We start from the raw sequence: 55,730 nt of genomic DNA, 5'->3' as shown, positions 1-55,730 counted from the left end.
GCCGACGTCGCCCTCTATGAGGCCAAGTCGGCGGGGCGCAATCGCGTGGTCGCCAAAGCCGCCTGAGTAGCGGCAGCAAGACCGCATCAACCTGTAATGGTTACGGGTTTACCTTAATTCATTCGATTCGGCGGGCGTGGTTAAGAAACGGTTGATTTTCGGCTGGCCATGCGCAACTGTCGCAGCCAGCAAGACTGAAAGGCGCTCGACGCCCACAGTAACCCCATGATGCTCAGGTCCGCCGCATCTCCTGGGTCCATGGGGTCGGCCGGTCGGCTCTGGCACACAGTGGCCTCCTCGTACCGCTGCCAGATAGTCGACCGGCCCCCAACCACCCTCAAATCACCCGAACATTTTAGGCGCGCGCACAATCCCGCGTCCGCGCAGGCGTCGATGTTTGCACAAACGAAAACGCCGCCCGGAGGGCGGCGTTTCGAAGTCTCTACCGGATCGAAGATTACTTGATCTTCGTTTCCTTGAATTCGACGTGCTTCTTGGCGACCGGGTCGTACTTACGGAACGACAGCTTCTCGGTCTTGGTGCGGCTGTTCTTGCTCGTCACATAGAAGAAGCCGGTGTCGGCGGTCGAAAGAAGCTTGATCTTGATGTTTGCGGCTTTGGCCATGATGTTCGTCCGTCTATCTTTGAGGTTCGGGCCGCGTGACCACGGCTAAAGGGCCGGATGCGGAAAACTTGGCGCGACACATAAAGAACGTGTGCAGAAAGTCAAGAGCGCCCACCAAGAACGAGCCTGCTTCCGGCCAGTAGAATGTAGGCGGCGAAGAATGCGCCGAGCGTCCAGGCAAAGCCGTTGGTGCCCATAGCGTCCATGCCGATGCCAATCGCCTGCGGGCCGAGGATCATGCCGAATCCGTAGCAGAGCACGAAGGCGGCATTGGCGTTGGCCAGCTCGTGGCCGGAGAGCCGCGAGCCGAGATGGGCGAGCCCGATCGTGTAAAGTGCTGCGACCACGCCGCCCCAGAGGAACAGCAGACCCGCCATCACGTACCAGTTGCCCTGGATGTGGGGCAAAAGGATCATGCCGGCGAGGCCGACGACAGCACAGATCAGCAGAAGGTAACGCCGGTCATTGACGCGGTCGGAGATCATGCCGAGCGGAATCTGCATGAACACGTTGCCCAGGCCGATCATGGTCAGAAGCAGGGCGGCATCGCCCTCCGAATAGCCGATGCGGTTGCCGAACACCGGAAACAGCGCAAAACCGCCGGTCTCCACCGCGCCGAAGACCAGGACGGCGGCCGTGGCGGTCGGCACGATCCATATGTAGCGGATGAAGCCGCTCGATCCGCCCTCCGGCGTAATATTCGGGCTTTCCCGCCATGCTGCCAGGACCGGAATCGCTGCGATCATGACCAGCACGAACACGGTACCGAAAGGCATGAAGCCGCCGCTGCCCATTTGCGAGAACAGCCAGGGCCCGGCGGCGAAGCCGAGCGAAAGCACGGTCGCGTAGATGCCGAGAACCAGCCCGCGGCGATGCGGCGGCGCCGAGGTGCTGATCCAGAACTCTGAAAGGATGAACAGCACCGTCAAGGCGAGGTGCAGCATGACGCGCAACGGAAACCACATCCAGAACGCCGGGGCGAAATAGAATCCCATGAAGGCCAGCGCGCCGAGCAGGATCATGGCGAGCATGGTCCACACCACGCCGAATCGCACCGCAAGCGGCGTAGCCAGGGGGGCGGCCGTGATCGAGGCAAGGCCGGCGATGGCCGTATTGAGGCCGATCATGGAGGCCGAGTAGCCGCGCGATTCCAGAATTATGCTGAGCAAGGGCATGCCGAGCCCGATGGCAATTCCGACCACGCTGATGGAAGCGATGGCCGCCGAAATCGACAACCAGCGCACGGGCATGTCGTAGGCTTGCGATTCGATGCTGCCTGTCATGGATCGTTTAGCCTATGAATTTCAGAAAATGTCGCGGACGAAACTGTTGCGGACCATGCGGTAGAAGGGAATGGGTCCGCCGGGGCCGAGCAGCGGGTCGGTCGTCAATCGCTGCTGAAGTTCTTCCAATATGGTCCTCGTGATGGCCGGGATATCGGCCTGGCGCGCCTCGTCGAGCGGAAGCCATACGAGTTCTTCGAGTTCGTTTGTAGGGCCCCCGTTGGGCAATTCCACGGCAACGTCGCTGCGCCATGCCGCCAGGAAGCGCGTGTCGAATCGGCGCACCCGTCCCGGTGGGGTGATGGCTCGTGCAACGAGCCGCAGCGGCTGCAAGGAGGGCTGCACGCCGTGCTCGACAAAACCCTGCCAGTCGGCCTTGGCGGTGGCGAAGGGGCCTCTGCGGCCGATCAGGAGGCCGGCCTCTTCATAGGTTTCGCGGATGGCGGAGAGCGCGATGGCGCGGGCGCGCGTGAGGCTGCGACGGGCAATCGTGGAGAGCAGCTTGGCCTCCACCTGCGGGTCCAGTGCATCGGTTACGGGCACACGCCCGTCATCCGGATCGGTGCGGCCGCCGGGGAAGACAAACTTTCCCGGCATGAAGGCATGGTTTACATGGCGCCTGCCCATGAGCACGAGCACGTCCTCGCCCTTACGATCGAGTAGAATCAGGGTCGCTGCGTCGCGCGGCCGTTTTGAACCCGGTCCGAGCGCGAAATCGCGCCCTTCGGCCTTGTCCACCTGGGCTTTGGTCAGTCCTTGCATGCAAGCACCTTAGGGCAATCTGTCATTGGACGAAATTGTCCCAGCCAACCGAGCGTTGCTCCAGCGGCGGGCTTCACACCTCAGGATGCGTCTCGATCAGGTCTTCTTCGTCGCCGAAGCCATGCATATACAGCGCCCATTGCAGGCCGACGACAGCGCCCTTGGTCGGGCGCAATAGCGCAAGCGACATGATGATCGTCAACGGCACCCAGATCGCCAGATGCTGCCAGGTCGACAGCGTGCTGGTGGCTTCCACGCCCATGAAGGCGCCAACGATGACGTGGCCGACGATGACGACAACCAGATAGGCGGGCAGGTCATCGGCGCGGTGGTGGAACATTTCCTCGCCGCAGCTTTCGCACTTGTCGGCGATCGTCAGGAAGGACGTGAACAGCTTTCCTTCCCCGCAATGCGGGCAGCGGCCCTTGAAGCCGCGCTTCATCGCCGTCCACAAAGGGCGTACCGGACGGCTGACGCGCTGCTCTCCGCCAAAAACCTCAGTCTGCATCAACGTCTCCTGCCGCGGGATGCTGCGCGCAATTGTGTTGCACGCGCCCGCGTTCTCTGTCCCTTTGCCTTGTGGAACGACCGTTTGGAGCCGGGAAGTGGTTTCGGTTCAGTCAGCATCTCGAAGCGCATGGCGCCTGCGAGCGGAGCTACCTCGACGAGGCGGACCTCGACGCGGTCGGCGAGCTGATAGCCTTTCCCTGTGCGATCCCCAAAAAGTGCCCGGGCAGTTTCATCATAAACGTAATAATCGCCATCCAAGGATGACACTGGGATGAAACCATCGGCACCGAACTGCGGCAATTGGACAAAAAGCCCCGCCTTGGTGACGCCGGATATGCGCGCGTCGAAGGTGTCGTTGATGTGCCCGGCAAGATAGCCGGCGATCAGCCGGTCGATCGTATCGCGCTCGGCGGCCATGGCGCGGCGTTCCGTGGCCGAAATCAGCTCGGAAACGTCCTCCAGCCGCTCTTCCTCGCTGCGGGTGATACCGTCCGATCCGAGCGACAGGGCGCTGATCAGCGCCCGGTGCACGATCAGGTCGGCATAGCGCCGGATCGGCGAAGTGAAATGCGCATAGCGGCGCAGGTTGAGTCCGAAATGGCCGAGGTTCTCCGGCGAGTAGAGCGCCTGGCTCTGCGCGCGCAGCACCACTTCATTGACCAGCGCTTCGTGTTCGGCGCCCTTCACCTGGCTGAGGATCTGGTTGAACTGCGACGGCTTCATCTGCGCGCCGCGCGCCAGTGACAGGCCGAGCGTCGCCAGGAACTCGCGCAGGCCTTCCTGCTTGGCAAGCGACGGCGCGTCGTGCGTGCGGTAGACTAGGTTCTGCTTCTTGGCTTCCAGCGTCTCAGCAGCCGAGACGTTGGCCTGGATCATGAACTCTTCGATGAGCTTGTGCGCGTCCAGTCGCTCCGGCACGACGACGCGGTCGACCGTGCCGTCCGGCTTGAGCAGGATCTTGCGTTCCGGCAGGTCGAGTTCGAGCGGCTGCCGCGAATCGCGGCCCCGCTTCAGCACCTCATAGGCGTCCCACAGCGGGCGCAGGATGGTGTCGACGATCGGCCGCGTCACGTCGTCGGTCACGCCGTCGATGGCCGCCTGCGCCTGGCTGTAGGCGAGCTTGGCGGAGGACCGCATCATGATGCGGTGGAAGGAGTGGCGAATCTTCCGGCCGTCGGCCGAAAAGGTCATGCGAACGGCAAGCGCCGGCCTATCAACGCCAGACTTTAGCGAACAGAGGTCGTTCGAGATGCGCTCCGGCAGCATCGGCACGACGCGGTCGGGGAAATAGACCGAGTTGCCGCGCTTCAGCGCCTCGCGGTCGAGCGGTGTGCCCGAACGGACATAGGCTGCGACATCGGCGATGGCGACATAGGCGATGACGCCACCCGGGTTCTTTTCGTCGGTGTCCGGCTCGGCGAACACGGCGTCGTCATGGTCCTTGGCGTCGGCCGGGTCGATCGTCACCAGCGGCAGTTCGCGCCAGTCCTCGCGGTGATCCATCGCGGCAGGCTTGGCAGCATCCGCCTCGGCGATCACATCGGCCGGGAAGATGTGCGGAATCTCGTGCATGTGGATGGCGATCATCGAGACCGCCTTTTCGCTAGCAAGTGACCCGACGACGTTCAGGACCCTGCCGCGGGGCAGGCCGTAGCGCGGTGCGCGCTGCGGCAGAACTTCGACCAGATCGCCGCTTTCGGCCCCGTTGCGGAACTCCTGCTCGACCACCAGTTCGCTCTGACGACGCTCGACCGGTTCAACCCGGAACGTGCCGTCCTGGAGGATGCGGAAGACGCCGAGAACCGCGTCATGCCGCTTCTCGAATACCTTCATCACGCGGGCGGTGTAGGCCGGCCCGGTGTCGGCATGGGTCGGGAAAGTCTTGGCCAGTACGCGATCGCCGACGCCCGGCGTCGGCCCGTTGCGCGACACCTTGATCGACACGACTGTGGGCAGATCATCATCCTGCTGCTCGACGGACCGGGCCAGAAGGCCGCCGTCGGAATCGCGCCCAAAAATCTCGAGCACGGCAACCGAGGGCAGGGAACCCGGGCGGACGAGCCGCTTGCGTTCCTTCTGCAGCAGCCCTTCGCCCTGAAGGTCGGCCAGCGTGTCCTTCAGCCAGATGCGGTTCTCGCCCTTGATGGAGAAGGCCTTGGCGATGTCGCGCTTGCCGCTCTTGTCGGGATTTTCCGCGATGTAGCGCAAAATGTCGTCGCGCGAGGGCAGGAAGGCGCCAGCCTTGCCTCCGGATCGGGTGGCGTCGGACGAGCCGGTCTTCGCGCCGGCGCTTTTCCGCCCGGAGATGCTTCTTGCCAAGGCTTGCTATTCCTCTTTTTTCTTCGCCGCGGCCTTCTTGGTCGCTGTCTTCTTGGCTGCCGGCTTCTTGGTGGCAGCGGCCGTCTTGCGTGCGGGCTTCTTGCCGCCGCCCTTGGCTTCCTTCTCGGCAATCAGCGCCAGCGCGTCTTCCATGGTGACGCTCGTCGGATCCTTGCCCTTGGGCAGGGTCGCGTTGATCTTGCCGTAATTGACATAGGGCCCGTAGCGACCGTCGCGCACGGTGATCGCGCCGCCGCCGGCAGGGTGCTCGCCAAGCTCCTTGAGCGCCGCTGCCGCAGTGCCGTTGCGGCCGCCCTTTGCCTTCGACTGCTTCTCGGCCAGCACCGAAACGGCGCGGTTGAGGCCGATCGAGAACACGTCCTCGATGCTTTCGAGATTGGCATAGGTGCCGTCATGCAGCACAAACGGGCCGTAGCGGCCAAGCCCGGCGGAGATCATCTTGCCGGATTCCGGATGTTTGCCGACATCGCGCGGCAGCGACAGGAGCGCCACCGCCTTTTCGTGGTCGATGCTCGCGGGCGTCCAGCCCTTGGGCAGGCTCGAGCGCTTGGCGTCCTTGCCCTCGCCACGCTGCAGGTAGGGACCGAAACGGCCGCTACGCAGCGTGATCTCTTCGCTGGTGTACGGATCCTTGCCGAGCGACTTGGTGCCGTCCTCAAGACCTTCCGCACCTTCGCCATTGCCGTTACCCTCGCCGCCCAGCTGGCGGGTGTAGCCGCATTCCGGGTAGTTCGAGCAGCCGACGAAGGCACCATACTTGCCGAGCTTCAGCGACAGGTTGCCGGAGCCGCATTTCGGGCAGATGCGCGGGTTCGAGCCGTCCTCGCGCTCGGGGAAGACGAGCGGCGCGAGTTCCTCGTTCAGCGCATCGAGCACGTCGGTGACGCGCAGTTCCTTGATGTCGTCGACGGTCGCCGAAAACGCCTTCCAGAAGTCGCGCAGCACGTCTTTCCAGGAGAGCTTGCCGTCGGAAATCTCGTCCAGCTTCTCTTCCAGCGAGGCGGTGAAGTCGTATTCGACATAGTGCTCGAAGAAGCTTTCCATGAAGGCGGTGACCAGCCGGCCCTTCGGCTGCGGGAGCAGCCGGCGGTTCTCGATCTTCACATAGTCGCGGTCTTCCAGCGTCTTCAGTGTCGCGACATAGGTCGACGGGCGGCCGATGCCGAGCTCTTCCATCTTCTTGATGAAGGAGGCTTCGCTGTAGCGCGGTGGCGGCTCGGTGGTGTGGCTGGTGACGTTGATCGACTTGCGGTCGAGGGCGTCGCCCATGCGGATCTCCGGCAGGCGGCGGCTTTCTTCGTCCTCAGAGTCCTCGTCCTTCTGTTCGGTGTAGGCGGCGATGAAGCCGTCGAAGCGGACGACCGAGCCGACTGCACGCAGCTGCGCGGTCTGTGAGCCGTTGCGCGCCTCGATCTCGACGGTGGTGCGCTCGATCTCGGCCGGCTGCATCTGGCTGGCGATGGCGCGCTTCCAGATCATCTCGTAGAGCCTGGCCTGGTCGGCATCGAGATATTTGCGCATTTCGGCCGGCGTGCGCGAAAAGTCGGTCGGGCGGATGGCTTCGTGCGCTTCCTGCGCGTTCTTGGCCTTGGTCGAATAGTAGCGCGGCTTTTCGGGGACGTATTTGTCGCCGAATTCGCTGCCGATTGCCGAACGGGCAGCACTGATCGCCTCGGGCGCCATCTGCACGCCGTCGGTACGCATATAGGTGATCAGGCCGGTCGTTTCGCCGCCGATGTCCATGCCCTCGTAGAGGCGCTGCGCCACCTGCATGGTGCGCACCGCCGAGAAGCCGAGGCGCGAGGAGGCGGCCTGCTGCAGGGTCGAGGTTGTGAAGGGCGGGCCAGGGTTGCGCTTGGTGGGCTTCGCCTCGACCGACAGCGCCTTGAAGTTGGCGCTGTCGAGCATGGCCTTGATCGCGTCGGCCTGCTCCTGGCTCTTGATGTCCAGCTTCTGCAGCTTCTTGCCTTCATAGGCCGTCAGCTTGGCTTCGAAGGTGTCGGCGCGCGGCGTGGCGAGAATGCCGGCCACCAGCCAGTAGTCCTCGCGGATGAAGCGCTCGATCTCGTTCTCGCGGTCGCAGACGAAGCGCAGTGCCACCGACTGGACGCGGCCGGCCGAACGGGCGCCGGGCAGCTTGCGCCACAGCACAGGGGACAGCGTGAAGCCGACGAGATAGTCGAGCGCGCGGCGGGCCAGGTAGGCGTCGACCAGCGGCGGGTCGATTTCGCGCGGATTGGCCATCGCGTCGAGCACGGCCTGCTTGGTGATGGAGTTGAAGACCACGCGCTTGATCGGCTTGTCCTTCAGCACGCGCTTCTGCTTCAGCACTTCCAGCACGTGCCAGGAAATGGCTTCGCCCTCGCGATCAGGGTCGGTTGCGAGGATCAGGCCGTCGGCGTCCTTGACTGCCTTGGCGATGTCGGTGAGCCGCTTGGCCGAGGCTCCGTCCACGGCCCAGGACATGGCAAAGTCCTCGTCGGGCTTCACCGAACCGTCTTTGGCAGGGAGGTCGCGCACATGGCCGAACGAGGCAAGAACCTTGTAGTTCTTACCCAGATACTTGTTGATGGTTTTGACCTTGTTGGGCGACTCGACGACGACGACGTCCATGTTTGCTCTTATTTCCAATGAGGTCGCCAGCGGGAACCAAGGCGACGCGCGGCGAAAATTTCTGTCAACTGGCCCGTCACATGGCTGCGGTTTTCCGTCCGGTCAAGGGGCGGACAGCAAAAACGCCCTTTGCGTCTTTAGACGCAGCCATGAAGCGACTATGTAAGCCGATTGCAATCTACGGTATATTCAATATACTTCTTATTATCAGGGGTTGTATAAAGCCTTTACGTTTAATCCTTTCCTGGAGCCTGCTCGAAGCCATGGCCCGTGCGGGACATCGCGGAGTATTGCCCATGCGGCAGTCCTTGACAACGAGGCGCACGGATACGCTCGATTACATACAGACGCTGCTCGGCCAGTTGCGGGCCATGGCGGAAGCCGAGCGCTGCGACATGCTCACTTACCTGATCGAGATGACCTATGTCGAAGCGAGCGACATCATAAGGGGCGAGCGGGCGTCACGGGTCCTGCAGGACAAGCGAAACCGCGCCTCCTGAATGACGCTCGAGCCGGCCGGCAAGATCAAGCTCCAGCAGAATCATGAAAACCTGGGCCGGATGCAGCCCGGTGTGGCGGATGATCTCATCCACGCCGACCGGCACCGGACCCAGCGCCTCCACCACCCGATCCCGGTGGCTGTCACCGGGCGGGGGCGTGGCCGAGAAGTCCGGCGGCTCGTCGAGCGATTGAGGAAGGGGCCGTGACACTCCGGCCAGCGGCGCAAGCGCGGTCATGATGTCGCTGGCTTCGGTGACGAGGATCGCACCGTCCTTGAGAAGCCCGTTCGTGCCGGCCGCGCGCGGATCGAGCGGCGAGCCGGGCACCGCGAACACCAGCCTGCCCATCTCGCCCGCCAGCCGCGCGCTGATGAGAGAGCCAGACCGCTTGGCAGCCTCCACCACAACCAGCCCGAGCGTCATGCCGGCTACGATGCGGTTGCGGCGCGGAAAATCCTGGGCTCTCGGCTCCCAGCCGAATGGCATTTCCGAGACGATCGCGCCGCCGCTCGTCGCCATTTGCTCCATGAGGCCGATGTTCTCGCGTGGGTAGGGCTGGTCCAGCCCCCCGGCAAAAACGCCGACCGTGCCGGTCGCAAGGCTACCTTGATGGGCCGCGGTGTCTATGCCGCGCGCAAGGCCCGAAACGACCGAATAGCCCTCGCGGCCCAGTTCGGCGGCGAGCGCGCGCGCCATTTTTATACCGGCCAGCGAGGCATTTCTGGCACCGACAATCGCCACAGCTGGCAACCCGAAAACGGCGCCCGCTCCCTTGATCGCAAGCAGGGGCGGCGGGTTGTCCATTCGTCTGAGCAGGGGCGGATAGTCCGGTTCGCCGATGCAGACGAAGCGCGCGCCGAGTCTGCGTGCCATCTCCATCTCGGCTTCCGCTTCAGTAACGGAGGGAATCCGGGCTATGCGGTTGGCGCCGCCGGAGATCATCAGTTCCGGCAGCATTTCAATGGCTGTTTCGGCCGAGCCGAAGCGGTTGATGAGATCGCGGAAACTGGCGGGCCCGACATTCGGGGTGCGGATAAGACGCAGCCAGTTCAGTCGCTGCCGGTCGCTGAGGCGGGGACCGGCAGGCTTGTTCATCCCTTGGCCCCGATGCGGGTTTCAGTTCCCGCAAGCAGCCGCGATATGTTCGCGTGGTGCTTGATGAACACGATCGCGCTCATGATCGCAAAGAGGACCGCGGTGTCGTAGAGGCCGAGGAAGTAGAGCGCAACCGGCACTGCGACCGCCGCGACCAGCGCGGCAAGCGACGAGTAGCGCGTGAGGAAGGCGACCAGCAGCCAGACCACGGCGAACACCAGTGCGCCCTGCCACGCCAGCACAATCAGCACGCCGAGATAGGTGGCAACACCTTTTCCACCCTTGAAACCGAGCCAGACCGGGAAGAGATGGCCCAGGAAAGCGCCGAAGCCGGCAACCAGCGCTGCTTCCGGCGCATAAAGACCAGCCACGAGGACGGCGACGGAGCCCTTCAATGCATCGAGCAGCAGCGTCAGCGCCGCGAGCTTTTTGTTCCCGGTGCGCAGCACATTGGTTGCGCCGATATTGCCCGAGCCGATCTTGCGCACGTCGCCCAGCCCGGCGGCGCGCGTGACAAGGAGGCCAAACGGGATCGAGCCGAGCAGGTAGCCGAAAACCAGCGCTGCAATGAGGTATGGCAGCGGCAGCTGCCACGTCAAAGAATCCATCTAACTCCCCCTCGGAGCTGCGTTACCAGTCTCCGGCCTAAATCGAAAACACTGTGCGGCCCGAAACCATCGTTTGCAAGACCCTGCCTTGCAGACGCGCACTCTCGAAGCAGGTGTTTTTCGAGCGCGAGCGGATGTTCTGTTCCTGCACGATCCAGGGTTCGTTCAGGTCGACGATCGCGAGATCGGCGCTCGCACCAGGCTTCAGCGTGCCGCCTGGCAGGCCGAAAAGCTTCGCCGGTGCAGTCGAAAGCACCTCGATCAGCCGCAGTAGCGGGATTTCGTCGTTGTGGTAGAGCCTCAGAGCCGCGCCAAGCAGCGTTTCGAGCCCGATCGCGCCATCGGCCGCATCCGAGAAGGGCAGGCGCTTGGTGTCGACGTCCTGCGGGTCATGCGACGAGACCACGATGTCGATCGTGCCGTTGCGCACCGCCTCGATCATCGCCTGCCGGTCGTCCTCAGTGCGGAGCGGCGGGGACAGCTTGAAGAAGGTGCGGTATTCGCCGATGTCGTTCTCGTTCAGCGACAGATGGTTGATCGAAACGCCCGCGGTGACGTTTGCGCCGTCGGCCTTGGCGCGGGCAACCGCGTTGGCCGAAAGCCCGGTCGAAATCTTGGAGGCGTGGTAGCGGCCGCGCGTCAAACGAGCGAGCGAGAGGTCGCGCTCCAGCGGGATCAATTCCGCCTCGCGCGGAATGCCGGACAGGCCGAGCCAGCTTGCATAAAGCCCTTCGTTCATCACGCCAGAGCCGGCCAGATGCGGGTCGCGCGTCTCGTGCGCTATCACCGCACCGAAATCGCGTGCATAGGTGAGCGCCCGGCGCATCGTCAGCGCGTTGGCGATGGTGTGGCGTCCGTCGGTGAAGGCGACCGCGCCAGCTTCCCGCAGCAGGCCGAACTCTGTCATCTCGCGGCCTTCCAGGCCCTTGGTGACGGCGGCGGCCGGAAACACGTTGACGTGCGCGGTGTCGCGCGCGGTCCGCAACACGAACTCCACCAGCGCCACATTGTCGATGACCGGATCGGTGTCCGGCATCATGACGACCGAGGTGACGCCGCCAGCTGCAGCGGCGAGGCTTGCCGAAGCGATGGTTTCGCGATGCTCCGCGCCCGGCTCACCGATGAAGACGCAGCCGTCCACCAGCCCGGGAATGATGGTCTTGCCGGTGCAGTCGACGATCTTCGCATTCTCCGGCGTGCCCTGGTTGAGGGCCGAGGCGCTGGAGGCGGCAATGGTCTTGCCGTCGACGATGACGGAGCCGATCTCGTCGACGCCGCGCGAGGGGTCGACGATACGGGCGTTCTGGAAGACGGTGACGCTCATGCCTGGCCTCCGTCCTGGTTGCGGCGCGGATCGAGCAACGCTTCCATCACGGCCATGCGCACGGCCACTCCCATTTCCACCTGTTCCTGAATGACGCTTTGCGGGCCGTCGGCGATTTCCGAGGCGATCTCAACGCCGCGGTTCATCGGTCCGGGATGCATGACGAGCGCGTCGGGTTTCGCGGCCTTCAGCTTTTCGGCATCGAGGCCGAAATAACGGAAATATTCGCGCACCGAAGGCACGAAGGCGCCTTCCATGCGCTCGCGCTGCAGGCGCAGCATCATCACCACGTCGGCATCCTTAAGGCCCTCGGCCATGGTCGGACAGACTTCGACGCCCATCTGAGCGATGCCGGAGGGCAGCAGCGTGGACGGGGCGACCACGCGCACCCGGGCGCCCATGGCGTTGAGCAGCAGGATGTTGGAGCGCGCCACGCGCGAATGCAGGATGTCGCCGCAGATCGCTACCGTGAGCCTAGCGAGCGTGCCCTTGGCGCGGCGGATGGTCAGCGCGTCGAGCAGCGCCTGCGTCGGGTGTTCATGCGCGCCATCACCGGCATTGACGACCGAGCATCCCACTTTCTGCGCCAGAAGGGCCGCGGCACCTGCCGAGGCATGTCGGATGATGAGGATGTCCGGGCGCATCGCGTTCAGCGTCATCGCCGTATCGATCAGCGTCTCGCCTTTCTTCACCGAGGAACTGGCCACCGACATGTTCATCACGTCTGCGCCCAACCGCTTGCCGGCGAGCTCGAAGGATGACTGCGTGCGGGTGGAAGCCTCGTAGAAGAGGTTGATCTGCGTGCGACCTCTCAGCGTCGTCGTCTTCTTCTCGTTGCGGCGAGAAATCGCCACCGCGGCGTCCGCGCGGTCGAGAAGCAGTTCAATGTCGAGAGGGGAAAGATCGCGAATGCCAAGCAAGTGGCGGTGCGGGTAAAGCGGCGGGAGCGGAGCGTCTGTCATCTTAAAGCCGTCCTATAGGCGCGCGATGGGGCGATCGCAAGCGCCGGAAGGGGGTGGAGGGCCCACTTTCCCGGGATTTTCATCGCGTGGTAAGGATCCCTTGGTTTATAAAGCTCCGATGATACTTCGGATTCGCATGATGCGCCGAAGAGCACCCTAAGGATTGCGCGTGAGCGACGAGGTAACGAACCAATCTCCGCCCTTGACCGGAGGCAACGCCTGGCGGGGCGATCCGTTGCTGGTTCAGCTTGCCGAAGACTTTTCCGATCCGGTGCGCAAGGACCTCGACGGCATTGGTCGTTTCGTGCTGAGCGCCGAGGCGCAGGATCTCGCGCGGCTCGCCAACACTGAAACACCGAAGCTCAGGACGCATGACCGGCAGGGCCGGCGCCTCGACGTGGTCGACTATCATCCGGCCTATCATGCCTTGATGCGGCGGTCGGTCACCAACGGCCTGCATTCGTCCATATGGGAGAACGGCGCGCACGAAACCGGCCGCCGGCATCAGGCCCGCGCCGGGCGCTTCTATCTCACAGCGCAACTCGAGACGGGGCACCTCTGCCCCATCACCATGACCAGCGCCTCGCTGGCGGCGCTGATGGCGAGCTCAAAACTGTTTCGCGAATGGGCGCCGCGCATCACCACGCGCAAATACGACCAGGCCCAGAAGCCGCCGGTGGAAAAGACCGGGCTGACGCTCGGCATGGGCATGACCGAGAAGCAGGGCGGCACCGATGTGCGCGCCAACACCACCCGCGCCGAGCGCGCCGGCAGCGGCTTCTATCGCATCACCGGCCACAAATGGTTCATGTCGGCGCCCATGTCGGATGCCTTCCTGGTGCTCGCCCAGGCGCGCGAAGGGCTGTCGTGCTTCCTCGTGCCGCGCATTCTCGGCGACGGCAACGGCAACGGCTTCCTCTTCCAGCGCCTGAAGGACAAGCTGGGCAACCGCTCGAACGCGTCTTCCGAGGTCGAATTCGTCAACACCATCGGCGAGATGGTCGGCGAGCCGGGGCAGGGCGTGAAGACCATCATGGACATGGTGACGCTGACGCGGCTCGATTGCGCCATCGCCTCCTCGGGCCTCATGCGCGCGGGGCTGTCCGAGGCCGTCAACCACACGCGCCATCGCCAGGTGTCCGGTGCCACTCTGATCGACCAGCCGCTGATGCAGCGCGTTCTGGCCGACATGGCGCTGGATGTCGCCGGTGCCACGGCGCTGTCGTTCCGGCTGGCGCGTTCCTTCGACGAGGCGGCGACCAACCGCGGCGAGGCGGCCTTCGCGCGCGTCATGACGCCGGTTGTAAAATACTGGGTGTGCAAGATAGCGCCCGCGCTGCTCTACGAGGCGATGGAGTGCCTGGGCGGCAACGGCTATGTCGAGGAAATGCCGCTCGCCCGCTACTATCGCGAGGCCCCGGTCAACGCCATCTGGGAAGGCTCGGGCAACGTCATGGCGCTCGACGTGTTGCGGGTTCTCAGCCGCGCGCCCGGTCTGTTCGACGATGTTTTGGCCAGCCTCGAGCGGGATCTCGGCCCGGGCGGCTCCGGCACCACGGGTGTGCTGCGCGCAGCACTTCAGGTGGCGTCGTCCGACGAAGGCTCGGCGCGTATCCTGACCGAGCAGCTAGCCTTGTCTGCGGCAGCGGCCGAGTTGCGGCGCATGGGGGCAGGGCGCATCGCCGATGCCTTCATCGAAACGCGCCTCGCCGGCCAATGGCGCGGCACTTATGGCATGCTCGACGCGCGCCATGATGCGCGCATGATCATCGACACGCTCTATCCGGTGATCTGAGCCGTCAGCGAAAGAACCGCCGGTATGGTCAGGAACGAAGCTGCCGTCTGCACCGTGGTGACGGCGGCATAGAGCTCGGCGTCGCCGCCCAGCTGGCGGGCGAGCAGATAGCCGTTCATGGCGGTCGGCACCGCCGCGCATAGCGCCAGATAAGAGAGCTGGCTGCCCGTGATGCCGAAGGCCACGGCAGCGCCGACGAGCAAGGCCGGGAAGAGCGCAAGCTTCAGCATGACGGGCAAGAACAGCGCCACGCGCGGCCGCCACAGGTCGCCGAGCCGCAAGCCCGCACCAATGGCCAAAAGCCCCATGCCGAGCGCCGCGTTTCCGACCAGGCCCAGCGTCTGGTTGAGCGGACCGTAGAGGTGGAACGGCAGGCAGCGGAACAGGATGGCCGCGAGCGAGCCCAAAATCATCGGGTTGATCGCCATGTCGCGGCCGATCTTGCGCCAGTTGGCGTTCCGGTCGGCAAAGCGCGTCACCAGAAGCACCGTCGCAAGGTTGAGCGGGATGATGATGATCGCCATCACCAGTGCCACAACGGCGGTGCCGGCAGGCGGGAACATCTTTTGTGCGATCGCCAGCGCCATGAAGCTGTTCCAGCGCACCGCTGTCTGGAAGATCGAGGAGAACTCGGTGCGTTTTACGAGCCCGGTGCGGTCGAGCAATGGCCATAGCCCGCAAGTGATCGCCAGCATGGCGACGAGCGCGGCCGCCAGCGCCATCATCATGGCATTGAGTTCGAGCCCGCTGAAATCTGCATTGTAGATCGTGACGAAGAGCAGCGCCGGATAGAGGAACCAGTAGCCGATCTGCTCGAGCCCAATCCAGGCACCGGGATCGATCAGCGGCAGGCGGCGTAGCCAATTTCCTCCCAGAATAAGCAGGAAGATCGGAAGGATACTTTCGAAGGCTGCAAGCATTGGATGAAGGCTGAGGGTCCGGAGTGAGACTCGAGGGGATGGAAAACGTCGGAACGAGCCTATCTTTTCCTTATCTCAATTAACAACAGACGACCGTTAAGGTTAACAAATGGTTTCAATTGCGATGCCGAGCATTCGGCATCACAGTCTGAAGTTGGGGTGGGTTAATCAATGTTAAAGCTGTTCAGGTCAGGTCTGGCTCCCGGCAGAGCTGTGCACATTGCGCGGCTGCCGGCGGGCCGCGTCTTCGAGTTCTGTCTCCAGGGAGGCGGCCGATGCGCTATGTGATCGTCCTCTGGGCCGGGCCATTACTGCTGTTCTGGGGCTGGTTCGGCCTGTCGTTCTACGACATCAACTTCGGTTATGTGATCCTGAGCCGGCAGCTGCACGATCTCGTCTTCCAGCTGTATGGTCAAATACTTGGCGTCGACCCGGACACCATTCCGCTTCTGCTCGTCAGGACCTGCATCTTCGACGCGTTCCTTCTTGCGGCGATCCTTGCCTTCCGCCGGCGCCGGCAGATAGGAAATTGGATGCGGGCGAGGACCAAGACCTCTTGAGCAGTCCGCTCGTCCTACTCCGAGCCGGTTTCCGGCCGAAGGGCGTGGAGTCGGTCTAGAACGCCCTGCAGGATGAAGGCAGCCGCGGCCGAATCGATCTTTGTCTTCCGCTTGGCGCGCGACATATCCATCTCGATCAGGCTGCGCTCTGCCGCGACGGTCGATAGCCGCTCGTCCCAGAAAGCGAAGGGCAGGTCGGTCAGCCTGACGATATTGCGCACGAATGCGCGCGAAGCTTGTGCGCGCGGGCCCTCGCTGCCGTCCATGTTGACGGGCAGGCCGATCACCACCGCGCCGGTGTTTTCCTTGCCGAGCAGCTCAAGCAGGCTGGCCACGTCGATCGAGAATTTTTTGCGCATGATGACGGGTCGTGGATGCGCGAAAGACAGGCCGCGATCCGAAACGGCAACGCCGATCGTCTTTTCGCCGAGATCCAGCCCGGCCAGCGTCTTGCCGCCGGTGAGTAGCTGCGGCAGGTCCTCGATCGCGACGATGTTCACGGGCGCGTGGCTTTCCTTTTGACTTGGCTTCGCCGCCTTCTATCCTTTGCACAAGAGAAAATCGAGGAGTCGGCTGCGATGAAAATCACCTGGTACGGGCAATCCGCGTTTCGCGTGGAGGTGGGCAAGGCCAAGATCCTGATCGACCCCTTCATCCAGAACCCGCTCTGGAAAAATGGCTGGGAAGGTCCTGCCGAGGGTGTCACCCATGTGCTGCTGACCCATGGCCACAACGACCACATCGGCGATTCCCTGGCGATCCTGAAAAAGACCGGCGCGCAGCTCGTCGCCAATTTCGAGATCTGCATGTATCTGGTCGGCCAAGGCGTGAACGGCGACCAGATCAACCCCGGCAATCATGGCGGCACGGTCGATTGCGGCGGCTTCACCACCACCTTCGTCAATGCGCTTCATTCCTCGTCATATGCCGGCGAGGGCGGCACGAACACCTATCTTGGTAATCCGGCTGGCCTCATCCTGCATTTCCCAGACGATCGCACGCTCTACCACATGGGCGACACCGACATCTTCTCCGACATGGCGCTGATCAACGAGTTGCATGAGCCCCAGATCGGCATCGTGCCGGTCGGCGACCGCTTCACCATGGGCGGCGCGGTAGCCGCGCTTGCCTGCCGGCGCTTCTTCAATTTCGAGACGGTGATCCCCTGCCACTACAAGACGTTCCCGATGCTCGACCAGACGCCGGACAAGTTCATCGCCGGCATGGAGGGTTCGGGCGTCGAGATCGTGGTGCCGAACCTGGGCGAAACCAAAGAGATTTAGCTTCTCGAAGCTCCGGCGCGGACATCAATGTTGCGCGCCGGGCCGGGCGCCGCTATAGCCCGAACACGATAACCAGCCCGGTTTTCCGGAGAATCCCTGATGTCCGTTGATATAACCACCGTAAAGCGCGTCGCGCATCTTGCCCGCATCGCCGTCACCGACGAGGATGCCGAGCGTATGACAGGCGAACTGAACACCATTCTCGGCTTCGTCGAGCAATTGAACGAAGTCGAAGTGAGCGGCGTTGAGCCGATGACCTCCGTGACGCCGTTGGCGATGAAGAAGCGCGAGGATGTCGTTACCGACGGCAACAAGGCCGCCGATATCGTCGCCAATTCCCCGTCGACCGAAGAGAATTTCTTCCTCGTTCCCAAGGTGGTGGAGTAACGCTTCGTGGCCCTCGCGATCGCGAATGAAAGCCCGTTGCAGGATGATGTGCGCGGCCTGATCGCCGAGCTCAACGCCACATTGCTCGATTTGACGCCGCCGGAATTCTGCTTCCACATGACAGCGGAGCAGATGGCGGGGCCCGACACCACCGTTTTCATTGCCCGCGACAATGGCGAGGCGGTGGCTTGCGGGGCGCTGAAGCGGCACGATGGCGATCTTGGCGAGGTCAAGCGCATGTATACGCGCCCCTCGCATCGCGGCCGTCGCATCGGCTTCGAGATCGTGGGCCGCATCGAGGCGTTGGCGCGCAACGAGGGCATTTCGCGGCTGGTGCTTGAAACCGGCGACCGGCACCCGGCCGCCTGGGCCGTTTATGAGCGCGCCGGCTTTACGCGCTGCGGCCCTGTGCTTGACTATCCGGATTCGGAATGGTCGGTGTTTTACGAAAAGAATTTGCAGGCTGAATGACGATGAGCGACCTGACCAGACTGACCATTTCCGAGGCCCGCACCAAGCTCCGCGCCAAGGAGATCAAGGCGACCGAGCTGACCGACGCCTATCTCGACGCGATCGATGCCGCCAACGGCGAATTCAACGCCTATGTCACGGTCACGCACGACAAGGCGCGTGACATGGCCAAGGCATCGGACGAAAAGCTCGCCAATGGCCAGGGCGGCGCGCTGGAAGGCATTCCGCTCGGAATCAAGGACCTGTTCGCCACCGAAGGCGTGCACACCCAGGCCTGCAGCCACGTGCTGGACGGCTTCAAGCCGCGTTATGAATCGACCGTCACCGCCAATCTCTGGGCCGACGGCGCCGTCATGCTGGGCAAGCTCAACATGGACGAGTTCGCCATGGGCTCCTCCAACGAGACCTCCTATTACGGCGCGGTGATCAACCCCTGGCGCGCGGCTGGCTCGAACAAGCGGCTCGTGCCCGGCGGCTCGTCCGGCGGTTCGGCTGCTGCTGTTGCCGCCTGGCTCTGCGCCGGTGCCACTGCCACCGACACCGGCGGCTCCATCCGCCAGCCGGCCGCCTTCACCGGCACGGTCGGCATCAAGCCGACCTATGGCCGCGTCTCGCGCTGGGGCACGGTGGCTTTCGCCTCCTCGCTCGATCAGGCCGGACCGATCTCGCGCGACGTGCGCGACGCCGCGATCATGCTGAAGTCCATGGCTTCGGTCGATTCCAAGGACACCACCTCCGTCGACTTGCCGGTGCCGGACTACGAAGCGGCGATCGGCCGTTCGGTGAAGGGCATGAAGATCGGCATTCCGAAGGAATATCGCGTCGACGGCATGCCGGCCGATATCGAGGCGCTCTGGCAGAACGGCATTGCCTGGCTGAAGGACGCCGGCGCCGAGATCGTCGACATCTCGCTGCCGCACACGAAATACGCCCTGCCGGCCTACTACATCGTGGCGCCGGCGGAAGCCTCGTCCAACCTCGCACGCTATGACGGCGTCCGCTACGGCCTGCGCGTGCCGGGCAAGGACATCATCGAGATGTACGAGAACACCCGCGCCGCCGGCTTCGGCCGCGAGGTCAAGCGCCGCATCATGATCGGCACCTATGTGCTGTCGGCTGGCTATTATGATGCCTACTATCTGCAGGCGCAGAAGGTGCGCACGCTGATCAAGAAGGACTTTGAGGACGCCTTCGCTGCCGGCATCGACGTCATCCTGACCCCTGCCACCCCGTCGGCCGCCTTCGGCGTCGCCGACCAGGAGATGGCAAGCGATCCGGTGAAGATGTATCTCAACGACATCTTCACGGTCACGGTGAACATGGCCGGCCTGCCGGGTATCGCTGTTCCCGCCGGTGTGGACGCTGGCGGCCTGCCGCTCGGGCTCCAGCTCATCGGCCGCCCCTTCGATGAGGAAACGCTGTTCCAGACCGCCCATGTCATCGAACAGGCGGCCGGACGGTTCCAGCCGGAAAAGTGGTGGTAAGAATCCGCTACCCGGGCATCGAACCGAAAGACGCCCTGCGGTTTTCGGGATTTTTCGATGCCCGCTCAAAATGTTAGATCGTCCTTTGCGCGTCCAAAGAAACGCGCGGGCGATCTAATAAGGTGACGGAATGTTCTTTGTCGTTTCCAAGGTCTTCTGGTTTTTCCTCCAGCCCTTGAACCTCTCGCTGTTTCTGCTTCTGGCTGGTGTCGTCGCTCTGCTTGCGGGCTGGCGGCGCCTAGCGATCACCGGATGCCTTGGCGGCTTTTCAATCCTGGCGCTCGCGACCTGGACGTCACTCGGCGCGATCCTGCTCAACCCGCTCGAAGAACGCTTTCAGCGCCCGAATCTGCTGGAAAAGGTCGATGGCATCGTCGTGCTGGGCGGCGGTCTCGAAGGCGCGATCAACCTCGTGCGCGGCGGCTATGAGCTGAACCGGGCCGGCGACCGCTTCGTCGAGACCGCGATACTTGCGCGCCGGTTCCCCGATGCGAAGATCGTCGTTTCCGGCGGTGTTGGCTCGCTCCTCCTCGATGGAGAGGGCGATGCGGCGACGGCCGAGCGGCTGCTAACCGCGCTCGGCGTCGAGCCCGAGCGGCTGGTGCTCGAAAACGACTCGCGCAACACCTACGAAAACGCCGTCTTCACCAAGCGGCTCGTTTCGCCCAAGTCAGGTGAAACCTGGCTGCTCGTCACCTCGGCCTTCCACATGCCGCGCTCGATGGCGCTGTTCCGCAAGGCGGACTTTGCCGTGCTGCCTTGGCCGGTCGACTATCGCACTTCGGGGCAGGAGGGCGTCGGCCTGCTGCGCGACAATCCGACAGACGCGCTCCAGAACACCACCATGGCCATTCGCGAATGGATCGGGCTCGTCGCCTACTGGCTGTCGGGCAAGATCGCTTCTCCGTTCCCCGGGCCGGTCTAATCCGGCTCCAGAATCGCCTGGCGGGCGGACGAGAAGAACTGCCGGCGCATCAGCACCGCCATGAGGATGAGTGTGGTGATGACGAACACGGCCGCATTCACGAACCACCCCAGATAGCCGAGCGAAAAGAAGATCGCCCGCAGGCCGGCGTTGAAATGCTTTCCGGCCAGAACATTCATCCGCGTGGCGCGGCGCACCGCCGCTTCCATGGACGGGCTGTGCATCCCTTCGCCCTGCATCGGCACTGCTCCGACGAGGATGGAGCAGTAATTGAACAGCCGGTAGGACCAGCCGAACTTGAAGAAGGCATAGGCCAGGATGATGATCAGGCCGAGGACCTTGACCTCGAAGGTCGGGCGCGAGGCCGCACCAGCGAAAGGCAGATCGGCCAGAACCGTCAGCACATGATCTGATGCTCCAAGCAGCGCAAAGCAGCCGCCCACTGCAATCAGCGAGCTTGAAGCGAAGAACGCGGTTCCCTGCTGCAGACCCACCATGATGCTGGTGTCGATCATGCGCAGTTCGCGCCGCGCCATGGTCCGCATCCAGGCCTCGCGCTGCGCATTCATTGCGCGGGTGAGCGAGATACGGCGCACGAGGTGGCCATCGACCGTCAACGTATGCACGGCCCATGCCGCCAGGAAGAAGGAAAGGGCAGCGAGATCAGGGATCGTAAGCTTCAGAGAATCGAGCATTTTGGAAGCTTATCACGCCCCCGATGCACCATCGCAAGGCCGGCTGACGCCCTGTCCGGCGAGACACAATTTCGACATACAGCTTTCAATTTCGTTGATGGCGATTTCGGATTAAGCGGATGATTTTATTTAAGTTGTAAGCGGGCTCGCATGGCAGCTATGCGCGGCTGCCACGTTTTCGCCTCTTTTTGCAGTTGCGAAAGGTCGCGCGAAGACGTATCTCTCGCGCGGTTGCGGGGTGGGAAAACGCGGCGAGAAAGCCGTCCGCACAGGGTTCTAAGGGTAGAAACACACATCATGGACGAACACGTTCAGAAGTCCTGCTGGGGTCTGACGGCCAAAGCAGTGCTGGGGTTTGCCGGTATCATTCTTCTCGCCTGGCTCGTGAGCGGCGCCGACAAGGTCGCCGTGGTTGCCGCGGGTTGATCCGGCCGATCATTTCCGGGATTATGAGAGAGGCGCGGGGGCTCCCCGCGTCTCTTTTGTTTTGAGGCTTTCGCCTCATGTCGTTGCCGAAGCAATCAAAGTCGGGAAGCGCCTAGCTTCGACCGACAAAAGCGCACAATCATCCATATATTGAGGCTAGACTCGCTTCGCATTCACTGGAGATCGCCTGCCCGTGTTCCTGTCGGTATTTGACCTTTTCAAGATTGGCATCGGCCCGTCCAGTTCGCACACGATGGGCCCGATGACTGCGGCCGCGCGCTTTCTCGCCGAACTTCAGGGCAATGACTGGCCGCGCCCGGCCAATGCGAAGGTCGACCGCGTCGCTGCCAGCCTGCACGGCTCGCTCGCCTATACCGGCGTGGGCCATGGCACGGACCGTGCGGTGATCCTGGGATTGGCGGGCCTGATCCCGACCACGGTCGACCCAGACCGCACCGATGCTATTATCGACAAGATCACGGCCGACAAACTGGTCACCGCGCCCGGCCATCCGGCCTATCGCTTCGATCCAGCGACCGACCTCGTGCTCGACAAGAAGACGCCGCTGCTCGGCCACGCCAACGGCATGGCGTTCTACGCCTATGACGCCGACGACCACCTGCTGCTGAAACGCATCTACTATTCGATCGGTGGCGGCTTCGTGGTGTCGGAAGAGGAGCTTCAGCGCCTCAAGACCCGCAGTGAACCGGAAGCCGGCACGTCTGTGCCTTATCCATTCCGCAATGCGGTGGAGATGCTCTCCATGGCAGCGCAGAGCGGGCTTTCCATCGCCGAGATGAAGCGCGTCAACGAAGAGACGCACATGTCGCGGGAAGAGCTCGACGCCGGGCTCGACCGCATCTGGGATACCATGAAGGGCTGCATCGACCGCGGCCTGTCGCAGGAAGGCATCATGCCGGGCGGCCTGAAGGTGCGCCGCCGCGCGCGACAGCTGCACGACAAGCTGCAGGAGGATTGGCGCCAGAACCGCCCGAACCCGCTGCTCGCCAATGACTGGCTGTCGATCTATGCCATGGCGGTGAACGAGGAGAACGCAGCGGGCGGACGCGTGGTTACGGCGCCCACTAACGGCGCTGCCGGCGTCGTGCCGGCCGTGATGCGCTATTGGCTGCATTTCCATCCGGAGGCCGACCAGGCGAGCATCCGCGACTTCCTTCTGTCGGCTGCGGCCGTCGGCGGCATCATCAAGACCAACGCCTCGATCTCGGGCGCCGAAGTCGGCTGCCAGGGCGAGGTGGGCTCGGCCTCGGCCATGGCTGCTGCCGGTCTTTGCGCGGTCATGGGCGGCACGCCCGAACAGGTCGAGAATGCCGCCGAGATCGCGCTGGAGCATCATCTTGGCATGACCTGCGATCCTGTCGGCGGGCTCGTGCAGGTGCCATGCATTGAGCGCAATGCGCTCGGCGCGGTGAAGGCCGTGACCGCCGCCTCGCTGGCGATCAAGGGCGACGGCAAGCATTTTGTCCCGCTCGATGCGGCAATCGAGACCATGCGCCAGACCGGCATGGACATGAACGAGCGCTATAAGGAAACCAGCCTCGGCGGCCTCGCCGTCAACGTCGTGGAGTGCTGAGGCCGTCTGGCCTCGTCTCCGGGCGGCGCTTCTGTGGACAAGCGGCTTGTCGGTAACGGGTGTCGGGAGTAAATCACGCCCATGGCCCTCAACCTCATAAAACTCTGCGTCGGCTGCGACAGCGTCGAAGATCTGGAAGAATGGATCGCCTTCCGCCTCGACGAGCGTCGGCGGACCGGCGAACCCGTCGAGCAGTACCATACGACTCGCATGATGCCGACGCGTGGCGAGGAAATCCTCGGCGGCGGTTCGCTCTACTGGGTCATCAAGGGCAACGTCCAATGCCGGCAAAAGCTGTTGGAGATCAGGCCCTTCGTCGATGACGAGGGCATTTCGCGCTGCAAGCTGGTGCTGGAGCCGATCGTTGTACGCACCGACTGGCAGCCGCGCCGCGCCTTCCAGGGTTGGCGCTACCTGAAGGCCGAAGATGCGCCGGCCGATCTCGGTGCAGGCCGTGCGGGACTTGCGGAAATGCCCGCCAAGCTCAGGCAGGAACTGGCCGATCTCGGCCTTCTTTGAAGACTTTTTCAGAGTAGCTCGCGCGCACTTGCAAGCACTGGGGTTGCGCTACATCTTCTTGGCATGAACGACAAGAAGGCGCCGGCTCCGTTCAATTCGTCCTCGGTCCCAAACCGGCCGGTGTCCAGCGCGCAGGAAATCGAAGCCTTTGTGCGTGAGGCCAAGGCGTTTGCCGGCGACAAAACAGGCTCCGGCCGGCTGATCCTGGCGCTCGATGCGACCATGAGCCGGCAGCCCACCTGGGACCTTGCCTGCACGCTGCAGGCCGAGATGTTCGACGCGGTAGGCAAGGCCGGCTCGCTCGACGTACAGCTCGTCTATTTCCGTGGCATCGAGGAATGCCGTGCCTCGAAATTCGTCAGCGACACCGGCGCACTGAAGCGGCTGATGAGCAGCATCCAGTGTCAGGGCGGACAGACCCAGATCGGCAAGGTCCTCTCACACGCCTTGAGGGAGGCCGCGCAGGGCAAGGTTTCGGCCCTCGTCTATATCGGCGACGCGATGGAGGAGAACGTCGACGCCCTGGCCATGAAGGCCGGTCAGCTCGGCCTGCACGGTGTTCCCGTCTTCATCTTCCAGGAGGGGGATGACCATGTCGCCGAAACGGCCTTCAAGGAGATGGCGCGGCTGTCCAAGGGCGCCTGGTTCCGCTTAGACCGCAATGCCGCCGCGATGTTGGCTAAACTATTGTCTGCGGTCGCGGTGTTCGCCACAGGCGGCATCAAGGCGCTTGAGGCACGCGGCCGGGCCGAGGATCGGCTGATGATCGAGCATCTGCGGGGCGGACGGACATGACCATCCTGCTTGGCTTGCTGGGAACGGCTTTGGTGATCGTCGTTATGGGCTCGCTGTTCGTGCGTGCCGAGCCCGCCGCACTTGCCCGAGCGGTGACGCTGTCGGGACCCATCGCCATTGGCATTATAGGCACGATCCTGTTGCTGCTCGGACGAGCCGTCCTGGGTGGTCTTCTGCTATCGGCGGCTTTCGGCTGGTATTCGATGGGCCGATTCCGCGCGTCCCAGCAATCGACACCCGGAAAGCGCTCGACGGTGCGAACCGCCGCACTCGAAATGGAACTCGATCATGACAGCGGCCGCCTGGATGGATTGGTACTTGCCGGTCGGCACGAGCAGAAGACGCTGAGCTCCATGTCGCTCAGCGAACTCAGAGAACTGCATTCGGACCTCTACGGAGATCCGGAAAGCCGCCAGTTACTGGAGACCTATCTTGATGGCCGGTTTCCCATCTGGCGCGAAAACGCGGATGCGAATCGTCGCTACAGGCAGCGTGTTGCGCCAAGTTCTGGCGCCATGACTAAGGAGGAGGCCTACAAGATCCTTGGTCTTGAAGCGGGGGCCACCGCGGCGGATGTCCGCAAGGCGCATCGACGCCTGATGCAGCGCCTGCATCCCGATCTCGGGGGCACGTCTTTCCTGGCTGCGCGAATCAACGAAGCCAAGGACGTTCTGCTCACCAATCACGATTAAACCTCCTACGACACGGAACAAGCGGGAGAGTTTCTGCTCGGCCGTCCTAGTTCTGGACGGCATAGCAGGAGATTTTCTTCTTCTTCAGCGCGGTGCACGCATCCCATGCGGCGACCTTGGATTGGAAGCCGCCGAAACGTGCGCGGTGATAGGTCACGCCACCCTTTTCGAACTGCACGGTGAAGCCGGAGGCCCTGGCCAGAACGCCGCCTGCCTGCTTGGTGGTCTTGTCGAGAATGGCCTCGGCTCCTTCGCGGCTCGGCGCCGAAGCGATCTGCACAACCCAGCCAGTGGGGCTAACCGAGGCGGTCTTGACCGGATCCACATGCTGCACGGTGGGGGCAGGCGCGTCTTCGGCATCGTCGTCGGTTTCGGTATCTGCACGCTGGAACGGCGCAGGTTCAGCATAGGCCTGCAAGGCCGGAGCGGGTACGGTTTCCGGCGTCTTGGCGTGCTCGGTGGCCTTGGCGGGAGCAGCGTCAGCGACCTTAACCGGGGCCTTCTCTTCGTCATTGTCCACAGCAACGTCCACGTCGCCGTCGGGCTTGGCGTCGGGCGTCGGGGCGGCGTTCTTGGGCAGCAGCACCTTCGCGATGGCACCGGACGGCGAGGATTCTGCGCGGGCGACCAGCTGGCCACGCTTTCCGCCATTGGAGGCTTGCGGCAGGTACCTCTGGATCAGCTCGACCATGTGATTGTCGCGAGCGCCGCCGCTGGCGCCGCCCATGACGACCGCGACGATACGGCGATTGCCGTCGATCACCGACGAGACGAGGTTGAAGCCGGAAGCATTGGTATAGCCGGTCTTGATGCCGTCCATGCCCTTCACCCGGCCCAGCAGGTGGTTGTGGTTGGGCATGCGGGCGCGGCCCCAGGTGAAGGAGCGCGTGGAGAAATAGCCATAATACTGCGGGTAGTGTTCGCGCAGAGCCAGGCCAAGCGTGGACATGTCGCGTGCGGTGGTGAACTGTCCGGGATTGGGCAGGCCGTTGGCGTTGCGGAACACGGTGCCGGTCATGCCCAGGCTACGCGCCTTGGCCGTCATCATCCGGGCAAAAGTCTCTTCATCGCCCGCGATCAGTTCGGCCAGAGCCGTCGAGGCATCGTTGGCCGACTTGGTCACCAGCGCATAGATCGCGGTCTCGACGCTGACCGACCCACCGGCCCGTACGCCAAGCTTCGTCGGAGGCTGAGAGGCGGCGTGGGCCGAGAAGGGCACGCGCGTTTCCTTGGTGATCTTGCCGCGGGAGAGGGCCTCGAAGGTGAGGTAGAGCGTCATCATCTTGGTCAGCGACGCCGGAAACCGACGCGAGTCGGCATTGGCCGAAAACAACATCTTGCCGGTGTTCGCGTCCACGACGATGGCTGCGTATTTCGTATTGGACTTCTTCGCGGCGGCGTTGGCGACGCCGACCGAAACCACGCTCATGACCACTGCAAGGATCGTTGCGATTGCAGATTTTGCGGAGAAGTACTGCTTGAGGGCAATGCCGGCAAACGCTTGACGCACTGTTGGACCCTTGAATTTTTGTTGCACCCGAGAGGCGGCAAAGGTTCCTGCCTCGCTTTGGCGCACACTAGGGTGGCAGCGTTACCAATCCGTTTATGGTAACCGGAACGTTCACCTTTTTATTCGGGCTTTAGAATGAATTTAGCTTTTGTCGCACCCCGTTGCCGACGCTGCGTCATTGACTTTTTGTGCATCGCACAATAAATTGATTGCAACGCACAAAACATGCGCCGAGACCATCAGTCAGCATCGAAAGGGAATGCGCAGATGTTGCAGTCGTTTGATGAAGCCAACAAATTCGGCAAGGAAATCGTGGACAGCCACCTGAAGAGCTTTGCGGCCATGTCCAAGAGCGCCCAGGCCATTGCCGTCGAGGCAACCGAATATACCAAGAAGTCGTTCGAAACCGGCACCGCCGCCTTCGAGAAGGTGATGTCGTCGGGTTCGCTGGAGAAAGCTCTGGAAATCCAGACCGATTTTGCCAAGCAGGCCTATGAGGGCTTCGTCGCTGAGGCTACCAAGATGAGCGAACTCTACGCCGATCTCGCCAAGGAGGCCTACAAGCCTTTCGAGTCGGTCGTCGCCAAGGCTAAGTAAGCTCTCAGGCACGTGATTGCGGGGCTTCGGGTCCCATCAGAGCCCGGTTGCGCAAAGCGGCCGGGTTTTTTGCTTTTGCGGACGCCCGCTTGGGGTCACGAATGGCTGAAGCGGCATCGGCGGAATCAGCAACCATATTGTCAGGCGAAAAGAAGAGCTTAAAATCCGTGATCGGCTACCTACATTTGAGTGCGGGTGAGGATCCCGCGAAAGGTATGGAAAGAGTGACGAGCGTCGGGGGCGCCATAGGAATGCGAATGGCGCATATGCAAAATGGCGAGGATAAGGGCAACGCTCCCGGTCGGGGGACGGCCGTTATCACTCGCACGAAGCCGAAAACTAAGAAGCCCAGCCTGTATCGGGTTCTGATCCTCAACGATGACTACACACCGATGGAGTTCGTGATCCATATTTTGGAACGATTTTTCCAGAAGGATCGTGAAACCGCCACTCGGATCATGTTGCATGTACACAATCATGGCGTGGGCGAGTGTGGGGTTTATACATTTGAAGTGGCCGAGACGAAGGTGTCGCAGGTCATGGATTTTGCCCGTCAGAATCAACATCCGCTGCAATGCGTGATGGAGAAGAAATGAGGTTTTGAATGCCGGCTTTCTCACCGGGCCTGGAAAAGGCGCTTCACCAGGCGCTCACATTCGCCAACGAGCGTCACCATGAATATGCGACGCTCGAGCATCTGCTGCTCGCCCTGATCGACGACGCGGAAGCGGCGGCGGTCATGCGCGCCTGCAATGTCGACCTGGCTGAACTGAAACGCACCGTCCTCAACTATATCGACACCGAGCTCGACAATCTGGTCACCGGCTACGACGAGGATTCGAAGCCGACGGCAGGTTTCCAGCGTGTCATCCAGCGCGCGGTCATCCACGTTCAGTCGTCCGGCCGCGATGAGGTGTCGGGTGCCAACGTGCTCGTTGCGATCTTCGCCGAGCGCGAAAGCCATGCCGCCTATTTCCTGCAGGAACAGCAGATGACCCGTTACGACGCGGTCAACTACATCAGCCACGGCATCGCCAAGCGGCCCGGCGCCAATGAGACTCGCACCCCGCGTGGCGCCGAGGACGATCATTCCGGCTCGGCCGGTGGCGATTCCGCGGAGGAGGGTGGCAAGAAGAAACAGCAGGACGCGCTTGCCGCCTACTGCATCGACCTCAACAAGAAGGCCCGTGCCGGCAAGATCGATCCGCTGATCGGCCGCGAGGACGAGATCAATCGCACCATCCAGGTGCTGTGCCGCCGTTCCAAGAACAACCCGCTCTATGTGGGTGATCCCGGCGTCGGCAAGACCGCGATCGCCGAAGGTCTGGCCAAGCGAATCGTCGAGGGCGATGTCCCCGACGTGCTGGCCGATGCCACCATCTTTGCGCTCGACATGGGCACGCTGCTGGCCGGCACGCGCTATCGCGGCGATTTCGAGGAACGCCTGAAGCAGGTCGTCAAGGAACTGGAAGAGTATCCGGGTGCGGTGCTGTTCATCGACGAGATTCACACGGTGATCGGCGCTGGCGCCACCTCGGGCGGCGCGATGGATGCATCGAACCTCCTGAAGCCGGCGCTGTCGTCCGGTGCTATCCGCTGCATCGGCTCGACCACCTACAAGGAATTCCGCCAGTTCTTCGAGAAGGACCGCGCTTTGGTGCGGCGCTTCCAGAAGATCGACGTGAAGGAGCCGACGGTCGACGACGCGATCGAGATCATGAAGGGCCTGAAGCCCTATTATGAGGAATTCCACCGGGTGAAATACACCAACGAGGCCATCAAGGCCGCGGTGGAGCTGTCTGCGCGCTACATCAACGACCGCAAGCTGCCGGACAAGGCGATCGACGTGATCGACGAAACCGGCGCCTCGCAGATGCTGGTGCCCGAGGGCAAGCGCAAGAAGACGATCGGCGTCAAGGAGATCGAGGCGACCATCGCCACCATGGCGCGCATCCCGCCCAAGACGGTTTCGGCCGACGACGAGCAGGTGCTGGCCAATCTCGAGACTGAGCTGCGCCGGGTTGTCTATGGTCAGGACACGGCCATCACGGCGCTCGCCTCGGCGATCAAGCTGGCGCGTGCGGGCTTGCGCGAACCGGAGAAGCCGATCGGCTCCTACCTGTTCTCGGGTCCGACGGGCGTCGGCAAGACCGAAGTGGCGCGGCAGCTGGCTTCGTCGCTTGGGGTCGAGCTGATCCGCTTCGACATGTCCGAATACATGGAGCGCCACACCGTCTCGCGGCTGATCGGCGCGCCTCCCGGCTATGTCGGCTTCGACCAGGGCGGCCTGCTGACCGATGGTGTCGACCAGCATCCGCACTGCGTGCTGCTGCTCGATGAGGTCGAAAAAGCGCATCCGGACTTGTTCAACATCCTGTTGCAGGTCATGGACCACGGCAAGCTGACCGACCACAACGGCAAGCAGATCGACTTCCGCAACGTCATCCTGATCATGACGACCAATGCTGGTGCTGCCGACATGGCCAAGGCGGCCATCGGCTTCGGCTCGTCTAAGCGTGAGGGCGACGACATGGAAGCGATCAACCGGCTGTTCTCGCCGGAGTTCCGCAACCGTCTCGATGCCATCATCCCGTTCGGTTCGCTGCCGGTGCCGGTCGTGCACCAGGTCGTGCAGAAGTTCGTCATGCAGCTCGAGGCCCAGCTTTCCGAGCGCGGCGTGACCTTCGATCTGTCGCCCGATGCCATCGCCTGGCTGGCCGACAAGGGCTATGACGAGCGCATGGGCGCGCGTCCGCTCAGCCGCGTCATCCAGGAGTACATCAAGAAGCCGCTGGCCGAAGAGGTGCTGTTCGGCAAGCTCAAGAAGGGCGGTACCGTCCGCGTCACCGTCGAGAAGAAGGAAGACGGCGAGAGCGGCCTGAAGCTCGAGAGCATCGCCGACGAAGTGCCGGTGAAGCCCAAGAAGGAAGAGACCAAGGGTCCGGCGAGGAAGCCGGCAGCGAAGAAGGCGGTGGCAAAGAAGGCCACAAGCCAGAAGCCCAAGGCCAATGGCAGGGACGGGACCAAGCGTAGCCTGGTGCCGCAACTGCCCCGCAAGGGCTGAGAAGACTTCCTAATCAATGAAAAGCCGCCGGCCGCATCAGGCGACCGGCGGCTTTTTTGTGACTGCCTCGACACGATCGGGCAACTGGTCCAAGGCTTTCATGTCGCGGCGTCATTCAGTGCGTGCTAATCAGCGCGTCGATGCCAGACGACACCTCCACATTCCCCGAGCAGATCGATTCTCCAGGCGCCGACGCGCGCCGGATCTGGTTTCTGCGCGGTGCCCGCACTGCCTTTTCGGTTCCCGGGCTGATCCTTGCCAGCGCTTTCGTCGGATTTGCAGGGCTTGCACGCGAGGCCGGGCTGACGCTGGCCCAGGCGGTGTTCATGACGGGCATGGTCTGGGCGCTTCCGGCCAAGGTGGTTTTGGTCGGCGCCATCATGTCGGGCGCATCGCTGCCGGCGGCAGCCTTTGCGGTTGCGCTGTCGTCTATCCGTCTGATGCCTATGGTGGTGGCACTGGTGCCCGAGCTCAAAGGCTCGCGCACGCCAAAGTGGCTGCTCTACCTGCTCTCCCACTGCGTTGCCGTGACGTCCTGGGTGCTCGCGATGGAGCGCGTCGGTCGCATTCCGCGTGAGATGCGCGCAACCTATTACGCCGGGCTGGGCTTCACGCTGGTGCTGACCAACATGGTCGTGGTGGGCGTGGTTTATACGCTTGCGGGCAATCTGCCGCCCATCGTGTCGGCGGGCCTGCTGCTGCTCACGCCGATGTATTTCCTGACCTCGCTCTGGGGCTCGGCGCGCGAGCGGGCAGGGCATGTGGCCATGGTTCTGGGGCTTGGTCTCGGGCCGTTTTTCCATACCGTCTGGCCCGGTTTCGACCTTCTGGCGGCGGGTCTTACGGGCGGCGTTGCCGCCTGTATCTATCATCGACTGGTCCGGCGGAGGGCGGCCGCATGACCTTCACCTCGATCGACGCCTGGTGGTGGCCGTTCCTGTTTATCCTCGTCGCCGGCTGGCTGGCGACCGACAGCTGGCGCTTTCTCGGCGTCTATTTCGGCGGCCGTATTTCGGAGAGTTCGGATATTCTGGTGCTGGTGCGCACCGTGGCGACCGCGCTGGTGGCTGCCGTCATCGGCAACCTGATCGTCTTTCCGACCGGCGCACTGGCGGCAACGTCGCTTGCCTTGCGGGTCGGGGCAGTGGCGGCTGGCTTCGTCGCCTATCTTCTGCTCGGCCGCCGCGTGCTCATAGGCATCGTCGCGGCCGAGATCGTTCTTGGCGTGGGAATTTTGGCCTCGCAGCCGCTTTAAGCTTCAGCCAGTGCGGCGCGGAGCTTCTCGGCGTGCTCGGCCAGCACTTCCGGCTTTTCCATCTGGCCCGTATGCGGCTTCAGCGGCACGCCCTCGAAGCGCGGCATGACGTGGACATGCAGGTGAAACACGGTTTGCCCGGCGGCCGGCTCGTTGAACTGGATAACCGTCACGCCGTCGGCGGCAAAAGCCTGCTTGGCTGCACGGGCGATCTTCTGCACAACAGCCATGAGCGGGCCGAAAACGGCGGGATCGGCGTCCAGGAGGTTGCGTGAAGGCGCCTTGGGCACTACCAGCGTATGGCCCGTGCCCTGGGGCATGAGATCCATGAAGGCGATCGCGGTTTCATCCTCATAGACCTTGTGGGCGGGCAGCTCGCCGCGCAGGATCTTCGCAAACACGTTGGTATCGTCGTATTTCATGATGTGCCTCTCGTCGTGTGCGTGTTCGCGTCATAGTCGTTTCGGCAACAGCCCGCAATCAGTCAGGCAGGAACACGCATGTATTGGAACTACGGCTATCTGGTCATAGCCATCATATTCGAAGTGCTGGCAACGACGGCGCTCAAGGAAACGCACGGCTTCACCCGGCTGCTGCCATCGCTGGTGACGGTCACGGGCTATGCGCTTGCCTTCTATTTCCTGTCCCTGACTTTGCGCATCATGCCGGTCGGCGTGGTCTATGCCCTCTGGTGTGGCGCGGGCATCATCCTCATCACGGCGATCGGCTGGGTCTGGTTCCGCCAGGCGCTCGATGTGCCCGCCCTGATCGGCATGGGGTTCATCATGGTGGGCGTCGGCATCATCAACCTGTTCTCGAAGACGCTGGTGCACTGACACCTTTCAACTATCAGGCTCGGCGAGATCCTTCCTGAACGGGCTGTGCTCGTCCAGATACTCGCCAATCTGCTGGACCTCCTCGCGCTCGCGCTCGAGATAGTCGGCAACGGCATTTCGCAGGCCGGCATGGACGATGTAGTGGGCCGAGCGCGTGGTAACGGGTCTGTAGCCGCGCGCCAGCTTGTGCTCCCCTTGCGCGCCGGCTTCCACGACCCTCAGCTTGTTGGCGATCGCAAAATCGATCGCCTGATGGTAGCAGACCTCGAAATGCAGGTAGGGGTGATCCTCGACGCAGCCCCAGTTGCGGCCATACAGCGTATCGGAGCCGATGAAGTTGATGGCGCCTGCTATGTACCGGCCATTGCGCCGCGCCATCACCAGCAGGATGTCGTCGCGCATCCGCTCGCCGATCAGCGAGAAGAACGTGCGGTTGAGATAGGGGCGTCCCCATTTCCGGCTGCCCGTATCCATGTAGAAGGCAAAGAAATCGTCCCAGACGCGCTCGGTCAGGTCGCTGCCGGTCAGCCAGTCGATCTCGATCCCATGCGACAGCGCCTCGCGCCGTTCCTTCTTCAGCGCCTTCCGCTTGCGTGAGGCAAGCGTTGCGAGGAAGTCGTCGTAGCTGGAATAGTCTTCGTTGAAGAAATGGAATTGCTGGTCGGTGCGGGTGAGGAAGCCAGCGCCTTCCAGCGCCTCGACGTCGTCCTCCGTGGCGAAGGTGACATGCGCCGACGATACGCCGAGCTTGTTCGTCACCAGCTTGAGACCCGAGGCAAGCGCGGCCCGCACGGTATCGGCGTCGGCGGCACGGTGCGCCAGGAGCCGGGGCCCCGTGGCCGGCGTAAAAGGCACCGAAACCTGCAGCTTGGGGTAATAGCGCCCGCCCGCGCGCTCGAAGGCATCGGCCCAGCCGTGGTCGAAGACATATTCGCCCTGGCTGTGCGACTTCATATAGCAGGGCACCGCCCCGAGAAGACGGCCGCCCGGCCCTTCGAGCCGCAGGTGATGGCCCATCCAGCCCGACCGGCGAACGGCGCAGCCGGACTCTTCGAGAGAACTAAGAAACTCGTATGATATGAACGGGTTATAGATATTTCCGGACTCGTTTCGCGAGGTTCCGGTCAGGCTTTCCCATTCGGCGCGGGCGAAGCCGCCCATGCTGTCGACGACGCGGATGGCGAAGTCGCCATCCGCGTGGGGTTCGGTGCCGTCGCGCGTGCTGTCCATGGGGTTTTAGATACGTAACCCGTTTGGCGGTGCAAGAGGGCACTGCAAGACAATCACGCGCGTGCCACCTCCGGCTCGAATCCTTCGAAGGTCATCTGGTCGGCGTGGGCAAAGGTCAGGTCCACCGCCGCCTGGTCGCGAACCGTCCAGGTGATCACCGGCATGTTCAGTCTTTCGCGGACGAAACCGACGAAGCGGTTCGGCAGCGCAAAAACATCGTAGGAGACGAAGGAGATGCCGTGCGCGAGCATCGAGAAATGCGCCTCCAACTCGTGGTCCTTGCTGCCATAGGCAGTCAGGCCGGTCGGGATGTCGCCCGCATGAGCCGGGAACTGCCGGATCAGCCAGTGATCGAAGGACATGATCGCCGCTTCGCCGTGATAGCCACGCAGCAAGGCGCAGACCTTCTCGACCAGGCCCTCGTCCTTACCGGGGATGCCCTTGAGTTCGATCACCAGCGGCACCTTGCCCGCAACGCGATCGAGCATTTCCTGCAGCGTCGGCGCATGGTCCGTCGTGCCGCCGATGCGCAGAGCGGCCATTTCAGCTGCCGTGCGCTGCCAGATGAAGCCTTCCGTCCCCGTCAGCCGCTTCAAATCGTCGTCATGGAAGACGACCGGCACGCCATCGGAAGACAGATGCACATCGCACTCGATGGCGTAGCCCCTGGCTATGGCGCGGTCGAAAGCCGACAGGGTGTTTTCCCACACTGCCTTGTTGAGATCGTGATAGCCACGATGCGCGATCGGCCGCGCCGTCAGCCAGGAGAGCTCGCTCATGATCGGGTCTTTCAGGCGACTTCGACGATGGCTTCGATCTCGACCGCGGCATTGAGCGGCAGAACCGCCACGCCAACCGCCGAGCGGGCATGCTTGCCGGAATCGCCAAGCGCGGCGACGAGGAAGTCGGAGGCGCCGTTGGCCACCAGGTGCTGCTCGGTGAAGTCGGGCGAGGAGGCGACGAAGACCGTGATCTTGACCAGGCGCTTGATCTTCTCGAGATCGCCGAGCGCTGCCTTCACCTGGGCCAGGATGTTGATGGCGCAGTATTTGGCGGCTTCCTGGCCGGCGGCGGTGTCGAGATCGCGGCCGAGAAGACCGGAGGCGACGAGCTTGCCTTCCTTCAGCGGCAACTGGCCGGCCGTGAAAACAAGATTGCCGCTCTGCATGTAGGGTACGTAGTTGGCGGCCGGTGCCGCTGCCACGGGCAGGGTGACGCCCAGCTTGCTGAGCCGGTTTTCGATTGTTTCGCTCATCGTCTTTCCTTATGTTTCGGCATGGAAATCGGTTGCCGCGCGCAAACTGCTATTTTTGCCTCGCTTCCGCCACGACTTTTTTCGAATGTAGACTTCATTTGTGCGGTCGAGTGGCCGCGACACCGGAGTGTCTTCATGCGCGCTGTGCGCCTTGCCTTGCTTGCTCTTCTCTCGACATCCGCCATCGGTACCGTCCCGGCTTTTGCCGTGACCCCGCTTGCGCCGCATCGTGCCGTCTACGATCTCGTCCTGGACAAGGCTTCGGATCATTCCGGCATCACCGGCCTTAGTGGCCGCATGGTCTACGAGTTCAACGGCTCGCCTTGCGAAGGCTATACGGTGAACTTCCGCTTCGTCACGCAGATCACCACGGGTGAAAATGCGCGCCTTACCGATCAGCAGACGACGACCTACGAGGACGCCGAAGGCAAGACCTTCAGCTTCCTGACCAAATCCTTCGTCGACCAGAATCTCGAACGTGAGGTGAAGGGCACGGCCACTCGCGAGAAGGCGGGGCTGAACGTCAAGATCGACAAGCCGGAAAAGAACAGTCTCGAACTTGGCCCCACGCAGTTTCCGACTCAGCATCTCGAAGAGCTGATCCGGAAGGCCAATAGCGGCGAGACGTTTTATGAGACCAACCTCTTCGACGGCTCTGAAGACGCCGACAAGGTGATGACCACCACCGTCATCGTCGGCAAGCAGACGGAATCGTCGAAGAACGATCCCGAGCTGCCGGCGCTCAAGGGGCTGGCCAAGGACAAATACTGGCCCGTCAACATCGCCTATTTCGACGAGACGAAGAAAAATGGCGAGGAAGTCCCCGAGTATCGCATCAGCTTCAAGCTGCACGAAAATGGCCTGACGCGCGACCTGGTCATGGACTATGGCGACTTCTCGATGACCGGCAAGCTGGTCAACCTGTCGCTGTTCGACCAGCCCCAACACAAATGCGATAAGAAATAGGCCGCGCTTGGCGGTCTATGTCGACGAGGCCATCTGGCTTTGGCAGGGGCGACTCTGGTGCCATCTGATGGCTGACGATCTGGCCGAGCTGCATCGCTTCGCGGCTCGACTCGGCCTGCATCTTTCTTCCTATCAGGGTCCACCCAAGACCACCGCACCCCACTACGACATCACCGGCGTCGAGCGTGACCGAGCCATGCGGATGGGCGCGATCGCTTGCAGCCGTGAGGAAATCGTCGCAGTGTTCCGACGCGTTCGGGTTCGAGCCGGCAAGGAGAGGGTGGCTGCATGACCTTGTTTTCGCTTCTGGCTTATGCGGGTGCCGTGTTCGCCGCGGCGGCAAGCCCGGGTCCGTCGATGCTGGCCGTCATCACCACAGGCGTTTCGCGCGGCGCAGCCCCGGCCATTGCGCTCGGAATCGGCATCGGCCTCGGTGATCTGGTGCTCGTCGGGCTGGCCCTGATGGGGCTGGCGGCCGTCGCTCACACCGTCGAGTGGATTTTTCTGCTCCTGAAATATGCCGGCGCGGCCTATCTGATCTGGCTCGGCTTCAAGATGTGGCGCAGTTCGCCGCAGCCGTTGGACAGCGCCGAACGGCCGCAGGCGAAGCCCGCGCGTTCGGTAGCACTCGGAGCGGCCGTCGGCCTCGGCAATCCCAAAGCCATCCTGTTCCACGCGTCCATCATGCCGCTGATTCTCGATGTGAAGGCTCTGACGGTCCTGGACGGCCTCGTCGTGCTCGGCGTGGTGTTCTGCATCAACGTTGGGATCATGACCTTCTATTCACTGGCCGCCGGCCGCAGCGCGCGATGGTTCAATACGTCCGGCCGCATGCGCTGGATGAACCGCGTCGCCGGCAGCGCCATGATCGGCACCGGCGCGCTGATCGCCAGCCGATGAACTACGCGATAAGCGAGCCCATCAAGGCCCCGCTTGCTTTTCCAGCGTTCTGCCTCTATATGCGCCGGCATTCCACACACGGACTTTGGTATCTGCCCGGGAGAAATCCGGCTGACACCTCCGGTGACAGGGAAGGGATAGCATCCCAACCATGTCGTTACGTCCGTGGAGGCTAACCGGAAAGGAACTAGGAATGGCTCTGCCTGATTTCAGCATGCGCCAGCTTTTGGAAGCTGGTGTTCACTTCGGCCACCAGACGCACCGCTGGAACCCGAAGATGGCGCCCTACATCTATGGCGCCCGTAACAACGTCCACATCATCGACCTGTCGCAGACGGTTCCGCTGCTGCACCAGGCTCTCAAGCAGGTTTCCGATACCGTTGCCAAGGGCGGCCGCGTGCTGTTCGTCGGCACCAAGCGCCAGGCTTCGGACATCGTCGCTGACGCTGCCCAGCGTTCGGCCCAGTACTACGTCAACTCGCGTTGGCTCGGCGGCATGCTGACCAACTGGAAGACGATCTCGAACTCGATCCAGCGCCTGCGCAAGCTCGACGAGCTGCTGGCTGGCGAAGCCCAGGGCTTCACCAAGAAGGAGCGCCTGAACCTCGAGCGCGAACGCGAGAAGCTGGACAAGGCCCTCGGCGGTATCAAGGACATGGGCTCGACCCCGGACCTGATGTTCGTCATCGACACCAACAAGGAAGCGATCGCCATCCTCGAGGCCAAGCGCCTCGGCATCCCGGTCGTTGCCGTCATCGACTCGAACTGCGATCCGGACAAGATCGACTTCCCGATCCCGGGCAACGACGATGCCGCCCGCGCCATCTCGCTCTACTGCGACCTGATCGCCCGCGCCGCCATTGACGGTATCGCCCGCCAGCAGGGCGCTCTCGGCGTCGACATCGGCGCTTCGGCCGAGGCTCCGTCGGAGCCGGCGCTCGATGAAGGCACTTCGCCCGAGGCGTAATGGCAATGAAGGCCGCCCTGCGGCCTTCATTTCTCTGAAATTGGACGCGGTTTGTCGCGTCGGCGTCAGGCGCATCATCGATAAATCGGTGGTGCGCTCACGCATTTGGAACCAAGAGGCAAGAGAATGAGCATTTCAGCAGCACAGGTCAAAGAACTCCGCGACGCAACCGGCGCGGGCATGATGGATTGTAAGGCGGCACTCGCCGAGACCAACGGCGACATGGAAGCCGCCGTCGACTGGCTGCGTGCCAAGGGCATTGCCAAGGCTGACAAGAAGGCCGGCCGCACCGCTGCCGAAGGCCTGATCGGCGTTGCCGGCGATGCGAATTCGGCCGTGGTCGTCGAGGTTAACTCCGAGACCGACTTTGTTGCCCGCAACGAAGCCTTCCAGGAAATCGTCCGCAACGTTGCTGCCGTGGCGCTTGCCGGCAATGGCGAGACCGAGGCGGTTGCCGCCGCTGGCTACCCCGGCTCGGACAAGTCCGTCGCCGACGCCATCAAGGATGCGGTCGGCACCATCGGCGAGAACATGGGCTTCCGCCGCTCGGTCAAGCTCTCGGTTCCGGCCGGTGTGGTTGCCACCTATGTGCACAACGCGGTTGCCGACAGCCTCGGCAAGCTCGGCGTCCTCGTTGCCATCGAAACGACTGGCAATGCAGACGCAGCGCGCGCTTTCGCTCGCCAGGTTGCGATGCACGTTGCCGCCACCAGCCCGCTGGCCCTGACCCCCGAGGAGGTCGATCCGACCGTCGTCGCTCGTGAAAAGGCGATCTTCGTCGAGCAGGCTCGCGAATCGGGCAAGCCGGAAGCCGTCATCGAGAAGATGGTCGAAGGCCGCCTGCGCAAGTTCTACGAGGAGTCCGTGCTTCTGAAGCAGGCCTTCGTGATCAATCCGGACCTGACCGTCGACGCCGCCCTGAAGGCCGCCGAGAAGGAAATCGGCGCTCCGGCCAAGATCACCGGATTCGTCCGCTTCGCTCTGGGTGAAGGCATCCAGAAAGAAGAGACCGACTTCGCTGCCGAAGTTGCAGCAGCTGTGAAGAAGTAATAGCGCAATACGCGCTTCATGACGCATCACCGGGGGCATCGCGTGACAACGCGATGCCCTTCGTGTATGCGCAAAAACGTGCATCGGGGATCGATTGCCCGCAGGCGGACATTCGCCCTCATTCAAGGTGCACACACAAAAACAGATCCAAAAGAGGACGAGATGGCGGCCAAACCCCTATACCGGCGTGTATTGTTGAAGGCGTCGGGCGAGGCGCTGATGGGTGATCAGCATTTTGGCATCGACGTCTCCGTGGTCGATCGCATCGCGTCCGACATTGCTGAGGCGAGGTCGCTTGGCGTCGAGGTGGGCGTGGTCATCGGCGGCGGCAATATCTTCCGCGGCGTGGCCGTCGCCTCCAAGGGCGGTGACCGGGTCACCGGCGACCACATGGGCATGCTGGCGACCGTCATCAACTCGCTGGCGCTGCGCACCTCGCTGGTCAAGCTCGGCGTCGATGCCGTGGTGCTTTCGGCCATCGCCATGCCGGAACTCTGCGAGAGCTTTTCCCAGCGCCAGGCAACCGCCTACATGAACGAGGGCAAGGTCGTGATCTTTGCCGGCGGCACGGGCAACCCGTTCTTCACCACCGATTCGGCTGCGGCCCTTCGTGCCGCCGAAATCGGCGCCGATGCGCTGTTCAAGGGTACGCAGGTGGACGGCGTCTATTCGGCCGACCCCAAGAAAGACCCCACCGCGACGCGCTTCGAGCGCATTACCCATGCCGAGGTCATCGCCAAAGGCCTCTCGATCATGGATACGGCAGCGATTGCGCTTGCGCGCGAAAACAACATTCCGATAATCGTCTATTCGATACATGAAAAAGGCGGTTTCGGCGAAATACTCAGGGGCGACGGCCACTGCACGGTCGTCTCCGACGCATGAACCGCAAAGACTGGCCTGAAGAGCTGAAGGTCAAGGAGAAGAAGAAATGAGCAACGGCGCAGATTTCAACGACATTCAGCGGCGCATGGAAGGCGCGGTCAACGCCTTCAAGCACGATCTGGCATCGCTGAGGACCGGCCGTGCGTCCAGCAACCTTCTCGATCCCATCCATGTCCAGGCCTATGGCTCGGCCATGCCGATTGCGCAGGTGGCTACGATCTCGGTCCCTGAACCGCGCATGATCTCCGTCAGCGTGTGGGACAAGTCGATGGTCGGTGCCGTCGACCGCGCGATTCGCGAGTCGAACCTGGGCTTCAATCCGATCGTGGACGGCACCACGCTGCGCATTCCGCTGCCCGAGCTCAACGAGCAGCGCCGCAAGGAACTGGTCAAGATCGCCCACACCTATGCGGAGAATGCGCGCGTGGCCGCGCGTCACGTTCGCCGCGACGGCATGGATCATCTGAAGAAGGCTCAGAAGGACGGCGACATCAGCGAAGACGATTCGCGCGTTCAGTCCGAAAGGGTCCAGAAGCTCACCGACGAAACGATCACCACGATCGACAGCCTGCTGAGCGGAAAAGAAGCCGAGATCATGCAGGTTTGAGGTTGTCTGGCCGGCGACCCGAAGGCGAGATCATGACACCCCCCGCGCATGTCGCGATCATCATGGATGGAAATGGCCGTTGGGCGAAAGCCCGCGGCCTGCCGCGCTTGGCTGGCCATAAGGCCGGGGTCGAGGCACTTCGCAAGACGGTGCGTGCCGCCTCCGCTCAAGGCATCCGCTGGCTCACGGTCTACGCGTTTTCCTCAGAGAACTGGTCGCGGCCGAAGTCCGAGGTCAGCGACCTCATGGGGCTTCTCAAGCTTTTCATTCGGCGTGACCTTGCCGAACTTCACCAGAACGGCGTGCGCGTGCGGATCGTCGGCGATCGCGTCGGCCTGAAGCCGGACATTGCGGCGTTGCTCGATGAAGCGGAGACGCTGACGGCAGGCAACGTTGCCATCAATCTCGTCATCGCTTTCAACTACGGCAGCCGCGACGAGATCGTCCGCGCCGTGCGAAAGATCGCCGAGCAGGCCGTGGCGGGCCAGATCGCTCCGAACGAGATCAGCGCGGAAACTTTTGCCGCGGCCCTGGACACCAGCGACATTCCCGACCCGGATCTCGTCATCCGCACCAGCGGCGAGATGCGCCTGTCAAACTTCCTGCTCTGGCAGGCGGCCTATAGCGAGTTCGTATTCATGCCTTGCTACTGGCCCGATTTCACCAGCGAACATCTGGCCGAAGCGCTTGAGCAGTTTGCCGCGCGCGAACGCCGCTTCGGAGGCCTTGCGGCACGAGGCGTCGCGTCTTGAGCGGCATGAGCAATCTCCAGCAGCGGGTGATTTCTGCAATCGTCCTGGCGGTAATCGTGCTTGGCCTGACATGGCTCGGCGGCCCATATTTCCGCCTGCTGTCGGCCGCCATCGGGCTCGCCATGTTCTATGAGTGGAGCGCCATGTCGCGGAGCGCGGCCAACGCGCCCTACCAATGGCTTGCGGCGGGCCTGCTAACCCTGGTTCTGCTGCTTTTGGTCGCCGGATTTCCGGCAGCCACCGTCTTGCTCGCTCTCGCTGCCGCTGTCGTCGTTTCCGCGATCGTTGCGGCGATCGGCAAGCAGGGAAGCTGGAACACTGCGGGCCTTGCCTATGCGGGCCTCTCGGGCGTCTCGCTGGCGCTCCTGCGAGGGGCCGACAAGTCGGGTCTGGTTGCGATCCTGTTCCTGTTCGCCGTCGTCTGGGCGACGGACATCCTGGCCTACTTCGTTGGCCGCGCCATCGGCGGCCCGAAACTTGCACCTGCAATCTCGCCCGGAAAGACCTGGAGCGGCGCGATCGGCGGGACAATCGGGGGTCTCATTGCGGGACTAGCAGTTGCAGTCCTGGCCGGCAGCCCCCATCTGGGGCTCATGGTTCCGGTGGTGCTGTTCCTGTCCGTCGTGTCCCAGATCGGCGACCTATTCGAATCGTGGGTCAAGCGCCGGCATGGGGTGAAAGATTCCAGCCACCTGATTCCTGGTCACGGTGGCGTCATGGATCGAGTCGACGGGCTTGTCGTTGCGGCCCTGGCACTATACGTCATCGGTACGGCTTTCGGCGGCGCCGAAAATCCGGCGAGCGGTCTGTTTCCTCTCTAGGCAGAACGCGTTCTGCACGCTGAAGTAGACGTCGCGCCTTGGATTCGCCGCTTTGGAGTGACACTGCCTGCGCGGGGCCTAGCGAAATCAATTATCATTTGGGGGCATGACCTTGAGCCAGATACTTCCTGCGATGTTCGGCACGGACAGTCTGCTCGTAGGCACTATCATCCCGTTCCTCTTCGTGCTGACCGTGGTCGTCTTCGTTCACGAAATGGGCCATTACCTCGTCGGCCGCTGGTGCGGCATCGGGGTCAAGGCATTCTCCATCGGGTTCGGTCCCGAACTCTTCGGGTTCACCGATCGTCATGGCACGCGCTGGAAGCTCTCAGCGATTCCTCTGGGCGGCTACGTCAAATTCGTCGGCGACATGAACGTCACCAGCACGCCGGATGCGCAGGAAACCGAACAGCTCTCCGACGAGGAGCGCAAGGTGGCCTTCCACACGCAACCGGTATGGAAACGCGCGGCGACGGTGGTTGCCGGCCCGCTGTTCAATTTCCTGCTGACCATCGCCGTCTTCACCGTGGTGTTCACTATGTACGGGCGGTTCGTCTCCGAGCCGATGGTCGCCGAGATTCGGCCCGGCAGTCCGGCTGCGGTGGCAGGCTTCCAGCCCGGGGATCGCTTCGTCAGCGTCGACGGCGAGAAGGTCTCGACCTTTTCCGATGTCCAGCGCCTGGTCTCGGGCCGCGCGGGCGACAAGCTCAATTTCGTGTTGCAGCGTGACGGCAAGGACATCACGCTGGCCGCTACGCCGGAGCCGATGGAGCAGACCGATGCGCTGGGGAACAAGCTCAAGGTCGGAGTGATCGGCGTCATTAACGACGAGCAACTTGGCCATCCCCGCGTGGTCAGCTACAGCCCCGCGGGTGCGTTCGTGGAGGCCGTGCGCGAGACGGGCAACATCATTGCCCGTACCGGACAGTTCTTCCAGCGTTTCGCGGCCGGTCGCGAGGACAAGTGCCAGCTCGGCGGCCCCGTCAAGATCGCCGACATGGCTGGTCGGGCCGCCAAGCTCGGCTTCGAGTGGCTTGTGCAACTGGTTGCGCTTCTCTCCGTAGGAATCGGTTTTCTCAACCTTTTGCCGATTCCACCTCTGGACGGCGGCCATTTGCTTTTCTATGGGATAGAAGCCGTCAACCGCCGACCGGTGTCTGAGCGGACGATGGAGATTTTCTACCGAATCGGCATGTTGGCCGTTCTGGGATTCATGGTGTTCGTGTTCTGGAACGACCTGTTCGGGTGCTGAAATTATGAAGAAATTTGCCCTGCGCGGAGGTTAATTGAGGGGTCGTTTACCATGAGTGGCGATATGCGTGACGCGAAAGTCACGCGTCGGCGCTGAGTAAACGCAAATTAACCAGAAGCCTTGCGTGTAGGGAAAATCCGGTTAATACGGTAAGGGAAATTCACCGCACGTCCGGTTTTCTCGCCGTGGGGACTACGAGAAAAGGTAATATAGCCCGATGAAGGCAGCATCCAGTTTTCTAAGCGCCGCGTCTGCGGTGGCACTGTCCGCGTCTCTGGTTGTGCCGGGGGCCGTGGTTGCGCAGCTGGCCGCCGTTTCGGCCGCCTCGGCAGCCGTCGTCAACAGCATCGATGTGCGCGGTAACCAGCGCATCGAGGCACAGACGATTCGCGACTATGTTGCCGCCAAGCCGGGCAAATCGTTCTCCAACGCCGACATCGATGAGGCCGTGAAGCGGCTTTTCGCAACCGGCCTGTTCTCGGACGTTAGCATCAAGCAGGTCGGTTCAACCCTGGTCGTGCAGGTCTCCGAGCTCAAGGTCGTCAATCAGGTCCTGTTCCAGGGCAACAAGAAGATCAAGGACGCGCAGCTGTCCGGTACGGTTCAGCTCCAGCCGCGCGGCGCCTATTCGGCGGCCTCGATGGAGTCGGACGCCGAGGCCATTCGCGAAGCCTATCGCCGAATCGGTCGCAACGACGCAGTCGTCAATGCGCGCACCGTCGACTTGGGCGAAAACCGCGTCAACGTCGTCTACGAGATCAACGAAGGTGATCGCACCAAGATTGCGGCGATAAATTTCGTCGGCAATCATGCCTTCAGCTCGGGTCGCCTGGCGGATATCATTTCGACCAAGAAGTCGACGATCCTGTCGTTCCTGATGCGCGACGACATCTATGATCAGGAGCGCCTGCGCGCCGACGAGGAGGCGCTGCGCCGCTTCTACTACAATCATGGCTACGCCGATTTCCGCGTGGTGTCCGCTGGCGGTGAATTGGACGCGGCGTCCAACACCTACACCGTCACCATCGTGGTGGAAGAAGGCGACCGCTATAATTTCGGTGACGTCACGGTCGAAAGCTCCATTCCGGAACTCGACACCGCAGCCCTTCAGGCTCAACTGAAGACCAGGCCGGGCGCCGTCTATAGCGCCAAGAACGTCGAAGATTCGATCATCGCCCTGACGGAAGAAGTTGCCGGCAAGGGCTATGCCTTCGCGCAGGTCAACCCGCGCGGTGATCGCAACTTCGAGAATCACACGATTTCGGTCGCCTACACGGTGGACCAGGGTGCGAAGACCTATGTCGAGCGCATCGAAATCCGCGGCAACGATCGTACGCGTGACTATGTCATCCGTCGCGAATTCGACGTGAGCGAAGGCGACGCCTTCAATCAGGTCCTTATCCAGCGCGCGAAGAAGCGCCTCGAAGGCCTTAATTTCTTTGAGAGCGTTCAGATCTCGACCGTGCCGGGCAGTGAGCCCGACCAGGTTGTCTTGGTAGTCGATGTCGTCGAGAAGTCGACCGGTGAATTCTCCATCGGTGCTGGTTACACGACCGGCGGCGAGACGCCAGGCCCGTCGATCGAAGGCTCGATCACCGAGCGCAACTTCCTCGGTCGTGGTCAGTACATTCGCTTCTCGGCTGGCGGCGGTCGGAAGTCGCGCGACTTCGGTCTGTCCTTCACTGAGCCTTACTTCCTCGGTCGTCGTATTGCTGCGGGCTTCGATATCTATCGCCAGACCCGTACGTATACGAATTATGAGAGCGAGTTGAACGGCGCGACTGTTCGCTTCGGCCTGCCCATCACCGAGGCGCTGTCGACGCAGTTGGCCTACAACTTCACGCAGGAGAAGTATAAGCTCCGCAACGACAATTGTGTCGTGAACGGCCAGTTGGATCCGACTGCACCCAATTGCAATATTTCTCCGGCTATTCTTCAGGGTATTGCGGAGAGCCCCTGGAACAAGTCGTCCGTTTCGGCCTCGTTGCTCTACAATACGATCGATGACATGAAGAACCCGCATTCGGGTCTCTATGCAGGGTTCACGACGGAAGTCGCCGGTCTTGGTGGTGACGCCAGATTCGTCAAGCTCACCGGGCGCAGCACCTACTACCAGACCCTCTCTGAGGAGATGGATATCGTCGGTCTCGCTACGGTTGGTGGTGGCTATATCACCGGCTATGGTTCAGAAAATAACCTCCGCATTTTCGATTACTTCCAGGGCACGGATCGTATGGTTCGCGGCTTCGAATATGGCGGAATCGGTCCGTTCGATCCCAAAACTGGCGATCATCTGGGCGGCAGCACCTATTGGAATGCTTCGCTTGAAACTCAGTTCCCGCTGCCGGTTGTTCCGGAGAGCTTCGGTCTGCGCGGTGCGGTGTTCGCAGATGCGGCCACGCTCTACGGCAATAGCCTCAAGGGCACGGAAATCGCTGGTACCAGCGCGCAGTGGCGCGCTTCGGTCGGCGCTGGCCTGATCTGGGCGTCGCCGTTCGGTCCGCTGCGCGTCGACTACGCGATACCCGTCCTCAAGCAGAAGGACGACATCGTGCAGAACTTCAACTTCGGTATTTCGACCCGCTTCTGATATAGAGGCGGGTGGGCTTCCGGGCCAACAGGGGCCCGGAAGAGAAGGTTAATATGTCCGATCCGGTTTTCTTCGTGCGGTCGCGCCGATATACGGCGCTTGAGATCGCGAACCTGACCGGCGCGGAGCTGGCCGATTCGCGTCTCGCGCAAGCCGCCGTATCCACGATCGCTCCGGTGAGCGAGGGTGGTGAGGGGGCTCTTGTGTTTGTCGATGGCAAGCGCAACGCGGGCACGCTTGGCGAGCTGCGCGCCGTCGCTATCCTTTGTACGGCCGATGTCGTCGATCTCGTGCCGGCAGGCATTGCCGTTCTGGTGACGCCGCAGCCGCAGGCAGCGTTCGCTCAGATTGGACGCCTGTTGTTTCCTGCCGCCGCATCCCCGCGCTCCTTGACGGGGGAAACGGGTATTTCGCCCAGCGCGCATATCCATCCTACAGCCAAGCTTGAGCCCGGAGTAACAGTCGAGCCCGGTGCCGTGATCGGCGCCCATGTGGCGATCGGCAGCGGAACGATCGTGGCGCCGAATGCAGTCATCGGTCTATCCACCCAGATCGGCAGGGACTGTTTCATCGGCCCCAATTCCACTGTGCAGTGTGCGCTGATCGGCAACAAGGTCGTGATCCACAACGGTGCCAGCATCGGCCGCGAAGGGTTTGGATTCGTCGCCGGTCGGAGCGGGCCTGAGCGCATTCCCCAGATTGGCCGCGTGATCATACAGGACAATGTCGAGATTGGCGCGAACACGACCGTGGATCGCGGCGCCATGGCGGACACGATCATCGGCGAGAGCACCAAGATCGACAATCTGGTGCAGATCGCGCACAACGTTCGTATCGGCCGCGGTTGCGTCATTGCCGGCCACTGCGGCATCTCGGGTTCTGTCACCATTGGCGACTATGTGATGATGGGCGGTCGCGTGGGCCTTGCCGATCATCTGACCGTAGGCAGCGGCGCAAGGCTTGCTGCCGCGAGCGGCTTCATGAACGACGTTCCGGCGGGCGAGGTGTGGGCAGGCCTGCCCGCACGCCCGATGATGGAGTTCATGCGCGACGTTGCCGCCATCCGCAAACTATCTTCGAAGCCCAAGAAGGGGTGAGACAGCATGGCTGACAACGCCGTAACGACGACACTTGAGGCCGTTGACATCATCGGTCTGATGAAGCTTCTGCCGCATCGTTATCCGCTGCTTCTGGTCGACAGGATCATTGACATCGACGCCGACAACTCCGCCATCGGCATCAAGAACGTCACCGTCAACGAGCCGCATTTCCAGGGCCATTTCCCGGACTTTCCGGTCATGCCGGGCGTACTCATTGTCGAGGCCATGGCCCAGACAGCCGGTGCCATCTGCATCAAGAGCCAGGCGGGCGAAAAGCCGTCGCTGGTCTATTTCATGACCATCGATAACGCAAAGTTTAGACGCCCGGTCGTTCCGGGCGACCAGCTTCACATCCATGTGAAAAAGCTGAAAAAACGCGGCAATATTTGGCGTTTCGCTTGCGAAGCGATGGTCGGCGGCGCAAAGGCAGCGGAAGCGGAAATTTCCGCGATGATGTCGCCGCCTACCGACTGACCAGCGAGAATACATGCAAACTGAAACTTTCATCCATCCGTCAGCCGTAGTCGAAGCGGGGGCGCAGGTCGGCGCCGGCACCTATATTGGGCCATTCAGCTACATCGGTTCCGACGTGGTGATCGGCAATGGCGTCAAGCTGATCAGCCATGTCACCATCATCGGCGCCACGACCATTGGAGACGGATGCACCATCCACCCGCAGGCCGTGCTGGGTGGCGCGCCGCAGAACAATGCCCACAAGGGTGGCCGCACCACGCTGACCGTCGGCAAGAATTGCACGATCCGCGAGTTCGTGACCATGAATGTCGGCACGGACAATGCGCGCGGTGCCACGATCGTCGGCGACAACTGCAATATCCTTGCCTATTGCCACATCGCGCATGACTGCGTTCTCGGCAACAACGTCACCTTCACCAACGACGTTGCGCTCGCCGGCCATTGCGAGATAGGCGACAATGTCATCATCGGCGGCTTGAGCGCGGTTCACCAATTCGTTCGTGTCGGCCGCAATGCGTTCCTGGCCGGCGGTTCGATGATCACGGGCGATGTCATTCCCTATGGCATCGCGGTGGGCAACCGAGCCAAGCTTCGTGGCCTCAATGTCGTGGGCTTGCGTCGGTCCGGCATGCCGAAGGCAGGTATTCTGAACCTGCGCCGCGCATATCTCACGATCTTTGACAGATCTCGCCCGCTCGGCGAGAACCTCGAAATCGCCCGCGCAGAATTCGGTAATTCCGAAGAAGCGATGCGGATCATCGATTTTCTCAGCCATCGCGGCAAACGCCACTTTGTCGTGCCGCCGCTGAAGGGTGCCGTCGATGACGACGCCGACGACCTGGACTGAGACCAAGCTTCCGATAAGGCTTTCCCCCGGAGCGCGGGTAGGCATAGTCGCGGGCAGTGGCCGACTGCCGATAAACGTGGCTGAACGGCTGGTCGCGGCCGGAAATGCACCATTCGTGGTCTTGATCGAAGGCGAGGCGGGGTCCGATCCGGCTCTGCTCGCCTGCGAACACGAAGTTTTGCCGCTGGAAAGCTTTGCCGAACTGGTGCCGGTGATGAAGCGGCACCACGTCACGCATATCGTGCTCGCCGGCGGCATTGATCGGCGTCCCAATTGGCGCGCGGTTCGGCCGAGCTTTGCGTTGCTGAGGATATTGCCACGTGCGATTGCCGCGCTCGCCAAGGGCGATGACGGTTTGCTGAGGATTTTGGTCCGCGGCCTCGAAAGCTTCGGCTTCAAGGTCGTGGGTGCGCATGAGATCATCCCCGACATTCTGGCCCCCAAGGGAGCGATGACGCGCGCCACGCCGACGGAAGCTGATTGGCGCGATATCAATGCAGCGCTGGAGGCGGCCTTGGCGATCGGCCGGCTGGACATCGGGCAGGGCGCGATCTCCATTGGCGGCCGCGTGATTGCGCTCGAGGGCATCGAAGGAACCGACTGCCTGCTTGCGCGCGTTGCCGATATGCGTGACCATGGCCGCCTTGCAGGCAAGAAGCGGGGGGTTCTTGTGAAGTGCGCCAAGCCACAGCAGGAAAAGCGAGCGGATCTGCCGACCATCGGCCCGGCAACCGTCGAAGGTGCCCATGCTGCCGGTCTGGCCGGCATCGGCATTGAGGCGGGCAGTTCCCTGGTTCTGGATTTCGGCCGCATGGTCGAGCGTGCCGACGAGCTCGGAATTTTCGTTGTCGGGCTGCCCGCCGGTAAGCCCGAATGAGTGGCACTTCTCCGCTAAAAATCGCGATTGTTGCAGGTGAAGAGTCGGGAGACCTTCTGGGCGCCGACGTTGTCCGCTCCTTGCAACGGATGACAGGTCGGGAAATCCAGCTGGTCGGCATTGGCGGCCGTCATCTGCAAGAGCTTGGCCTGAAGCCACTCTTCGACGGTTCGGAAATCGCGTTGATGGGCATAACGGCGATCCTGCGGGACCTGCCACGGCTCATTCGCAGAATCGGAGAGACGGCCAAGGCGATCGCGGAGGCCAAAGTCGATTGCCTTATCACCATCGACAGTCCGGATTTTTCGCTGCGCGTTGCCGCCAAGGTGCGGAAACTGAACCCGGCTACCCCGACCGTCCACTACGTCTGCCCGAGTGTTTGGGCATGGCGGCCGGGCAGGGCAAAGGCCATGCGGCCGTATGTCGATCGGGTGCTGTGCATCCTTCCTTTCGAAGTCGCCGAGCTTGAGCGGCTGGGCGGCCCGACAGGCACTTATGTCGGGCATCGGCTGGTGCAGGACCCTGGCGTTTTGACCGCGGCCGCTGCGCAGGCTCAGCCTCGCGACCTGTCGAATGGACGGCAAAAAACGCTGCTGCTTTTGCCCGGCTCGCGGCGTGGCGAGGTGAAGAAGCTGCTCGAACCATTCGGTGAAACAGCGAAGGTGCTGCGCGCCCGCGGCCACCAGCTGCGGCTTCTGTTGCCCACCGTGCCGCATGTGGCGCCCATTGTTTCGGCTGCCGTGGCCGGCTGGGACGACAAGCCGGAGGTCATTCTGGATCCTGCCCGCAAATGGCAGGCCTTTGGCGAGGCCGATGCTGCGCTTATCGCGTCAGGCACGGTTTCGCTCGAACTGGCGCTGTCCCGCGTGCCGATGGTCTCGGCCTACAAGCTCGATGCCATTGCCGGCCTTGTTCAAGGCCTGGTCACCGTGTGGTCGGCGCTGCTGCCCAACCTGATTGCCGATCGCTGCATCGTGCCGGAATTCTATGACCGCTATGTGCGGCCGCAGAATCTCGCACGTCACCTGGAAGCACTGTTTTCCGACACCGGCTTTCGCGCCTGGCAGAAGGACGGCTTTGCGGAAGTGGCGCGGCGCATGGCAACGGCCCGACCGTCGGGCGAAATTGCCGCCGAGGCCGTTCTCGCGGAAATCGAAAAAGCGTCAGTCAAATAAAGCTACCAAACAAAAAAAGCGCCCCGAGGGGCGCTTTCTTGTTTCTGTGGCTGGCCGATCAGCGCTTGGCGATCGGCACGTAGTCGCGCTCCGGATAGCCGGTGTAGAGCTGGCGCGGACGGCCGATCCTCTGATGCGGATCCTCGATCATTTCCTTCCACTGCGCGATCCAGCCCACGGTGCGCGCCACGGCGAACAGCACGGTGAACATGGTGGTGGGGAAGCCGAGCGCCTTCAGCGTGATGCCCGAATAGAAGTCGATGTTCGGGTAGAGCTTCTTTTCGATGAAATATGCGTCGGTAAGGGCGATCTTCTCAAGTTCCATCGCAACGTCGAGCAGCGGATCGTCCTTGATGCCGAGCTCGCCGAGCACCTCATGCGTGGTCTTCTGCATGATCTTGGCGCGCGGGTCGTAGTTCTTGTACACGCGGTGGCCAAAGCCCATCAGGCGGAACGGATCGTTCTTGTCCTTGGCGCGGGCGATGAACTCGGGGATGCGGTCGACATGACCGATCTCGGCCAGCATGTTGAGCGCGGCTTCATTGGCGCCGCCATGCGCCGGGCCCCAAAGGCAGGCGATGCCGGCGGCGATGCAGGCGAACGGGTTGGCGCCCGACGAGCCGGCCAGACGCACGGTCGAGGTCGAAGCGTTCTGCTCGTGGTCGGCATGGAGGATGAAGATGCGCTCCATGGCGCGGGCGAGCACCGGGTTGACCTTGTATTCCTCGCACGGCACGGCAAAGCACATGTGCAGGAAGTTGGCGGCGAAGTTCAGCTCGTTCTTCGGGTAAACGAAGGGCTGGCCGATGTGGTACTTGTAGGCCATCGCCGCGATCGTCGGCATCTTGGCGATCAGGCGGATCGAGGCGACCATGCGCTGGTGCGGATCGGAGATGTCAGTCGAGTCGTGATAGAAGGCCGACAGCGCGCCGACCACGCCGCACATCACCGCCATCGGGTGAGCGTCGCGGCGGAAGCCGGTGAAGAAGCGCGACATCTGCTCGTGCACCATGGTGTGGCGCGTGACGCGATAGTCAAAATCGTCCTTCTGGGCCTTGGTCGGCAGCTCGCCGTAAAGCAGCAGGTAGCAGACTTCGAGGAAATCGCCATGTTCAGCGAGCTGGTCGATCGGGTAGCCGCGATGCAGCAGCACGCCGGCGTCGCCATCGATGTAGGTGATCTCGGACTCGCAGCTTGCCGTCGACGTGAAACCGGGGTCGTAGGTGAAGGCCCCGGTGTCCTTGTAGAGGGCCCCGATGTCGATGACCTCTGGTCCGACCGAGCCACTTCGTACTTTGAATTCGTGGGTCTTGCCACCAAATTCTAGCTTGGCTGTCGAGTCGGTCATCGCAAACTTCCTTTATCTCTCTTCGGCGAACGGCATCACCCTTTGGCAATGCCGGGCAATCCGGCATTTGAAATGCGGGTTTTTGCTAACGCATTTCCGGGGGTGTGCCAAGTTCAGCAACGCGCATATGTTGCACTGCAGCAGGCGCGTTGCAATGCCTATCCATGGTGCCACAGAAGCGTTAATCGATTTGATCGGAAATGCGCGCCAGGCTCTCTTCCCGGCCAAGCACCGCAAGCACATCGAACACGCCTGGAGAGGTAGCGCGCCCGGTAAGTGCCGCGCGCAACGGCTGCGCAACAGCTCCCAGCTTGAGCTCGCTGCGGGTCGCAAATTCCCGGATCGCGGACTCGGTGGAGGCGGCTGACCAGTCGTTCACGTCCTTCAGAGCGTCAAAGGCGCCGGAAAGCACGGTGCGGGGCTTTTCGCCGACCAGCGATGCTGCCTTTTCATCCAGCGCCAGGGGGCGCTGCGCGAACAGGAAGGCTGCGCCATCTGCGAGCTCGACGAGCGTCTTGGCACGTTCCTTGAGGCCAGGCATGGCCGCAAGCAGCTGGGCCTTGGTCTTCTCGTTCAGGCCGGCCAGGATCGGCGCGCCATTCTCGAGATAGGGCAAGGTGGCGATGAAGATGTCGAGCAGCTCGGCATCGTCCATCTTGCGCATGTAGATGCCGTTCAACGCCTCGAGCTTCTGGAAGTCGAAGCGGGCCGCGCCCTTGTTGACGTCGACGATGTCGAACCAGCTGATCATGTCGTCCATCGACATCACTTCGTCGTCGCCGTGGCTCCAGCCAAGGCGCGCGAGGTAGTTCAGCAGCGCCGCCGGCAGGTAGCCCATGGCGCGGTATGCTTCGACGCCGAGCGCGCCATGCCGCTTGGAAAGCTTGGCACCGTCCGAACCGTGGATCAGCGGGATATGCGCCATCTGCGGCACATCCCAGCCCATGGCGTCGTAGATCACGGTCTGGCGCGCAGCGTTGGTCAGGTGGTCGTCGCCGCGGATGATCTGGGTGACGCCCATGTCATGGTCGTCGACAACCACGGCATGCATGTAGGTGGGGTTGCCGTCCGAGCGCAGGATGATGAAATCGTCCAGGTCCTTGTTGGGGAAGCGGACCTCGCCCTGCACGCTGTCGTTCACCACCGTCTCGCCCTCCGTGGGCGCCTTGATGCGGATGGCGGGCTTTACGCCGGCCGGCGCCTCGGAAGGATCGCGGTCGCGCCAGCGCCCGTCGTAACGCGGCGGGCGGCCCTCGGCGCGGGCCGTTTCGCGCATCTCGTTCAGTTCCTCTGGCGTGGCGTAGCAGTAATAGGCCTTGCCCATGCGCACCAGTTCCTCGGCCACTTCGCTGTGGCGCGGCGCGCGCTCGAACTGCGAAACCGCCTCTCCCTCCCAGGTAAGGCCGAGCCAGGTAAGGCCCTCGAGGATCGCGGCGGTTGCAGCGTCCGTCGAGCGCTCGCGGTCGGTGTCCTCGATGCGCAGCAGCATCGTGCCGTTCGTGTGGCGTGCATAGAGCCAGTTGAACAGGGCCGTGCGGGCGCCGCCAATATGCAGGTAGCCGGTGGGCGAGGGGGCGAAACGGGTAATGACTTTGTCGGACATGGTGTTTCCAAATGGAACGGAGCGAGCCGGCGCAGCCGTAAAAGCGGCGCGCATGGCAATTCGGTAGCGCTCATGTAGCATAGAGGGTCAGGGGTGCAAGGGGCAGGGCCGGTTAAGCGCCGTGTGGCGCGATAAGCCGGACCCGGGAAGGGGGACTTGCATGGCGCGCGGGGCAACCTCCGGCGGGGTAAGCGAACGTGAGTTGTTGGCCTCCGAGGCGGATGACGTTGCGCCGCGAGAAACACACACCGCGCCCGACGCCCGAAGCCCGCCGAAGCCGACGAAACCCGCGCGAGGCCCCAGACCATCGCCCACCTCCTGGCTCGCCGTCGTCACGCTCCTCTACGCCAAGGTCGTTCGCGCGACCACGACCGCCCTCGCCACGGAGCTGGACCGCGGAACGCCCTTCCTTTTTGCGCCTGCGTTGTTCGGCTGCGGCACGATCATCTACTACGGCCTGCCGGAAGAGCCCAGTTTTCAGCCGCTCATCGGCAGGCTGGTGGTCGCCTCGGTGCTGCTCTCCCGGCACACCGACAGGCGCTGCGCCTTCTCATGTTCGCGGCACTGTTTTGCATACTGGGCATGTTTCTTGCCAAGTTCGAAACCTGGCGGGCCGGAACGAACATGCTTGGCAGTGAGATTTCAACCCGCCTGACGGGGCGCGTTGCCGAGATCGACCATATGGCCAATGGCCGCGTGCGCCTGACCATCGATGTTCTGACCACCGCCAAGCCGAAGCTGCGCTATGCGCCCGAGCGCGTGCGCCTTTCGGCTAGGAAAATCCCGCCGGGGCTGGTCGTCGGTTCGGAAATCGAGGGCGCGGTGCGCCTGATGCCGCCGACCGGCCGGGTTCGTCCCGACAGCTATGATTTCTCGTTCAGGAGCTATTTTTCCCGTATCGGCACCAGCGGCTTTTTCATGCGCGGTCCCGATCTCGTCAATGAAACTGCGCCGCTGCCGGTCGGCGCACGGCTCTTCAACAGCGTCCAAAACCTCCGTAACACCATTGCCGAACGGATCCGCAGCCTTATCGGCGGACCGGAAGGCGAGATCGCGGCAGCACTGGTGGTGGGCATCCGGGCCGGCATTCCCGACGACATCAATGAGGCGATGCGGCGAACCGGCATCTATCACATCGTCGCCATTTCGGGGCTTCACATGGCGCTGGTCGCCGGAACGGTGATGGGGTCGCTGCGGATGATCTTCGCCCTGTTTCCGGGCTTTTCCTCACGCCACCCGGTCAAGAAATATGCGGCGGTCGCGGCGCTTGTCGCCATCGTCAGCTATCTGTTCATTTCGGGTGGCCAAGTGGCGGCACAGCGCAGCTGCTTCATGCTCGGCATCATGCTCACAGCATTGCTGTTCGATCGCGGCGCGGTGACCACGCGCAACCTGGCGATCTCGGCCTTCGTCATCGTGGCGATTTCGCCACACGAATTGATCGGCCCGAGTTTCCAGATGTCCTTTGCCGCTACCGCCGCGCTCGTCGGGGGCTACGCGCTCTGGTCGGAATACCGCCAAAAGCGCCGGCGCGCGCCACCTGCTACCGGGCGCCCGCTGCTGATCGTCATCGCAAGCAAGGTCGTCGGTGAGATCGGCGGCATCATGCTTACCTCATCCATCGCCGGCATCGCCACCACCGCCTTCGGCGTCTATCACTTCCAGCGCGTCTCGCCGCTCAGCCTCATCGCCAACCTGGCCGTCATGCCAAGCGTGTCGTTCCTGGTGATGCCCTTCGCTGTGCTTGGCTCGCTCGCCATGCCGCTCGGCCTCGACGCGCCGTTCTTCTACGTGATGGGCAAGGGGCTGACGATCATGATCACGGTCGCGAAATGGATATCGGACCGTTCTCCCATAGACGGGGTCGGCCTGATTTCGTCGCACTCGCTGGCCCTTTTGACCATTGCGCTGGTCATCATCACCATGGCTACGACGTGGCTGCGTGCCCTGGCGCTGCCCTTTGCATTCGCCGGTATGCTCACGCTAACGGATATCCGCACGCCCGACGTCCTTATCTCCGAAGACGGCCGGCTCGTCGGGGAACCATCGGCGGTGAAATGCTGGCGGTAAACAGGGCACGGCCGAACGCATTCACCGTCGAAAACTGGAGACGGGCGCTGCGCACCGAAACGATCGTCGGCCCGATCGACAGCCTGAAGCCAAAATCCGGCCGCAGGAGCATCGTGATCGTGGAAGCGCCGGCTGCCATTGATCCTGATGACATCCCGGCGGAACAAGTTGCGAGCAGCGAGCCGCGCCAGGTCGATGACGAGACCTCAGCGGGCGAATTGTCAGGCAGCGGGTTCGATTGCCATGACGGGCTTTGCATTGCCGTGCATGGCTCCGGCGCCATCGTCGCCCATGCAGCCAACATTCGCGCAGCTCGACGGGCTTGTGACTATGCCAGCCTCATCGTCATCGAAGACGCCACCGCAAAAAATGTCTGTTCGACCGGCCCGCCGCTGATCCTGACAAAACGCGAACTGGCAAAGCAGGGCAGCGCCGTCGTCTATTTTTCGAATGACGAAACCGGCCAGATGCCAGAAGTCAGGTTCGCGCTCTCCGAGCCCTATCGGCCCTGGCATGCGCAGAGACGCTTTT

57 protein-coding genes and 1 pseudogene (1 of these 58 running past the window's edge) are annotated in these 55,730 nt (G+C 62.7%); 38 read left to right on the top strand and 20 right to left on the bottom strand.

Translation table 11 applies throughout. The features are described 5' to 3' along the window. On the top strand, positions 1–66 hold the final stretch of the coding sequence (locus tag M2281_RS00290; protein ID WP_280819107.1) for a PleD family two-component system response regulator. The gene continues 1,308 nt to the left of window position 1, outside the view; the window shows 66 of its 1,374 coding nt (coding positions 1,309–1,374); its start codon lies off the left edge, out of view; the stop codon is at positions 64–66. A 391-nt stretch (positions 67–457) separates the two neighbouring features. On the opposite strand, the gene rpmG is transcribed toward M2281_RS00290, so the two are convergent. The 6 genes from rpmG to topA all read right to left on the bottom strand — a co-directional run bounded on the left by rpmG (position 458) and on the right by topA (position 8,133). Next, positions 458–625 carry a 50S ribosomal protein L33 gene (gene rpmG / locus M2281_RS00285; RefSeq protein ID WP_019173400.1) on the bottom strand — a complete coding sequence of 56 codons (168 nt, stop codon included), beginning with the start codon at positions 623–625 and terminating at the stop codon, positions 458–460. A 101-nt stretch (positions 626–726) separates the two neighbouring features. Further along, positions 727–1,869 (bottom strand): MFS transporter, encoded by a 1,143-nt coding sequence (locus M2281_RS00280; protein ID WP_280821060.1) that lies wholly within the window; start codon positions 1,867–1,869, stop codon positions 727–729. Between the two features lie 60 nt (positions 1,870–1,929). Continuing rightward, the gene (locus M2281_RS00275; protein WP_280819106.1) at positions 1,930–2,670 is read right to left on the bottom strand and encodes an NUDIX hydrolase; all 741 of its coding nucleotides are present in this window, start codon (positions 2,668–2,670) and stop codon (positions 1,930–1,932) included. A gap of 73 nt (positions 2,671–2,743) precedes the next feature. Continuing rightward, a complete protein-coding gene (locus M2281_RS00270; RefSeq protein ID WP_280819105.1) occupies positions 2,744–3,178 on the bottom strand; it encodes a DUF983 domain-containing protein in 435 nt (144 codons plus the stop codon). Beyond that, positions 3,178–5,499 (bottom strand): ribonuclease R, encoded by a 2,322-nt coding sequence (rnr, locus tag M2281_RS00265; protein WP_425537650.1) that lies wholly within the window; start codon positions 5,497–5,499, stop codon positions 3,178–3,180. Before rnr ends, M2281_RS00270 begins: the two co-directional genes overlap by 1 nt. Before the next feature lie 6 nt (positions 5,500–5,505). Next, entirely contained in the window at positions 5,506–8,133 is a 2,628-nt protein-coding gene (topA, locus tag M2281_RS00260; RefSeq protein ID WP_280819104.1) for a type I DNA topoisomerase, read from the bottom strand. A 296-nt stretch (positions 8,134–8,429) separates the two neighbouring features. Here topA and M2281_RS00255 point away from each other — a divergent pair, with 296 nt between their 5' ends. Beyond that, a complete protein-coding gene (locus M2281_RS00255) occupies positions 8,430–8,633 on the top strand; it encodes a hypothetical protein (RefSeq protein ID WP_280819103.1) in 204 nt (67 codons plus the stop codon). Here M2281_RS00255 and dprA read toward each other — a convergent pair. The 4 genes from dprA to M2281_RS00235 are packed head-to-tail and all read right to left on the bottom strand — an operon-like array spanning position 8,595 to position 12,622. Then, positions 8,595–9,728 carry a DNA-processing protein DprA gene (gene dprA / locus M2281_RS00250; protein WP_280819102.1) on the bottom strand — a complete coding sequence of 378 codons (1,134 nt, stop codon included), beginning with the start codon at positions 9,726–9,728 and terminating at the stop codon, positions 8,595–8,597. The genes M2281_RS00255 and dprA overlap by 39 nt on opposite strands. Further along, the gene (plsY, locus tag M2281_RS00245; protein WP_280819101.1) at positions 9,725–10,336 is read right to left on the bottom strand and encodes a glycerol-3-phosphate 1-O-acyltransferase PlsY; all 612 of its coding nucleotides are present in this window, start codon (positions 10,334–10,336) and stop codon (positions 9,725–9,727) included. The genes dprA and plsY overlap by 4 nt, the downstream gene beginning before the upstream one ends. Before the next feature lie 37 nt (positions 10,337–10,373). Then, positions 10,374–11,660, bottom strand: a complete 1,287-nt coding sequence (locus tag M2281_RS00240; RefSeq protein ID WP_280819100.1) for a dihydroorotase — start codon at positions 11,658–11,660, stop codon at positions 10,374–10,376. Beyond that, positions 11,657–12,622 carry an aspartate carbamoyltransferase catalytic subunit gene (locus tag M2281_RS00235; RefSeq protein WP_280819099.1) on the bottom strand — a complete coding sequence of 322 codons (966 nt, stop codon included), beginning with the start codon at positions 12,620–12,622 and terminating at the stop codon, positions 11,657–11,659. Before M2281_RS00235 ends, M2281_RS00240 begins: the two co-directional genes overlap by 4 nt. Before the next feature lie 169 nt (positions 12,623–12,791). On the opposite strand from M2281_RS00235, the gene M2281_RS00230 reads away from it, so the two are divergent. Beyond that, on the top strand, positions 12,792–14,417 hold the full coding sequence (locus M2281_RS00230; protein WP_280819098.1) for an acyl-CoA dehydrogenase family protein: 1,626 nt from the start codon (positions 12,792–12,794) through the stop codon (positions 14,415–14,417). On the opposite strand, the gene M2281_RS00225 is transcribed toward M2281_RS00230, so the two are convergent. Beyond that, entirely contained in the window at positions 14,402–15,337 is a 936-nt protein-coding gene (locus tag M2281_RS00225) for an AEC family transporter (RefSeq protein WP_280819097.1), read from the bottom strand. The two genes, M2281_RS00230 and M2281_RS00225, sit on opposite strands and share 16 nt — an antisense overlap. 275 nt (positions 15,338–15,612) lie before the next feature. Here M2281_RS00225 and M2281_RS00220 point away from each other — a divergent pair, with 275 nt between their 5' ends. After that, entirely contained in the window at positions 15,613–15,897 is a 285-nt protein-coding gene (locus M2281_RS00220; RefSeq protein ID WP_280819096.1) for a DUF6105 family protein, read from the top strand. 14 nt (positions 15,898–15,911) lie between these two features. On the opposite strand, the gene ruvX is transcribed toward M2281_RS00220, so the two are convergent. Next, positions 15,912–16,397, bottom strand: a complete 486-nt coding sequence (gene ruvX / locus M2281_RS00215; RefSeq protein ID WP_280819095.1) for a Holliday junction resolvase RuvX — start codon at positions 16,395–16,397, stop codon at positions 15,912–15,914. A 78-nt stretch (positions 16,398–16,475) separates the two neighbouring features. On the opposite strand from ruvX, the gene M2281_RS00210 reads away from it, so the two are divergent. The 5 genes from M2281_RS00210 to M2281_RS00190 all read left to right on the top strand — a co-directional run bounded on the left by M2281_RS00210 (position 16,476) and on the right by M2281_RS00190 (position 20,447). Beyond that, the gene (locus M2281_RS00210) at positions 16,476–17,180 is read left to right on the top strand and encodes a metal-dependent hydrolase (RefSeq protein WP_280819094.1); all 705 of its coding nucleotides are present in this window, start codon (positions 16,476–16,478) and stop codon (positions 17,178–17,180) included. A gap of 99 nt (positions 17,181–17,279) precedes the next feature. Further along, positions 17,280–17,567: an Asp-tRNA(Asn)/Glu-tRNA(Gln) amidotransferase subunit GatC gene (gene gatC, locus M2281_RS00205; protein ID WP_280819093.1), complete on the top strand. Its 288-nt coding sequence runs from the start codon at positions 17,280–17,282 to the stop codon at positions 17,565–17,567. A gap of 6 nt (positions 17,568–17,573) precedes the next feature. Next, complete coding sequence (locus M2281_RS00200) at positions 17,574–18,038, top strand: GNAT family N-acetyltransferase (RefSeq protein ID WP_280819092.1); 465 nt, start codon at positions 17,574–17,576, stop codon at positions 18,036–18,038. Positions 18,039–18,040: 2 nt separating this feature from the next. Then, positions 18,041–19,522, top strand: a complete 1,482-nt coding sequence (gatA, locus tag M2281_RS00195) for an Asp-tRNA(Asn)/Glu-tRNA(Gln) amidotransferase subunit GatA (RefSeq protein ID WP_280819090.1) — start codon at positions 18,041–18,043, stop codon at positions 19,520–19,522. Positions 19,523–19,652: 130 nt separating this feature from the next. Beyond that, positions 19,653–20,447 carry a YdcF family protein gene (locus M2281_RS00190; RefSeq protein WP_280819089.1) on the top strand — a complete coding sequence of 265 codons (795 nt, stop codon included), beginning with the start codon at positions 19,653–19,655 and terminating at the stop codon, positions 20,445–20,447. Here M2281_RS00190 and M2281_RS00185 read toward each other — a convergent pair. Then, positions 20,444–21,142 carry a DUF599 domain-containing protein gene (locus tag M2281_RS00185; RefSeq protein WP_280819088.1) on the bottom strand — a complete coding sequence of 233 codons (699 nt, stop codon included), beginning with the start codon at positions 21,140–21,142 and terminating at the stop codon, positions 20,444–20,446. The genes M2281_RS00190 and M2281_RS00185 overlap by 4 nt on opposite strands. Positions 21,143–21,439: 297 nt before the next feature. Here M2281_RS00185 and M2281_RS00180 point away from each other — a divergent pair, with 297 nt between their 5' ends. The 5 genes from M2281_RS00180 (at position 21,440) to M2281_RS00160 (ending at position 25,168) form a co-directional block, all read left to right on the top strand. Beyond that, a complete protein-coding gene (locus tag M2281_RS00180) occupies positions 21,440–21,568 on the top strand; it encodes a hypothetical protein (protein ID WP_280819087.1) in 129 nt (42 codons plus the stop codon). A 193-nt stretch (positions 21,569–21,761) separates the two neighbouring features. Continuing rightward, positions 21,762–23,162: an L-serine ammonia-lyase gene (locus M2281_RS00175; protein WP_280819086.1), complete on the top strand. Its 1,401-nt coding sequence runs from the start codon at positions 21,762–21,764 to the stop codon at positions 23,160–23,162. Between the two features lie 81 nt (positions 23,163–23,243). Then, complete coding sequence (locus M2281_RS00170) at positions 23,244–23,681, top strand: DUF1489 family protein (RefSeq protein WP_280819085.1); 438 nt, start codon at positions 23,244–23,246, stop codon at positions 23,679–23,681. Between the two features lie 63 nt (positions 23,682–23,744). Next, positions 23,745–24,476 (top strand): VWA domain-containing protein, encoded by a 732-nt coding sequence (locus M2281_RS00165; protein WP_280819084.1) that lies wholly within the window; start codon positions 23,745–23,747, stop codon positions 24,474–24,476. Further along, positions 24,473–25,168, top strand: coding sequence for a DnaJ domain-containing protein (locus tag M2281_RS00160; protein ID WP_280819083.1), 696 nt, complete (start codon positions 24,473–24,475; stop codon positions 25,166–25,168). The genes M2281_RS00165 and M2281_RS00160 overlap by 4 nt, the downstream gene beginning before the upstream one ends. A gap of 46 nt (positions 25,169–25,214) precedes the next feature. On the opposite strand, the gene M2281_RS00155 is transcribed toward M2281_RS00160, so the two are convergent. Then, positions 25,215–26,678 (bottom strand): D-alanyl-D-alanine carboxypeptidase, encoded by a 1,464-nt coding sequence (locus tag M2281_RS00155; protein WP_280819082.1) that lies wholly within the window; start codon positions 26,676–26,678, stop codon positions 25,215–25,217. A 267-nt stretch (positions 26,679–26,945) separates the two neighbouring features. Between M2281_RS00155 and M2281_RS00150 the strand changes: the two genes are divergently transcribed. The 5 genes from M2281_RS00150 to M2281_RS00130 all read left to right on the top strand — a co-directional run bounded on the left by M2281_RS00150 (position 26,946) and on the right by M2281_RS00130 (position 31,594). Then, entirely contained in the window at positions 26,946–27,275 is a 330-nt protein-coding gene (locus M2281_RS00150; RefSeq protein WP_280819081.1) for a phasin family protein, read from the top strand. Between the two features lie 266 nt (positions 27,276–27,541). Further along, positions 27,542–27,871 carry an ATP-dependent Clp protease adapter ClpS gene (gene clpS, locus M2281_RS00145; protein WP_280821058.1) on the top strand — a complete coding sequence of 110 codons (330 nt, stop codon included), beginning with the start codon at positions 27,542–27,544 and terminating at the stop codon, positions 27,869–27,871. Between the two features lie 8 nt (positions 27,872–27,879). After that, on the top strand, positions 27,880–30,339 hold the full coding sequence (gene clpA / locus M2281_RS00140; protein ID WP_280819080.1) for an ATP-dependent Clp protease ATP-binding subunit ClpA: 2,460 nt from the start codon (positions 27,880–27,882) through the stop codon (positions 30,337–30,339). Between the two features lie 140 nt (positions 30,340–30,479). Next, positions 30,480–31,241 carry an AzlC family ABC transporter permease gene (locus M2281_RS00135; protein ID WP_280819079.1) on the top strand — a complete coding sequence of 254 codons (762 nt, stop codon included), beginning with the start codon at positions 30,480–30,482 and terminating at the stop codon, positions 31,239–31,241. Further along, positions 31,238–31,594 (top strand): AzlD domain-containing protein, encoded by a 357-nt coding sequence (locus M2281_RS00130; RefSeq protein WP_280819078.1) that lies wholly within the window; start codon positions 31,238–31,240, stop codon positions 31,592–31,594. The genes M2281_RS00135 and M2281_RS00130 overlap by 4 nt, the downstream gene beginning before the upstream one ends. Here M2281_RS00130 and M2281_RS00125 read toward each other — a convergent pair. After that, positions 31,591–32,016, bottom strand: a complete 426-nt coding sequence (locus M2281_RS00125; RefSeq protein WP_280819077.1) for an HIT family protein — start codon at positions 32,014–32,016, stop codon at positions 31,591–31,593. The genes M2281_RS00130 and M2281_RS00125 overlap by 4 nt on opposite strands. A gap of 78 nt (positions 32,017–32,094) precedes the next feature. On the opposite strand from M2281_RS00125, the gene M2281_RS00120 reads away from it, so the two are divergent. Further along, positions 32,095–32,430, top strand: coding sequence for a DMT family transporter (locus M2281_RS00120; RefSeq protein ID WP_280819076.1), 336 nt, complete (start codon positions 32,095–32,097; stop codon positions 32,428–32,430). Positions 32,431–32,436: 6 nt separating this feature from the next. On the opposite strand, the gene M2281_RS00115 is transcribed toward M2281_RS00120, so the two are convergent. From M2281_RS00115 to M2281_RS00105, 3 genes are read right to left on the bottom strand one after another with little or no spacing between them, the layout of a single operon-like run. Further along, the gene (locus M2281_RS00115; protein ID WP_425537649.1) at positions 32,437–33,660 is read right to left on the bottom strand and encodes a GNAT family N-acetyltransferase; all 1,224 of its coding nucleotides are present in this window, start codon (positions 33,658–33,660) and stop codon (positions 32,437–32,439) included. A 53-nt stretch (positions 33,661–33,713) separates the two neighbouring features. Then, positions 33,714–34,439, bottom strand: a complete 726-nt coding sequence (locus M2281_RS00110; protein ID WP_280819075.1) for a glycerophosphodiester phosphodiesterase — start codon at positions 34,437–34,439, stop codon at positions 33,714–33,716. A gap of 11 nt (positions 34,440–34,450) precedes the next feature. Then, positions 34,451–34,915, bottom strand: coding sequence for a RidA family protein (locus tag M2281_RS00105; protein ID WP_280819074.1), 465 nt, complete (start codon positions 34,913–34,915; stop codon positions 34,451–34,453). A 135-nt stretch (positions 34,916–35,050) separates the two neighbouring features. Here M2281_RS00105 and M2281_RS00100 point away from each other — a divergent pair, with 135 nt between their 5' ends. From M2281_RS00100 to lpxB, 16 genes are all read left to right on the top strand, one after another. Further along, on the top strand, positions 35,051–35,881 hold the full coding sequence (locus tag M2281_RS00100) for a cell envelope integrity EipB family protein (RefSeq protein WP_280819073.1): 831 nt from the start codon (positions 35,051–35,053) through the stop codon (positions 35,879–35,881). A gap of 7 nt (positions 35,882–35,888) precedes the next feature. After that, positions 35,889–36,173, top strand: coding sequence for a DUF4031 domain-containing protein (locus M2281_RS00095; RefSeq protein ID WP_280819072.1), 285 nt, complete (start codon positions 35,889–35,891; stop codon positions 36,171–36,173). Next, complete coding sequence (locus tag M2281_RS00090; protein WP_280819071.1) at positions 36,170–36,781, top strand: LysE family translocator; 612 nt, start codon at positions 36,170–36,172, stop codon at positions 36,779–36,781. Before M2281_RS00095 ends, M2281_RS00090 begins: the two co-directional genes overlap by 4 nt. 193 nt (positions 36,782–36,974) lie before the next feature. Then, a complete protein-coding gene (gene rpsB, locus M2281_RS00085) occupies positions 36,975–37,748 on the top strand; it encodes a 30S ribosomal protein S2 (RefSeq protein WP_280819070.1) in 774 nt (257 codons plus the stop codon). Positions 37,749–37,874: 126 nt separating this feature from the next. Beyond that, entirely contained in the window at positions 37,875–38,798 is a 924-nt protein-coding gene (gene tsf / locus M2281_RS00080) for a translation elongation factor Ts (protein ID WP_280819069.1), read from the top strand. Between the two features lie 162 nt (positions 38,799–38,960). Next, positions 38,961–39,683: a UMP kinase gene (gene pyrH / locus M2281_RS00075; RefSeq protein ID WP_280819068.1), complete on the top strand. Its 723-nt coding sequence runs from the start codon at positions 38,961–38,963 to the stop codon at positions 39,681–39,683. A 46-nt stretch (positions 39,684–39,729) separates the two neighbouring features. Then, positions 39,730–40,290 (top strand): ribosome recycling factor, encoded by a 561-nt coding sequence (gene frr, locus M2281_RS00070; protein WP_280819067.1) that lies wholly within the window; start codon positions 39,730–39,732, stop codon positions 40,288–40,290. A gap of 32 nt (positions 40,291–40,322) precedes the next feature. Beyond that, positions 40,323–41,042 (top strand): isoprenyl transferase, encoded by a 720-nt coding sequence (locus M2281_RS00065; RefSeq protein WP_280819066.1) that lies wholly within the window; start codon positions 40,323–40,325, stop codon positions 41,040–41,042. Positions 41,043–41,047: 5 nt separating this feature from the next. Then, on the top strand, positions 41,048–41,863 hold the full coding sequence (locus M2281_RS00060) for a phosphatidate cytidylyltransferase (protein ID WP_280819065.1): 816 nt from the start codon (positions 41,048–41,050) through the stop codon (positions 41,861–41,863). A gap of 112 nt (positions 41,864–41,975) precedes the next feature. Next, positions 41,976–43,115: an RIP metalloprotease RseP gene (gene rseP, locus M2281_RS00055; RefSeq protein ID WP_425537648.1), complete on the top strand. Its 1,140-nt coding sequence runs from the start codon at positions 41,976–41,978 to the stop codon at positions 43,113–43,115. A 217-nt stretch (positions 43,116–43,332) separates the two neighbouring features. Beyond that, positions 43,333–45,705 (top strand): outer membrane protein assembly factor BamA, encoded by a 2,373-nt coding sequence (gene bamA, locus M2281_RS00050; protein ID WP_280819063.1) that lies wholly within the window; start codon positions 43,333–43,335, stop codon positions 45,703–45,705. A 53-nt stretch (positions 45,706–45,758) separates the two neighbouring features. Continuing rightward, entirely contained in the window at positions 45,759–46,802 is a 1,044-nt protein-coding gene (gene lpxD / locus M2281_RS00045; RefSeq protein ID WP_280819062.1) for a UDP-3-O-(3-hydroxymyristoyl)glucosamine N-acyltransferase, read from the top strand. A 6-nt stretch (positions 46,803–46,808) separates the two neighbouring features. Then, complete coding sequence (gene fabZ / locus M2281_RS00040; RefSeq protein ID WP_280819061.1) at positions 46,809–47,279, top strand: 3-hydroxyacyl-ACP dehydratase FabZ; 471 nt, start codon at positions 46,809–46,811, stop codon at positions 47,277–47,279. Between the two features lie 13 nt (positions 47,280–47,292). Beyond that, positions 47,293–48,126, top strand: coding sequence for an acyl-ACP--UDP-N-acetylglucosamine O-acyltransferase (gene lpxA, locus M2281_RS00035; protein WP_280819060.1), 834 nt, complete (start codon positions 47,293–47,295; stop codon positions 48,124–48,126). After that, entirely contained in the window at positions 48,101–49,003 is a 903-nt protein-coding gene (locus M2281_RS00030; protein ID WP_280819059.1) for an LpxI family protein, read from the top strand. Before lpxA ends, M2281_RS00030 begins: the two co-directional genes overlap by 26 nt. Then, complete coding sequence (gene lpxB / locus M2281_RS00025) at positions 49,000–50,178, top strand: lipid-A-disaccharide synthase (protein WP_280819057.1); 1,179 nt, start codon at positions 49,000–49,002, stop codon at positions 50,176–50,178. The genes M2281_RS00030 and lpxB overlap by 4 nt, the downstream gene beginning before the upstream one ends. 58 nt (positions 50,179–50,236) lie before the next feature. On the opposite strand, the gene gltA is transcribed toward lpxB, so the two are convergent. Beyond that, positions 50,237–51,526: a citrate synthase gene (gene gltA / locus M2281_RS00020; RefSeq protein WP_280819056.1), complete on the bottom strand. Its 1,290-nt coding sequence runs from the start codon at positions 51,524–51,526 to the stop codon at positions 50,237–50,239. A gap of 181 nt (positions 51,527–51,707) precedes the next feature. Further along, positions 51,708–53,129 carry a glutamate--tRNA ligase gene (gene gltX / locus M2281_RS00015; protein ID WP_280819055.1) on the bottom strand — a complete coding sequence of 474 codons (1,422 nt, stop codon included), beginning with the start codon at positions 53,127–53,129 and terminating at the stop codon, positions 51,708–51,710. A 582-nt stretch (positions 53,130–53,711) separates the two neighbouring features. Between gltX and M2281_RS00010 the strand changes: the two genes are divergently transcribed. Continuing rightward, a complete protein-coding gene (locus tag M2281_RS00010; protein WP_280819054.1) occupies positions 53,712–55,199 on the top strand; it encodes a ComEC/Rec2 family competence protein in 1,488 nt (495 codons plus the stop codon). Between the two features lie 113 nt (positions 55,200–55,312). After that, positions 55,313–55,730 (top strand): annotated as a pseudogene (locus M2281_RS00005) (ComEC/Rec2 family competence protein); the annotation flags it as partial.

Origin of the sequence: Pseudaminobacter soli (ex Li et al. 2025) (assembly GCF_029892515.1) — a bacterium.
GTDB classification, from domain to species: domain Bacteria; phylum Pseudomonadota; class Alphaproteobacteria; order Rhizobiales; family Rhizobiaceae; genus Pseudaminobacter; species Pseudaminobacter soli_A.
This window is presented reverse-complemented; position numbering and strand designations above follow the sequence as displayed.

What these genes read in the sequence shown, in the direction of transcription:
- M2281_RS00165 (WP_280819084.1), top strand. Translation starts at nt 23,745, where the DNA reads ATGAACGACAAGAAGGCGCCGGCTCCGTTCAATTCGTCCTCGGTCCCA.
- topA (WP_280819104.1), bottom strand. Translation starts at nt 8,133, where the DNA reads ATGGACGTCGTCGTCGTCGAGTCGCCCAACAAGGTCAAAACCATCAAC.
- M2281_RS00120 (WP_280819076.1), top strand. Translation starts at nt 32,095, where the DNA reads ATGTATTGGAACTACGGCTATCTGGTCATAGCCATCATATTCGAAGTG.
- M2281_RS00225 (WP_280819097.1), bottom strand. Translation starts at nt 15,337, where the DNA reads ATGCTTGCAGCCTTCGAAAGTATCCTTCCGATCTTCCTGCTTATTCTG.
- M2281_RS00135 (WP_280819079.1), top strand. Translation starts at nt 30,480, where the DNA reads ATGCCAGACGACACCTCCACATTCCCCGAGCAGATCGATTCTCCAGGC.
- gatA (WP_280819090.1), top strand. Translation starts at nt 18,041, where the DNA reads ATGAGCGACCTGACCAGACTGACCATTTCCGAGGCCCGCACCAAGCTC.
- bamA (WP_280819063.1), top strand. Translation starts at nt 43,333, where the DNA reads ATGAAGGCAGCATCCAGTTTTCTAAGCGCCGCGTCTGCGGTGGCACTG.
- plsY (WP_280819101.1), bottom strand. Translation starts at nt 10,336, where the DNA reads ATGGATTCTTTGACGTGGCAGCTGCCGCTGCCATACCTCATTGCAGCG.
- M2281_RS00240 (WP_280819100.1), bottom strand. Translation starts at nt 11,660, where the DNA reads ATGAGCGTCACCGTCTTCCAGAACGCCCGTATCGTCGACCCCTCGCGC.
- M2281_RS00115 (WP_425537649.1), bottom strand. Translation starts at nt 33,660, where the DNA reads ATGGACAGCACGCGCGACGGCACCGAACCCCACGCGGATGGCGACTTC.
- M2281_RS00100 (WP_280819073.1), top strand. Translation starts at nt 35,051, where the DNA reads ATGCGCGCTGTGCGCCTTGCCTTGCTTGCTCTTCTCTCGACATCCGCC.
- M2281_RS00190 (WP_280819089.1), top strand. Translation starts at nt 19,653, where the DNA reads ATGTTCTTTGTCGTTTCCAAGGTCTTCTGGTTTTTCCTCCAGCCCTTG.
- M2281_RS00275 (WP_280819106.1), bottom strand. Translation starts at nt 2,670, where the DNA reads ATGCAAGGACTGACCAAAGCCCAGGTGGACAAGGCCGAAGGGCGCGAT.
- clpS (WP_280821058.1), top strand. Translation starts at nt 27,542, where the DNA reads ATGCAAAATGGCGAGGATAAGGGCAACGCTCCCGGTCGGGGGACGGCC.
- clpA (WP_280819080.1), top strand. Translation starts at nt 27,880, where the DNA reads ATGCCGGCTTTCTCACCGGGCCTGGAAAAGGCGCTTCACCAGGCGCTC.
- lpxA (WP_280819060.1), top strand. Translation starts at nt 47,293, where the DNA reads ATGCAAACTGAAACTTTCATCCATCCGTCAGCCGTAGTCGAAGCGGGG.
- fabZ (WP_280819061.1), top strand. Translation starts at nt 46,809, where the DNA reads ATGGCTGACAACGCCGTAACGACGACACTTGAGGCCGTTGACATCATC.
- dprA (WP_280819102.1), bottom strand. Translation starts at nt 9,728, where the DNA reads ATGAACAAGCCTGCCGGTCCCCGCCTCAGCGACCGGCAGCGACTGAAC.
- lpxB (WP_280819057.1), top strand. Translation starts at nt 49,000, where the DNA reads ATGAGTGGCACTTCTCCGCTAAAAATCGCGATTGTTGCAGGTGAAGAG.
- gatC (WP_280819093.1), top strand. Translation starts at nt 17,280, where the DNA reads ATGTCCGTTGATATAACCACCGTAAAGCGCGTCGCGCATCTTGCCCGC.
- frr (WP_280819067.1), top strand. Translation starts at nt 39,730, where the DNA reads ATGAGCAACGGCGCAGATTTCAACGACATTCAGCGGCGCATGGAAGGC.
- gltA (WP_280819056.1), bottom strand. Translation starts at nt 51,526, where the DNA reads ATGACCGACTCGACAGCCAAGCTAGAATTTGGTGGCAAGACCCACGAA.
- M2281_RS00110 (WP_280819075.1), bottom strand. Translation starts at nt 34,439, where the DNA reads ATGAGCGAGCTCTCCTGGCTGACGGCGCGGCCGATCGCGCATCGTGGC.
- M2281_RS00010 (WP_280819054.1), top strand. Translation starts at nt 53,712, where the DNA reads ATGTTTCTTGCCAAGTTCGAAACCTGGCGGGCCGGAACGAACATGCTT.
- M2281_RS00210 (WP_280819094.1), top strand. Translation starts at nt 16,476, where the DNA reads ATGAAAATCACCTGGTACGGGCAATCCGCGTTTCGCGTGGAGGTGGGC.
- M2281_RS00180 (WP_280819087.1), top strand. Translation starts at nt 21,440, where the DNA reads ATGGACGAACACGTTCAGAAGTCCTGCTGGGGTCTGACGGCCAAAGCA.
- lpxD (WP_280819062.1), top strand. Translation starts at nt 45,759, where the DNA reads ATGTCCGATCCGGTTTTCTTCGTGCGGTCGCGCCGATATACGGCGCTT.
- M2281_RS00255 (WP_280819103.1), top strand. Translation starts at nt 8,430, where the DNA reads ATGCGGCAGTCCTTGACAACGAGGCGCACGGATACGCTCGATTACATA.
- pyrH (WP_280819068.1), top strand. Translation starts at nt 38,961, where the DNA reads ATGGCGGCCAAACCCCTATACCGGCGTGTATTGTTGAAGGCGTCGGGC.
- M2281_RS00160 (WP_280819083.1), top strand. Translation starts at nt 24,473, where the DNA reads ATGACCATCCTGCTTGGCTTGCTGGGAACGGCTTTGGTGATCGTCGTT.
- M2281_RS00060 (WP_280819065.1), top strand. Translation starts at nt 41,048, where the DNA reads ATGAGCAATCTCCAGCAGCGGGTGATTTCTGCAATCGTCCTGGCGGTA.
- M2281_RS00065 (WP_280819066.1), top strand. Translation starts at nt 40,323, where the DNA reads ATGACACCCCCCGCGCATGTCGCGATCATCATGGATGGAAATGGCCGT.
- rpsB (WP_280819070.1), top strand. Translation starts at nt 36,975, where the DNA reads ATGGCTCTGCCTGATTTCAGCATGCGCCAGCTTTTGGAAGCTGGTGTT.
- M2281_RS00090 (WP_280819071.1), top strand. Translation starts at nt 36,170, where the DNA reads ATGACCTTGTTTTCGCTTCTGGCTTATGCGGGTGCCGTGTTCGCCGCG.
- M2281_RS00150 (WP_280819081.1), top strand. Translation starts at nt 26,946, where the DNA reads ATGTTGCAGTCGTTTGATGAAGCCAACAAATTCGGCAAGGAAATCGTG.
- tsf (WP_280819069.1), top strand. Translation starts at nt 37,875, where the DNA reads ATGAGCATTTCAGCAGCACAGGTCAAAGAACTCCGCGACGCAACCGGC.
- M2281_RS00235 (WP_280819099.1), bottom strand. Translation starts at nt 12,622, where the DNA reads ATGACAGACGCTCCGCTCCCGCCGCTTTACCCGCACCGCCACTTGCTT.
- M2281_RS00185 (WP_280819088.1), bottom strand. Translation starts at nt 21,142, where the DNA reads ATGCTCGATTCTCTGAAGCTTACGATCCCTGATCTCGCTGCCCTTTCC.
- M2281_RS00220 (WP_280819096.1), top strand. Translation starts at nt 15,613, where the DNA reads ATGCGCTATGTGATCGTCCTCTGGGCCGGGCCATTACTGCTGTTCTGG.
- rpmG (WP_019173400.1), bottom strand. Translation starts at nt 625, where the DNA reads ATGGCCAAAGCCGCAAACATCAAGATCAAGCTTCTTTCGACCGCCGAC.
- gltX (WP_280819055.1), bottom strand. Translation starts at nt 53,129, where the DNA reads ATGTCCGACAAAGTCATTACCCGTTTCGCCCCCTCGCCCACCGGCTAC.
- M2281_RS00130 (WP_280819078.1), top strand. Translation starts at nt 31,238, where the DNA reads ATGACCTTCACCTCGATCGACGCCTGGTGGTGGCCGTTCCTGTTTATC.
- M2281_RS00030 (WP_280819059.1), top strand. Translation starts at nt 48,101, where the DNA reads ATGACGACGCCGACGACCTGGACTGAGACCAAGCTTCCGATAAGGCTT.
- M2281_RS00125 (WP_280819077.1), bottom strand. Translation starts at nt 32,016, where the DNA reads ATGAAATACGACGATACCAACGTGTTTGCGAAGATCCTGCGCGGCGAG.
- M2281_RS00105 (WP_280819074.1), bottom strand. Translation starts at nt 34,915, where the DNA reads ATGAGCGAAACAATCGAAAACCGGCTCAGCAAGCTGGGCGTCACCCTG.
- M2281_RS00270 (WP_280819105.1), bottom strand. Translation starts at nt 3,178, where the DNA reads ATGCAGACTGAGGTTTTTGGCGGAGAGCAGCGCGTCAGCCGTCCGGTA.
- M2281_RS00170 (WP_280819085.1), top strand. Translation starts at nt 23,244, where the DNA reads ATGGCCCTCAACCTCATAAAACTCTGCGTCGGCTGCGACAGCGTCGAA.